The organism is Streptomyces sp. NPDC003720 (genome assembly GCF_042875075.1).
GTDB lineage: Bacteria > Actinomycetota > Actinomycetes > Streptomycetales > Streptomycetaceae > Streptomyces.
On record NZ_JBIANZ010000009.1, the window covers coordinates 55,694 to 113,364 of the forward strand.

The 57,671-nt window shown below is 72.0% G+C and carries 51 protein-coding genes (2 of these 51 running past the window's edge); 35 read left to right on the forward strand and 16 right to left on the reverse strand.

The features are described from left to right. Together ACFYU0_RS24615 and ACFYU0_RS24620 are read left to right on the forward strand one after the other, a co-directional pair. A protein-coding gene (locus tag ACFYU0_RS24615; RefSeq protein WP_351672769.1) for a methyltransferase crosses the window boundary here: on the forward strand, positions 1-109 show its 3' end. It extends 662 nt beyond the left edge of the window; the window shows 109 of its 771 coding nt (coding positions 663-771); its start codon lies beyond the left edge, outside the window; it ends in the stop codon at positions 107-109. A 276-nt stretch (positions 110-385) separates the two neighbouring features. Then, positions 386-772 (forward strand): DUF3040 domain-containing protein, encoded by a 387-nt coding sequence (locus ACFYU0_RS24620; protein WP_145875246.1) that lies wholly within the window; start codon positions 386-388, stop codon positions 770-772. 135 nt (positions 773-907) lie between these two features. Here the strand turns inward: ACFYU0_RS24620 and ACFYU0_RS24625 are convergent, their stop codons facing one another. From ACFYU0_RS24625 to ACFYU0_RS24640, 4 genes are all read right to left on the reverse strand, one after another. Beyond that, positions 908-3,298 (reverse strand): DUF3488 and DUF4129 domain-containing transglutaminase family protein, encoded by a 2,391-nt coding sequence (locus ACFYU0_RS24625; RefSeq protein WP_389304196.1) that lies wholly within the window; start codon positions 3,296-3,298, stop codon positions 908-910. Further along, positions 3,298-4,656: a DUF58 domain-containing protein gene (locus ACFYU0_RS24630; RefSeq protein WP_389304198.1), complete on the reverse strand. Its 1,359-nt coding sequence runs from the start codon at positions 4,654-4,656 to the stop codon at positions 3,298-3,300. The genes ACFYU0_RS24625 and ACFYU0_RS24630 overlap by 1 nt, the downstream gene beginning before the upstream one ends. After that, positions 4,656-5,696 (reverse strand): MoxR family ATPase, encoded by a 1,041-nt coding sequence (locus ACFYU0_RS24635; protein ID WP_351670547.1) that lies wholly within the window; start codon positions 5,694-5,696, stop codon positions 4,656-4,658. Before ACFYU0_RS24635 ends, ACFYU0_RS24630 begins: the two co-directional genes overlap by 1 nt. Before the next feature lie 265 nt (positions 5,697-5,961). Further along, a complete protein-coding gene (locus tag ACFYU0_RS24640; protein WP_351670544.1) occupies positions 5,962-6,507 on the reverse strand; it encodes a carbonic anhydrase in 546 nt (181 codons plus the stop codon). Between the two features lie 384 nt (positions 6,508-6,891). Here ACFYU0_RS24640 and rsmH point away from each other — a divergent pair, with 384 nt between their 5' ends. From rsmH to ACFYU0_RS24720, 16 genes are all read left to right on the forward strand, one after another. Next, positions 6,892-7,848, forward strand: a complete 957-nt coding sequence (rsmH, locus tag ACFYU0_RS24645) for a 16S rRNA (cytosine(1402)-N(4))-methyltransferase RsmH (RefSeq protein ID WP_389304201.1) — start codon at positions 6,892-6,894, stop codon at positions 7,846-7,848. 63 nt (positions 7,849-7,911) lie between these two features. Further along, positions 7,912-8,490: a septum formation initiator family protein gene (locus ACFYU0_RS24650; protein WP_389304203.1), complete on the forward strand. Its 579-nt coding sequence runs from the start codon at positions 7,912-7,914 to the stop codon at positions 8,488-8,490. 5 nt (positions 8,491-8,495) lie between these two features. Continuing rightward, positions 8,496-10,496 carry a peptidoglycan D,D-transpeptidase FtsI family protein gene (locus ACFYU0_RS24655; RefSeq protein WP_389304205.1) on the forward strand — a complete coding sequence of 667 codons (2,001 nt, stop codon included), beginning with the start codon at positions 8,496-8,498 and terminating at the stop codon, positions 10,494-10,496. Between the two features lie 163 nt (positions 10,497-10,659). Beyond that, positions 10,660-12,177: a UDP-N-acetylmuramoyl-L-alanyl-D-glutamate--2,6-diaminopimelate ligase gene (locus tag ACFYU0_RS24660; protein WP_351670568.1), complete on the forward strand. Its 1,518-nt coding sequence runs from the start codon at positions 10,660-10,662 to the stop codon at positions 12,175-12,177. A gap of 4 nt (positions 12,178-12,181) precedes the next feature. Further along, a complete protein-coding gene (gene murF / locus ACFYU0_RS24665) occupies positions 12,182-13,588 on the forward strand; it encodes a UDP-N-acetylmuramoyl-tripeptide--D-alanyl-D-alanine ligase (RefSeq protein ID WP_351670532.1) in 1,407 nt (468 codons plus the stop codon). Beyond that, complete coding sequence (mraY, locus tag ACFYU0_RS24670) at positions 13,588-14,658, forward strand: phospho-N-acetylmuramoyl-pentapeptide-transferase (RefSeq protein ID WP_250404933.1); 1,071 nt, start codon at positions 13,588-13,590, stop codon at positions 14,656-14,658. The genes murF and mraY overlap by 1 nt, the downstream gene beginning before the upstream one ends. Next, positions 14,640-16,073 (forward strand): UDP-N-acetylmuramoyl-L-alanine--D-glutamate ligase, encoded by a 1,434-nt coding sequence (gene murD / locus ACFYU0_RS24675; protein ID WP_389304207.1) that lies wholly within the window; start codon positions 14,640-14,642, stop codon positions 16,071-16,073. Before mraY ends, murD begins: the two co-directional genes overlap by 19 nt. A gap of 67 nt (positions 16,074-16,140) precedes the next feature. Further along, the gene (gene ftsW, locus ACFYU0_RS24680) at positions 16,141-17,502 is read left to right on the forward strand and encodes a putative lipid II flippase FtsW (protein WP_351670527.1); all 1,362 of its coding nucleotides are present in this window, start codon (positions 16,141-16,143) and stop codon (positions 17,500-17,502) included. Between the two features lie 6 nt (positions 17,503-17,508). Beyond that, complete coding sequence (murG, locus tag ACFYU0_RS24685; RefSeq protein WP_351670524.1) at positions 17,509-18,597, forward strand: undecaprenyldiphospho-muramoylpentapeptide beta-N-acetylglucosaminyltransferase; 1,089 nt, start codon at positions 17,509-17,511, stop codon at positions 18,595-18,597. Between the two features lie 26 nt (positions 18,598-18,623). Continuing rightward, positions 18,624-19,418, forward strand: coding sequence for a cell division protein FtsQ/DivIB (locus tag ACFYU0_RS24690; RefSeq protein WP_389304209.1), 795 nt, complete (start codon positions 18,624-18,626; stop codon positions 19,416-19,418). A 279-nt stretch (positions 19,419-19,697) separates the two neighbouring features. Continuing rightward, positions 19,698-20,909, forward strand: coding sequence for a cell division protein FtsZ (gene ftsZ / locus ACFYU0_RS24695; RefSeq protein WP_351670518.1), 1,212 nt, complete (start codon positions 19,698-19,700; stop codon positions 20,907-20,909). Beyond that, positions 20,906-21,634, forward strand: coding sequence for a peptidoglycan editing factor PgeF (gene pgeF / locus ACFYU0_RS24700; protein ID WP_351670515.1), 729 nt, complete (start codon positions 20,906-20,908; stop codon positions 21,632-21,634). Before ftsZ ends, pgeF begins: the two co-directional genes overlap by 4 nt. 6 nt (positions 21,635-21,640) lie before the next feature. After that, on the forward strand, positions 21,641-22,360 hold the full coding sequence (locus ACFYU0_RS24705) for a YggS family pyridoxal phosphate-dependent enzyme (protein WP_389304211.1): 720 nt from the start codon (positions 21,641-21,643) through the stop codon (positions 22,358-22,360). 127 nt (positions 22,361-22,487) lie between these two features. Continuing rightward, a complete protein-coding gene (locus tag ACFYU0_RS24710) occupies positions 22,488-23,129 on the forward strand; it encodes a cell division protein SepF (protein WP_351670509.1) in 642 nt (213 codons plus the stop codon). A gap of 50 nt (positions 23,130-23,179) precedes the next feature. Then, positions 23,180-23,467, forward strand: a complete 288-nt coding sequence (locus ACFYU0_RS24715) for a YggT family protein (RefSeq protein WP_143636437.1) — start codon at positions 23,180-23,182, stop codon at positions 23,465-23,467. Between the two features lie 55 nt (positions 23,468-23,522). Continuing rightward, positions 23,523-24,719, forward strand: coding sequence for a DivIVA domain-containing protein (locus ACFYU0_RS24720; protein ID WP_351670505.1), 1,197 nt, complete (start codon positions 23,523-23,525; stop codon positions 24,717-24,719). Positions 24,720-24,926: 207 nt separating this feature from the next. Here the strand turns inward: ACFYU0_RS24720 and ileS are convergent, their stop codons facing one another. Together ileS and ACFYU0_RS24730 are read right to left on the reverse strand one after the other, a co-directional pair. Then, on the reverse strand, positions 24,927-28,070 hold the full coding sequence (gene ileS, locus ACFYU0_RS24725; protein WP_389304213.1) for an isoleucine--tRNA ligase: 3,144 nt from the start codon (positions 28,068-28,070) through the stop codon (positions 24,927-24,929). Positions 28,071-29,237: 1,167 nt separating this feature from the next. Further along, the gene (locus ACFYU0_RS24730; protein ID WP_389304215.1) at positions 29,238-29,663 is read right to left on the reverse strand and encodes a hypothetical protein; all 426 of its coding nucleotides are present in this window, start codon (positions 29,661-29,663) and stop codon (positions 29,238-29,240) included. A 190-nt stretch (positions 29,664-29,853) separates the two neighbouring features. Between ACFYU0_RS24730 and ACFYU0_RS24735 the strand changes: the two genes are divergently transcribed. The 5 genes from ACFYU0_RS24735 to ACFYU0_RS24755 all read left to right on the forward strand — a co-directional run bounded on the left by ACFYU0_RS24735 (position 29,854) and on the right by ACFYU0_RS24755 (position 34,530). Beyond that, positions 29,854-30,663: a TraR/DksA C4-type zinc finger protein gene (locus tag ACFYU0_RS24735; RefSeq protein ID WP_389304217.1), complete on the forward strand. Its 810-nt coding sequence runs from the start codon at positions 29,854-29,856 to the stop codon at positions 30,661-30,663. Positions 30,664-30,730: 67 nt separating this feature from the next. Continuing rightward, the gene (gene lspA / locus ACFYU0_RS24740; RefSeq protein WP_351670496.1) at positions 30,731-31,366 is read left to right on the forward strand and encodes a signal peptidase II; all 636 of its coding nucleotides are present in this window, start codon (positions 30,731-30,733) and stop codon (positions 31,364-31,366) included. 87 nt (positions 31,367-31,453) lie between these two features. Then, complete coding sequence (locus ACFYU0_RS24745; protein WP_351670493.1) at positions 31,454-32,398, forward strand: RluA family pseudouridine synthase; 945 nt, start codon at positions 31,454-31,456, stop codon at positions 32,396-32,398. Then, the gene (locus ACFYU0_RS24750; protein ID WP_351670490.1) at positions 32,395-32,862 is read left to right on the forward strand and encodes a GNAT family N-acetyltransferase; all 468 of its coding nucleotides are present in this window, start codon (positions 32,395-32,397) and stop codon (positions 32,860-32,862) included. Before ACFYU0_RS24745 ends, ACFYU0_RS24750 begins: the two co-directional genes overlap by 4 nt. A gap of 81 nt (positions 32,863-32,943) precedes the next feature. Continuing rightward, positions 32,944-34,530, forward strand: coding sequence for a Na+/H+ antiporter (locus ACFYU0_RS24755; RefSeq protein WP_389304220.1), 1,587 nt, complete (start codon positions 32,944-32,946; stop codon positions 34,528-34,530). 84 nt (positions 34,531-34,614) lie between these two features. Here ACFYU0_RS24755 and ACFYU0_RS24760 read toward each other — a convergent pair whose 3' ends face one another. Beyond that, positions 34,615-35,721: a mechanosensitive ion channel family protein gene (locus ACFYU0_RS24760; protein ID WP_389304222.1), complete on the reverse strand. Its 1,107-nt coding sequence runs from the start codon at positions 35,719-35,721 to the stop codon at positions 34,615-34,617. 105 nt (positions 35,722-35,826) lie between these two features. Here ACFYU0_RS24760 and ACFYU0_RS24765 point away from each other — a divergent pair, with 105 nt between their 5' ends. Next, positions 35,827-36,396 (forward strand): dienelactone hydrolase family protein, encoded by a 570-nt coding sequence (locus ACFYU0_RS24765; RefSeq protein WP_351670481.1) that lies wholly within the window; start codon positions 35,827-35,829, stop codon positions 36,394-36,396. Positions 36,397-36,415: 19 nt separating this feature from the next. On the opposite strand, the gene ACFYU0_RS24770 is transcribed toward ACFYU0_RS24765, so the two are convergent. From ACFYU0_RS24770 to ACFYU0_RS24785, 4 genes are all read right to left on the reverse strand, one after another. Beyond that, positions 36,416-38,086, reverse strand: a complete 1,671-nt coding sequence (locus tag ACFYU0_RS24770) for an alkaline phosphatase D family protein (protein ID WP_389304224.1) — start codon at positions 38,084-38,086, stop codon at positions 36,416-36,418. 92 nt (positions 38,087-38,178) lie between these two features. Further along, positions 38,179-39,000 (reverse strand): thioredoxin domain-containing protein, encoded by an 822-nt coding sequence (locus ACFYU0_RS24775; RefSeq protein ID WP_351670475.1) that lies wholly within the window; start codon positions 38,998-39,000, stop codon positions 38,179-38,181. An 80-nt stretch (positions 39,001-39,080) separates the two neighbouring features. Further along, the gene (locus ACFYU0_RS24780; protein ID WP_351670565.1) at positions 39,081-39,776 is read right to left on the reverse strand and encodes a hypothetical protein; all 696 of its coding nucleotides are present in this window, start codon (positions 39,774-39,776) and stop codon (positions 39,081-39,083) included. Positions 39,777-39,843: 67 nt separating this feature from the next. Continuing rightward, the gene (locus ACFYU0_RS24785; RefSeq protein ID WP_351670472.1) at positions 39,844-41,169 is read right to left on the reverse strand and encodes a DUF2252 domain-containing protein; all 1,326 of its coding nucleotides are present in this window, start codon (positions 41,167-41,169) and stop codon (positions 39,844-39,846) included. A 224-nt stretch (positions 41,170-41,393) separates the two neighbouring features. Here ACFYU0_RS24785 and dnaE point away from each other — a divergent pair, with 224 nt between their 5' ends. Next, the gene (gene dnaE, locus ACFYU0_RS24790; RefSeq protein ID WP_351670469.1) at positions 41,394-44,933 is read left to right on the forward strand and encodes a DNA polymerase III subunit alpha; all 3,540 of its coding nucleotides are present in this window, start codon (positions 41,394-41,396) and stop codon (positions 44,931-44,933) included. Positions 44,934-45,025: 92 nt separating this feature from the next. On the opposite strand, the gene ACFYU0_RS24795 is transcribed toward dnaE, so the two are convergent. Continuing rightward, the gene (locus tag ACFYU0_RS24795) at positions 45,026-45,205 is read right to left on the reverse strand and encodes a hypothetical protein (RefSeq protein WP_351670466.1); all 180 of its coding nucleotides are present in this window, start codon (positions 45,203-45,205) and stop codon (positions 45,026-45,028) included. Between the two features lie 225 nt (positions 45,206-45,430). Here ACFYU0_RS24795 and ACFYU0_RS24800 point away from each other — a divergent pair, with 225 nt between their 5' ends. The 4 genes from ACFYU0_RS24800 to ACFYU0_RS24815 all read left to right on the forward strand — a co-directional run bounded on the left by ACFYU0_RS24800 (position 45,431) and on the right by ACFYU0_RS24815 (position 49,274). Next, the gene (locus tag ACFYU0_RS24800) at positions 45,431-46,648 is read left to right on the forward strand and encodes an NYN domain-containing protein (protein ID WP_389304227.1); all 1,218 of its coding nucleotides are present in this window, start codon (positions 45,431-45,433) and stop codon (positions 46,646-46,648) included. A gap of 59 nt (positions 46,649-46,707) precedes the next feature. Further along, the gene (locus tag ACFYU0_RS24805) at positions 46,708-47,721 is read left to right on the forward strand and encodes an ABC transporter ATP-binding protein (protein ID WP_389304229.1); all 1,014 of its coding nucleotides are present in this window, start codon (positions 46,708-46,710) and stop codon (positions 47,719-47,721) included. A gap of 64 nt (positions 47,722-47,785) precedes the next feature. After that, a complete protein-coding gene (locus ACFYU0_RS24810) occupies positions 47,786-48,607 on the forward strand; it encodes an ABC transporter permease (RefSeq protein ID WP_351670458.1) in 822 nt (273 codons plus the stop codon). Positions 48,608-48,641: 34 nt separating this feature from the next. Next, entirely contained in the window at positions 48,642-49,274 is a 633-nt protein-coding gene (locus ACFYU0_RS24815) for an AAA family ATPase (protein WP_351670455.1), read from the forward strand. A gap of 136 nt (positions 49,275-49,410) precedes the next feature. On the opposite strand, the gene ybaK is transcribed toward ACFYU0_RS24815, so the two are convergent. The 4 genes from ybaK to ACFYU0_RS24835 form a co-directional block, all read right to left on the reverse strand. Further along, on the reverse strand, positions 49,411-49,911 hold the full coding sequence (ybaK, locus tag ACFYU0_RS24820) for a Cys-tRNA(Pro) deacylase (RefSeq protein WP_351670452.1): 501 nt from the start codon (positions 49,909-49,911) through the stop codon (positions 49,411-49,413). Between the two features lie 29 nt (positions 49,912-49,940). Further along, positions 49,941-50,678: an LON peptidase substrate-binding domain-containing protein gene (locus ACFYU0_RS24825; protein WP_351670449.1), complete on the reverse strand. Its 738-nt coding sequence runs from the start codon at positions 50,676-50,678 to the stop codon at positions 49,941-49,943. An 11-nt stretch (positions 50,679-50,689) separates the two neighbouring features. After that, on the reverse strand, positions 50,690-51,742 hold the full coding sequence (locus tag ACFYU0_RS24830) for a hypothetical protein (RefSeq protein ID WP_389304232.1): 1,053 nt from the start codon (positions 51,740-51,742) through the stop codon (positions 50,690-50,692). A 168-nt stretch (positions 51,743-51,910) separates the two neighbouring features. Continuing rightward, complete coding sequence (locus tag ACFYU0_RS24835; RefSeq protein ID WP_351670443.1) at positions 51,911-53,488, reverse strand: oxidoreductase; 1,578 nt, start codon at positions 53,486-53,488, stop codon at positions 51,911-51,913. A 212-nt stretch (positions 53,489-53,700) separates the two neighbouring features. Between ACFYU0_RS24835 and hisD the strand changes: the two genes are divergently transcribed. The 6 genes in view from hisD to priA are tightly spaced (at most 4 nt apart) and all read left to right on the forward strand, a layout consistent with a single transcriptional unit that may run on beyond the window. After that, positions 53,701-55,026, forward strand: coding sequence for a histidinol dehydrogenase (gene hisD / locus ACFYU0_RS24840; RefSeq protein WP_389304234.1), 1,326 nt, complete (start codon positions 53,701-53,703; stop codon positions 55,024-55,026). Continuing rightward, entirely contained in the window at positions 55,023-56,129 is a 1,107-nt protein-coding gene (locus tag ACFYU0_RS24845) for a histidinol-phosphate transaminase (protein ID WP_351670437.1), read from the forward strand. The genes hisD and ACFYU0_RS24845 overlap by 4 nt, the downstream gene beginning before the upstream one ends. Further along, complete coding sequence (gene hisB / locus ACFYU0_RS24850) at positions 56,126-56,719, forward strand: imidazoleglycerol-phosphate dehydratase HisB (protein ID WP_143636382.1); 594 nt, start codon at positions 56,126-56,128, stop codon at positions 56,717-56,719. The genes ACFYU0_RS24845 and hisB overlap by 4 nt, the downstream gene beginning before the upstream one ends. 4 nt (positions 56,720-56,723) lie before the next feature. Further along, complete coding sequence (locus tag ACFYU0_RS24855) at positions 56,724-56,888, forward strand: hypothetical protein (RefSeq protein WP_199210187.1); 165 nt, start codon at positions 56,724-56,726, stop codon at positions 56,886-56,888. Further along, complete coding sequence (gene hisH / locus ACFYU0_RS24860; protein WP_351670433.1) at positions 56,879-57,523, forward strand: imidazole glycerol phosphate synthase subunit HisH; 645 nt, start codon at positions 56,879-56,881, stop codon at positions 57,521-57,523. The genes ACFYU0_RS24855 and hisH overlap by 10 nt, the downstream gene beginning before the upstream one ends. A 3-nt stretch (positions 57,524-57,526) precedes the next feature. Then, a protein-coding gene (priA, locus tag ACFYU0_RS24865) for a bifunctional 1-(5-phosphoribosyl)-5-((5-phosphoribosylamino)methylideneamino)imidazole-4-carboxamide isomerase/phosphoribosylanthranilate isomerase PriA (RefSeq protein ID WP_351670430.1) crosses the window boundary here: on the forward strand, positions 57,527-57,671 show its 5' portion. The gene runs 581 nt beyond the window's last position; 145 of the gene's 726 nt are visible here — the first part of the coding sequence; the start codon lies at positions 57,527-57,529; its stop codon lies off the right edge, out of view.

Genomic DNA, 57,671 nt, shown 5'->3' on the forward strand with positions numbered 1-57,671 from the left:
GGACGCCCTGCTGAAGCTCGAGGCGGCGGCCGCCGAGCTGCCCTCGTTCCACTCGGTCGCCACCCAGCTCCATGTGCTCGGCGAGACGCGGGCGGCCGCCGAGGCCTGAGTGCTCCCTGTGACGAGCCGCTGATCAGGGGCTCGGCGGCGGATGGAGTACGCCACAAGACACCCGATCGAGCGGTTTGCGCCGTATGATCGAGGTACGCCGTCCGGCATGACGGGTCGGCCGCCGGGGAATGGAAGCCTCAGCGAGCCGGGACGGCCAGGATGGATTCCGGTTGGCCAATTGGCGCAGAGGGGCGGGTTTCACGGGGGCGATTCCCTGCCTATCCTGAAGGGACCCCCCGGGTCGCCCCGGCGACTGCACGATGAGGAGGACTCCGTGCCGCTCTCGGAGCACGAGCAGCGCATGCTCGAGCAGATGGAGCGAGCGCTGTACGCCGAAGATCCCAAGTTCGCGTCGGCGCTTGAGGGAAGTGGGCTGCGGACGTACACCCGGCGGCGGGTCTACCAGGCGGTCGTGGGCTTCCTCGTGGGTATCGCGCTCCTCATGGCCGGAATGGTCGCGCAGCAGATCTGGGTCAGCGTGGTGGGCTTCCTGGTGATGCTCGGCTGCGCCGTGCTCGCCGTCACCGGCTGGCGCAAGGCGCCCAAGCCGGGCGAGCAGCCCGCGGCCGCCCCCCGCCGCCAGGTTCGGCAGAAGCGCTCCATGATGGACCGGATCGAACAGCGCTGGCAGCGCCGCCGCGACGAGCAGCAGGGCCACTGACCGCCCGCGCCCTACCGGGCCGCGCGGGCACGGAGGCGGCCGACTTCGGCGACGGACATGCGTGAGGGGTGACCACCGGACGGTGGTCACCCCTCACGCATGCCCCGGAGCCGCCGGCCGGCGGCTCCGCCGGTCTCAGCCCCGCTGGCCCGACGGCCGGAGCCACGACGGCCGGGCCGCCACCGCCCGCTCCCTGAGCGCCGCCCACCGGTCCGACGCCGCCCACAGCACCCGCACGGCCGAACGCGGCGCGAACAGCGCCCGCAGCCTCGTCCCCCGGCGCACACCTCCGTGCAGGGCGGCGACCACCCGGCGCACGTCCTCGGCGAGGCCCGCCACCGGCCGCGGCCGCGGCGCGTACAGCACCTGCTCCAGCGCGTCCGCCACCCGGTTCACCGCGGCCCCGGCGGCCGCGTCGAGACGGCCCAGCCGCACGATCCTGGCCGCCGCGTTGCGCGGGGTCAGCGACTCGTCGGGGAGGATGCCGAGGTCCCAGGCGCTGTCGGTCAGCTCCTGCCAGGCCAGCAGCGCGTGGGCGGCGGCGCCGTCCGCCGTCCGCGGGTGCCCGCCCAGCCGGACGGCGCGCAACCTGGCCCGCCACAGCAGCGGCAGGAACGGCAGCGCGAGCACGGCCAGGACACCGAGCCCGGTCAGCCCGAGCCACAGCAGGTCCCAGCCGCCGCCCCCGTCGCCGGGCCGCGCGACCGCCGCGGCCGGGCTGTCGCACGCCTCCAGCTTGCGCAGCTGCGCCGAGCAGCTCTCGCTCGGCGAGGCCGCGGCCGAGGGCGCCTGCGACGCCCCGCGCGACGGCAGGACCTCGTCGGGCTGCGACGTACCCGGCGTGTCCGACTGGGTGTACGAGGGCACCGTGCCCCGGGTCGGGGTCGGCTCGAAGCGGGTCCAGCCCACGCCCTCGAAGTACAGCTCGGGCCAGGCGTGCGCGTCCTTCAGCGACACCGAGACCGAGCCGTCCCCCTGCGGGGTGCCGGGCGCGAAGCCCACCGCGACCCTGGCCGGGATGCCCAGCGTGCGGGCCATCGCGGCCATCGCGAAGGAGAAGTGCACGCAGAAGCCCTGCTTCTTGCGCAGGAAGTTCGCGATCGCGTCCGGGCCCTGGCCGACCTCGACCTCGGTGTCGTACTGGAAGCCGCCGTTCACCGCGAACCAGTCCTGGAGCTTGACCGCCTCGTCGTAATGGCTGGAGGAGCCGGCGGTGATCTCCTCGGCGGTCCTGGCCACCACCTTCGGCAGCCTGGACGGAACCTTGGTGTACTCGCGCCGCAGGGCCGCGGGCGCCTGCGGGGCGTCGGCCAGTTCGGCGGCGGTCGGCCGCACGTCGAGGCTGCGCACCTCGTAGACCTCGCCGCGCGTGTTCTGGCCGTGGTCGCCGACGAGCGTCATGCCGACCGGCTCGTACCGCCAGTTGCCGCTGATGCTCACCCTGCTCGGCGGGTACGGCATCGGCAGCCAGTCCTGGGCGTACCAGTCCGCCGCGGTGATCCTGGTGCGCACCGTGCCGCGCTTGACGTCCGCGCCCAGGCCGGCGGGGGACGGGAGGGCGTCGGGCACGGCGACGATGTGCCGCTGGGACGGCTTCCAGGTCGTGCCGTCGAAGTCGTCCAGGGACACTATCCGCAGGTACATGTCCGACAGGTCGCCCGCCGTGGTCCGCAGCGACAGCACCTGGCGGTCGTTCTCCACGTTCAGGCTGTCGCGCAGCGACACCAGCGGGTTGACCGCGGAGATCGTGCCGCCCCCGCCGCGGCCCGCGCCGACGCCCGTCCCCGTGGCGTCCAGCAGTCCGCCCTGGATCGAGAACAGCGGGATGGCCGGCACCAGCACGGCGACGCCGAGGGCCACCGCGCCGAGCCGGCGCCCGGCGCGCACCGGCGCCACCGCCCCGCCCTCCGGCCCTCCCGGCTCACGGGAGGCGCCCCCGAAGACACGGCCCCACTGGGCCAGCCGGTCACGGCTCTCGGCGAGCAGCAGCATCAGATACCCGGCCGCCGCGAACAGGAAGGACAGCCAGTCGGTGCCGCTGTCGGACAGCCCGGCGGCCACCGAGTACAGCGCGAGCAGCGGCAGCCCGGCCGGGGCCGCGCTGCGGAAGGTCACCGCCAGGGTGTCGACCAGCAGGCCGATCACCAGGACCCCGCCGATCAGCATCAGCTCGATGCCGTCGGTGAGCGGCGCCGGTATCGCGTACCGGCTGACGTCGTCCGAGCCCTGCTGGAGCAGGTCGCCGAAGTACCGGAACGCCTCCGGGCCGGGGATCAGCCCGCCGGCCGCCTGCCGCCGGGCGAAGACCAGGGTCAGCAGCATCAGCGTGACCAGGGCCTGCGCCGCCACGGTCAGCGGCCGCGCCAGCGGCACCCGCCGGGCCGCCGCGCCCACCCCCGTCTGCACGCCGACCAGCAGGATCGTCGTGAACAGCCACGTCGGCTGGTCGACGAGGGGCAGCAGCGCGCACGCCGTCATCAGCGTGGCCGCGGCGGCGTACAGGGCCAGTCGGGCCCGCCCGCTCATCACAGTGCCTCCCCGCCGACGCCGGTCAGCCCCGAGCGCTCCCGGTCCGCCTGCCGCCACAGATCGTTCAGCGACGCTCCGCGCGGCACGCCCAGTGCCGTCCAGCCCGCCTCGCGGAGCATGCGCAGCCGCTCCCGGTGCCGGCCGCCGGGAGCCGGCGCACCGGTCGTGTCCCGCACCCACGCGTCCGGGTCCAGCACGAACGCCAGCGCTCCGCCGCTGCGCTGGCGCATCTTGGCGACCACCGCGGCCTGTTCCTCGTCCAGGTCGCCGAGGAAGGCCACCAGCAGTCCCTCGTTACCGCCGCGCAGCGAGTCGTAGGCCCGGGACAGGTTCGTGCCGTCGGAGTGGTCGATCACCGCGAGGGTGTCCATCATCAGCCCGGCCGCGTCCGCGCTGTCCGGGCCGCTGCCCGCGAACCCGTCGGCGCCCTCGCCGGGCACCGACGTGCCGCCGTCCGTCAGCAGGCGCACGGAGAAACCCTGTTCGAGCAGGTGCGTCAGGACCGAGGCGGCGCCGGAGACGGCCCACTCGAACGCCGAGTCGGGGCCCGCGCCCTCGTAGCCGATCGCCCGGGTGTCCAGCAGCACCGTGCAGCGCGAGCGCCGCGGCTGCTCCTCGCGGCGCACCATCAGCTCGCCGTAGCGCGCGGTGGAGCGCCAGTGCACCCGGCGCAGGTCGTCGCCGTACCGGTAGCCGCGCGGGATCACGTCGTCCTCGCCGGCCAGCGCCAGTGACCGCTGCCGCCCGTCGCCGTACCCCTTGGCCTCGCCGCTGAACCGGACCGGTGACAGCGGCTCCGTGCGCGGTATGACGGTCAGCGTGTCGTACGTCGAGAAGGACCGCGTCAGCTCGCACATCCCGAACGGGTCGGTCAGGCGCAGTTGCAGCGGACCCAGCGGATAGCGGCCGCGCAGGTCCGAGCGGACCCGGTACGAGACCTCGCGGCGCCCGCCCGGCTCCACCCGGTCCAGCACGAAGCGGGGCCGGGGCCCGAGGACGTAGGGCACCCGGTCCTGGAGCATCAGCAGGCCGGTGGGCAGCCGGGAGACGTTGTCCATCCGCAGGTGCACCCGCGCCTCGCCGGCGGCGGGCACGCGCGCGGGGGAGAGCCGGCGGCTGCCGGCCACCCGGTAGCGCGTGCGGTACAGCACGGCCGCGCAGAGCAGGGGCAGCACCGCCAGCAGCAGGCCGACCCGCAGCAGATCGCTCTGGCCCAGCACGTACGCGCAGACCGCGGCCGCGACACCGGCCGCGAGGAAGGAGCGTCCGCGCGTGGTGAGCCCCGCCAGGGCGGTACGGACGCCGCCCGCGTCCCCGCGGTCCGGCTCCGCCCGCCCCGCCCCCCCGGTGCTCATCAAAGTCCCCGCGGGGGCTGCTGGGGGTAGGCGGGCATGGTCCGGCCCAGCGAGCCGAAGCCGCCGTGCCGCTGCGGCGACGCGGGCACGGCGGTGTGCTGCAGGATCTCCAGCACCACCTGTTCGGCCGTGCGCCGGTTGAGCTGGGCCTGCGCCGTGGGCAGCAGCCGGTGGGCGAGGACCGCGACGGCGAGCTCCTGCACGTCGTCCGGGAGCGCGTAGTCCCGGCCGGCGAGGGCGGCGGACGCCTTGGCGGCGCGCAGCAGATGCAGGGTCGCGCGCGGGGACGCGCCGAGTCTGAGATCGGGGTGGGTGCGGGTGGCCGCGACCAGCTCCACCGCGTACCGGCGCACCGCCTCGGCCACGTGCACCCCGCGCACGGCCTCGATCAGCTTCACGATGTCGTGCGCGTGCGCCACCGGCTGCAGGTCCTCCAGCGGGCTCACCCCGCCGTGGACGTCGAGCATCTGCAGCTCGGCCTCCACGCTCGGGTAGCCGACGGAGACCCGGGCCATGAAGCGGTCGCGCTGGGCCTCGGGCAGCGGGTAGGTGCCCTCCATCTCCACCGGGTTCTGCGTGGCCACCACCATGAACGGGCTGGGCAGTTCGTAGCTCTGCCCGTCGATGGTGACCTGCCGTTCCTCCATGGACTCCAGCAGGGCCGACTGGGTCTTCGGCGAGGCGCGGTTGATCTCGTCGCCGATCACGATCTGGGCGAAGACGGCGCCCGGCTTGAACTCGAAGTCCCGGCGCTGCTGGTCCCAGATGGACACGCCCGTGATGTCCGAGGGCAGCAGGTCGGGCGTGAACTGGATACGCCGCACCGAGCAGTCGATGGACCGCGCCAGCGCCTTGGCCAGCATCGTCTTGCCCACGCCGGGGACATCCTCGATCAGCAGGTGTCCCTCGGCGAGCAGCACGGTCAGCGAAAGCCGTACGACCTCGGGCTTGCCCTCGATCACACCCTCCACCGAACTGCGGACACGCTCCGCAGTGGCGGTCAGATCCGTGAGGCTCGCTCGATCGTCATAGGTCGTCACCCGGCCCTCCTCGGCCCGTTCTTACTCGGGCCGACGCTCTGTGCTGCGAAACCGGCCCACCCCGAAACACGGGCACCGCGCCGGAAGGGTTCCGGACGACGCCACACCCCGCATTCTTGCCGCCGTTACCGATTCGTGTCACTCGCCTGTGGACAACTGCCCGCACTATGTCGGTCTTACGGCCTTTTCGGCCGCCGTTCTCCAGGTGCGGCGACGGAAGCGCCCGCGCGACGCGGGGTGCCCGGGGCGGGCCGGCGCGCCCTCGTCAGGCGGGGTCGATCTCGCGCAGTCGGCCGGTCCTGACGTCGAACACGAAGCCGCGCACGTCGTCGGTGTGCAGCAGGAACGGCGAGGTGCGCACGCGCTGCATCGACTGCCGCACGTCCTGGTCGACGTCCCGGAAGGCCTCCACCGGCCACGCGGGGCGCTGGCCGACCTCCAGCTCCAGCTCGTGCCGGAACTCCTCGGTGATGGACTCCATGCCGCATCCGGTGTGGTGGATCAGCACCACGCTGCGGGTGCCGAGCGCCCGCTGGCTGATGGTCAGGGACCGGATCACGTCGTCGGTGACGACCCCGCCCGCGTTGCGGATGGTGTGGCAGTCGCCGAGCTGCAGGCCGAGGGCCTTGTGGAGGTCGAGACGGGCGTCCATGCAGGCCACGACGGCGACACGCAGGACGGGCCGGGCGTCCATCCCGGGGTCGCCGAACTCGGCGGCGTACCGCTCGTTGGCCTCGAGGAGACGGTCGGTCACGGTGCCGTCACCCGCTATGGTTCCATCGGCCCCGTTGGCTGCTACAGAAGTCGTCATACCGAAGACCGTACTGGTCATCCCCCTTCCGGTCCTGCTGTGCAGAGCGGACAAAGAACGCCATTGTGGCTTGCTGTGAGCGACTCCACACGCAGCGCGAACCGCAATCGGGCCCGGTCGGGCGACGCGCAGGCCGGTTGATTGACCGCGCGACACGGTGGACTAAAGTGACGCGAAGCGGGAGGCGCGGCTCTCCCTGCTGGTGAATCCCCCGGAGACCCCGGCCCTCACCCGGACCGGCTCCCCACGTGCGCGGCGCGTACGTACGGCTCGGCCTCCTCCCGCTCCCGGCCGGCCGACGCTTCCGGCGCCGGCGGGCCTCCCCTTCACGGAGCGGGCGGGGACCCGGCGGTGCGTACGGCCCGCCGGAAACGAGAGGCCCCCTTGAGCGACAGTCGACACGTCCCGGTGATGCTCCAGCGGTGCCTGGACCTGCTGGCGCCCGCCCTGGAGCGGCCGGGAGCGGTGGTCGTCGACTGCACCCTCGGCCTCGGCGGCCACAGCGAGGCGCTGCTGAGCCGGTTCCCCGAGGCGCGGCTGATCGGCCTCGACCGGGACAAGGAGGCGCTGCGCCTGTCGGGTGAGCGGCTGGCGCCGTACGGGGACCGGGCCACCCTCGTGCACGCGGTGTACGACGAGCTGCCCGAGGTCCTGGACCGGCTCGGCGTCGCCCGTGTGCAGGGCGTCCTGTTCGACCTCGGCGTGTCGTCCATGCAGCTCGACGAGGCCGACCGCGGCTTCGCCTACGCCCAGGACGCCCCGCTCGACATGCGGATGGACCAGACGACCGGCATCAGCGCCGCCGAGGTGCTCAACACCTACCCGCCGGGCGAACTGGTGCGGATCCTGCGCGCCTACGGCGAGGAGAAGCAGGCCAAGCGGATCGTCTCGGCGATCGTCCGGGAACGCGAGAAGGAGCCGTTCAGCAACAGCGCACGGCTCGTCGAGCTGATCCGGGACGCGCTGCCGCAGGCCGCCAAGCGGACCGGCGGCAACCCGGCCAAGCGCACCTTCCAGGCCCTGCGCATCGAGGTGAACGGCGAGCTGTCCGTCCTGGAGCGGGCCATCCCGGCGGCGGTCAAGGCCATCGGCGTCGGCGGGCGGGTCGCCGTGCTGTCCTACCACTCCCTGGAGGACCGGCTGGTGAAACAGGTGTTCGCGGCCGGCGCCGCCACCACCGCGCCGCCCGGACTGCCCGTCGTGCCCGAGCGCTACCAGCCGCGGCTCAAGCTGCTCACGCGCGGTGCCGAACTTCCCACCGAGGAAGAGATCGCCGAGAACCGCCGGGCCGCCCCGGCCCGGCTGCGCGGCGCCGAGCGCATCAGTGAGGACGCCGAGTGAGCGGAACGGGTCGGCTGGGTTCCCGGACTCACCCGTCGGCGCACCGGAGCCACCGGAGGCCCAGTGAGTAGGAAACCCGAACTGAGGGGGAGGGCCGCCCGGCTCGCCCGGCTCCTCCCGGCCGGCCGCGCCCGAGCGGCCCGCGCCCCGTTCGTCCTGCTCGTCGTCCTGCTGCTCGGCGGCGGCCTCATCGGGCTGCTGGTGCTGAACTCCGCGCTCAGCGAGGGCTCGTTCCGGCTCGACGCCCTGCGCAAGCAGACGAAGAGCCTCACCGACGAGGAACAGGCGCTCCAGCGGGACATCGACGGCTACTCGTCCCCCGACGCCCTCCAGCGCCGCGCCCGTGAACTGGGCATGGTCCCCGGCGGCGACCCGGCCTTCCTTGACCCCGGCGGAACCGTCCGGGGCGTACCCGGCGCCGCGAGCCCCGAACCGGCCGCCCTCGAGGGCCAGGCCGCCCCGCGGACCGTCACCCCCGCCGCCGGCCCGCCGTCCTCGCCGGCGCAGAGCCCCGGCGCCACGGCGCCCGCGGGCCCGACGCCCACCCCCGCGGCCCCCACCCCGGTGACCACCGATCCGGCAGCGGCGGTGGCGCCGCTCTCCACCCTCCAGCCCGCCCCCACCCCGACCTCCGGCAGGTGACGGAAGTGTCCGACAGGGAACCGCCGCGCCGCCGCGTGCCCGGCCCCGCGAAGCCTTCCCCGAGTGCCCGGGCCCGCCCGGACCGGGCCGACCCCCGGGCGCGGGGCCCCGTCCGGCGGCAGCCCGGGCCCGGCGCCCGTCAGGTCCGCAGGCCGGCCGGAGCCCGGCCCATGCCCCCGCCGCCGCTCCGGCTCGGCCGGCCCAGGCCCCGGCTGCGCATGGTTGGCCTCGCCCTCACCCTGGTGATGAGCGCCTTCGTCGTACGGCTGCTCCAGGTCCAGGCCGTCGACGCGCACGCCTACGCCGCCAAGGCCGAGCAGAACCGCTACGTCGTGCACACCCTGGCCGCGGACCGCGGCGGGATCACCGACCGCAACGGCGTGGCCCTCGCCATCAGCGAGGACGCCTACGACATCACGGCCGACCCCACGATGTTCGGCCGCAAGCAGCTGAAGATCGACGACGGGCCCGAGCAGGCGGCCGCCCTGCTCGCGCCGATCCTCGGCCAGGACCAGGAGACGCTTGTCGGGAAGCTCCGGCCCAAGAACAAGCTGTCCCGCTACGCCAAGCTGGCCGTGCGTCAGACACCGCAGGTCTGGAAGCAGATCAAGGACCTGAAGGCCGCCCTCACCAAGAAGGCCGGCTCCGACGGCAAGGCGCCCAACGTGCTCGCCGGCGTCTTCGCCGACCCCAGCAGCCAGCGCGTGTACCCCAACGGCGACCTCGCCGCCGGGATACTGGGCTGGGTCAACGCCGACGGCCGGGGCGGCGGCGGCATCGAGCAGGAGCTGAACGGGCAGCTGTCCGGCAAGGACGGCAAGATCCGCTACGCACAGTCCGGCGGCCGCGAGGTGCCCACCGCGGGCTCGACCGAGACCCCCGCCGTACCCGGCAGCGACGTCGAACTCACCATCGACCGCGACATCCAGTGGGCCGCCCAGAACGCCATCTCGGAGCAGGTGAGGAAGTCCCGGGCGGACCGCGGCTACGTCATCGTCCAGGACACCCGCAGCGGCCAGATCCTGGCCATGGCCAACTCGCCCGGCTTCGACCCGAACGACCTGTCGAAGGCCGACGCGGAGGCCATGGGCAACGCGGCCGTCCAGGACGCCTTCGAGCCCGGCTCCACCGCCAAGGTGATGTCCATGGCGGCCGTGCTGGAGGAGAACGCGGCCACCCCGCTCACCCACGTGGTCGTCCCCAACCGGCTGCACCGGGGCGACCGGCTGTTCCAGGACGACGTCGACCACGCCACCTGGTACCTCACCCTCAACGGCGTGCTCGCCAAGTCCAGCAACATCGGCACGATCCTCGCCACCGGCCAGCTCGGCAAGTCCCAGCCCGAGGCCAACAAGGTCCTCTACTCCTACCTGCGCGAGTTCGGCATCGGCCGGCCCACCGGGCTCGGCTTCCCCGGCGAGACCAAGGGCATCCTCGCCGCCCCCGGGGACTGGTCGACCTCGCAGCAGTACACGATCCCTTTCGGCCAGGGTTTCTCCCTGAGCGCCATGCAGGCCGCCTCCGTGTACTCGACGATCGCCAACGGCGGCGTCCGCGTCGCGCCGACCCTGGTGCGCGGCACCCGGGGCGCCGACGGCCGCTTCACGCCCGCCCCCCAGCCCGCGAAGACCCGTGTGGTCAGCGCGAAGACGGCCAAGTCCGTCGCCCAGATGCTGGAGTCCGTGGTGGACGACGAGCAGGGCACCGGCATCAAGGCCCGCATCCCGGGGTACCGGGTCGCGGGCAAGACCGGCACGGCGAACCGAGTGGATCCGGCCACCGGCAGATACCGCGGATACACCTCGTCGTTCGCCGGGTTCGCACCCGCGGACAAGCCGCGGATCACCGTGTACTGCGCCATCCAGAACGCCACGTCCGGCAGCTACTTCGGCGGCCAGATCTGCGGCCCCGTCTACAAGCAGGTGATGGAGTTCGCGCTGAAGACGCTGCAGGTGCCGCCGACCGGCGCGAAGGCCGCGAACCTGCCCGTCGACTACAAGCCCTGATCAGCCTCGGAAAGACCAGGAACCACTCGTGACAACGATCACTCCCGACCCCGGCAACCAGGGCGCCCAGGAGCCCTCGCTTCGCTCCGGAGCCGGTACGCCCGGTACGCTCACCGCCGTGCCACACGCTGATCAGTCCCACATCACCCAGAAGGGCGCTTCCGTGACATATCCGGGACCGCCGCGACCGGTTCAGGTCTCCGCCACACCCCTCGCGGAGCTGGCCGATCAGCTGGGTACCGCCGCCGAGGGCGCCGCCGAGGTCACGGGCATCACCCACGACTCGCGCGCGGTCCGCCCCGGCGACCTGTACGCCGCCCTGCCGGGCGCCCGCCTGCACGGCGCCGACTTCGTCACCCAGGCCGCCGGCCTCGGCGCCGTCGCCGTGCTGACCGACCCGACGGGCGCCGAACGGGCCGCCGCGACCGGCCTGCCGGTCCTGGTCGTCGACGACCCGCGCGCGCGGATGGGCGCACTGGCGACCACGATCTACGGCGACCCGGGCCGCGATCTGCTCCAGATCGGCATCACCGGCACCTCGGGCAAGACCACCACCGCCTACCTGGTCGAGGGCGGCCTGAAGACCGCCCGCACCACGGGCCTCATCGGCACCGTCGAGATGCGCGTCGGCGACGAGCGCATCAAGTCCGAGCGCACCACCCCCGAAGCCACCGACCTGCAGGCGCTGTTCGCCGTCATGCGCGAACGCGGCGTCGAGGCCGTCGCCATGGAGGTCTCCAGCCACGCCCTGGTCCTCGGCCGGGTCGACGGCTGCGTCTTCGACATCGCCGTCTTCACCAACCTCAGCCCGGAACACATGGAGTTCCACTCCGACATGGAGGACTACTTCCGGGCCAAGGCGCAGCTCTTCACGCCGGAGCGCAGCAGGCTCGGCGTCGTCAACACCGACGACGAGTACGGCCGCCGGCTCGCGCGAGAGGCGACCGTCCCGGTCGTCACCTACTCCGCCGAGGGCCACCCGGACGCCGACTGGCGGGCGCAGGACGTCCAGGTCGGACCCATGGACTCGGCGTTCACCGTCCTCGGCCCGGGCGGCGAGCGGGTCCAGGCCAGGTCGCCGCTGGCCGGCCCGTTCAACGTGGCGAACACCCTCGCCGCCATCGTCGCCCTCGCGGTGGCCGGCCTCGACCCGCAGGCCGCCGCCGACGGCATCGCCGCCGTACCGGGCGTGCCCGGCCGCCTGGAGCGCGTGGACGCCGGGCAGCCCTACCTCGCGGTCGTGGACTACGCCCACAAGACCGACGCGGTCGAGTCGGTCCTCAAGGCGCTGCGCAAGGTCACCAAGGGCCGGCTGCACGTCGTCCTCGGCTGCGGCGGCGACCGCGACCAGACCAAGCGCGCCCCGATGGGCGCCGCCGCGGCCCGGCTCGCCGACACGGCCGTACTGACCTCCGACAACCCCCGTTCCGAGGACCCGCTGGCCATCCTCGCGACCATGCTCCAGGGCGCGGCCTCCGTGCCCTCCCACGAGCGCGGCGAGGTGCTCCTGTTCGAGGACCGGGCCGCCGCGATCGCCGCCACCGTCGCCCGGGCGCACGCCGGGGACACCGTGCTGGTCGCGGGCAAGGGCCACGAGCAGGGCCAGGACATCGCCGGCGTGGTCCGTCCGTTCGACGACCGCCAGGTGCTTCGCGAAGCTATCCAGAAGACCCAGGGATGAACTTGTGATCGCCCTCTCCCTCGCCGAGATCGCCGAAGTCGTCGGCGGGCAGACGCACGACATACCGGATCCGTCCGTCCAGGTCACCGGACCGGTCGTCCGGGACTCCCGAGAGGTGGTGCCGGGCAGCCTGTTCGTCGCCTTCGTCGGCGAGCGCGCCGACGGCCACGACTACGCGCGGGCGGTTGTCGAGGCCGGCGCCGTCGCCGTACTGGCCTCCCGGCCCGTCGGGGTGCCCGCGATCGTCGTCGAGGACGTCCAGTCCGCCCTCGGCGCCCTCGCCCGCCACGTCGTACGGAGCCTCGGCGCGACCCTCGTGGCGCTGACCGGCTCCGCCGGCAAGACCAGCACCAAGGACCTCATCGCCCAGGTGCTGCGGCGCAAGGCGCCGACCGTGTTCACGCCCGGCTCGCTCAACAACGAGATCGGGCTGCCGCTGACCGCGCTCAGCGCCACCGACGAAACCCGTTTCCTCGTACTGGAGATGGGCGCCCGCGGCATCGGGCACATCCGCTACCTCGCCGGCCTCACCCCGCCGCGGATCGGCCTGGTGCTCAACGTCGGCTCCGCCCACATCGGCGAGTTCGGCGGCCGCGAGCAGATCGCCCAGGCCAAGGGCGAACTCGTGGAGGCCCTGCCGGAGGACGGCGCGGCGATCCTCAACGCCGACGACCCGCTGGTGCGGGCCATGGCCTCCCGTACCAAGGCGAAGGTGGTCCTTTTCGGAGAGTCGGCCGAAGCGGACGTACGCGCCGAGAACGTGCGACTCACGGACAGCGGACAGCCCGCGTTCAGGCTTCACACACCCTCCGGTGCAAGCGATGTGACCATGCGCCTGTACGGTGAGCATCACGTGTCGAACGCGCTCGCCGCGGCCGCCGTCGCCCATGAGCTGGGCATGTCCGCGCAGGAGATCGCCACCGCGCTCTCCGAGGCGGGCTCCCTCTCCCGCTGGCGCATGGAGGTCACGGAGCGCCCGGACGGCGTGACCATCGTCAACGACGCCTACAACGCCAACCCCGAGTCCATGCGGGCCGCCCTCAGGGCGCTCGCGGCCATGGGCAGGGGGCGCCGTACGTGGGCGGTGCTCGGCAAGATGGCCGAGCTGGGGGACGAGGCGCTCGCCGAGCACGACGCCGTCGGACGGCTCGCCGTCCGGCTCAACGTCAGCAAGCTCGTCGCGGTCGGGGGACTTGAGGCCTCCTGGCTGCAACTGGGCGCATATAACGAGGGTTCGTGGGGTGAGGAGTCGGTGCACGTGTCCGACGCACAGGCGGCGGTCGACCTGTTGCGCAGCGAGTTGCGCCCGGGGGACGTCGTGCTCGTGAAGGCGTCCCGTTCGGTGGGGCTCGAGGGTGTCGCCCAGGCGCTGCTCGAGACCGGTGCCGAGGGTGAGGTTGCCGCCCGATGATGAAGCAGATCCTGTTCTCAGGAGTCATTGGCCTCTTCCTGACGCTGGTCGGCACCCCGCTGCTGATCAAGCTCCTCGCCCGCAAGGGCTACGGCCAGTACATCCGTGACGACGGCCCGCGCGAGCACGCCAGCAAGCGCGGTACGCCGACCATGGGCGGCATCGCCTTCATCCTGGCGACGATCGCCGCGTACTTCCTGAGCAAGCTCATCACCGGCTACCCCCCCACCTACTCCGGACTGCTGGTCCTCGGCCTGATGTTCGGCATGGGCCTGGTCGGCTTCCTGGACGACTACATCAAGATCGTCAAGCGGCGTTCGCTGGGTCTGCGGGCCAAGGCGAAGATGGCCGGCCAGCTCATCGTCGGCATCGGCTTCGCGGTGCTGTCGCTGATGTTCGCCGACGCGCGCGGCAACACCCCGGCGTCCACGAAGCTGTCGTTCATCACCGACTTCGGCTGGAGCATCGGCCCGGTGCTGTTCGTCGTCTGGGCGCTGTTCATGATCCTGGCGATGTCCAACGGCGTGAACCTCACCGACGGTCTGGACGGTCTGGCCACCGGCGCCTCCGTGCTCGTCTTCGGCGCCTACACGTTCATCGGCGTCTGGCAGTTCCAGGAGTCCTGCGCCAACGCGACGACGCTGACCAACCCGGGCGCCTGCTACGAGGTGCGCGACCCGCTGGACCTCGCCGTGGTCGCCTCCGCGCTGATGGGCGCGTGCCTGGGCTTCCTGTGGTGGAACACCTCGCCGGCCAAGATCTTCATGGGCGACACCGGTTCGCTCGCCCTCGGCGGCGTCCTCACCGGCCTGGCCATCCTCTCCCGCACCGAGCTGCTGGTGGCCATCATGGGCGGCCTGTTCGTCCTCATCACCATGTCGGTCGTCATCCAGGTCGGCTCCTTCCGGCTCACCGGCAAGCGCGTCTTCCGGATGGCGCCACTCCAGCACCACTTCGAACTCAAGGGCTGGTCCGAGGTCCTGGTGGTGGTCCGCTTCTGGATCATCCAAGGCATCTGTGTGATCGTCGGACTGGGCCTCTTCTACGCGGGATGGGCAGCGGACAAGTGACCTCCTCGGCGCCTACCGAATTCCAGGGCAAGCACGTCACCGTCGCAGGGCTCGGCGTCTCCGGCGTCCCGGCGGCCAGGGTTCTGCACGCGCGCGGCGCGGTCGTCACGGTCGTCAACGACGGCGACGACGCACGGGCGCGCGAGCAGGCCGCGGAGCTGGAGGCGCTCGGCGTCACCGTGCGCCTCGGCGACGGCGCGACCCTGCCGGAAGGCACCGAGCTCATCGTCACCGCGCCCGGCTGGAAGCCGGACAAGCCGCTGTTCCTCGCCGCGAAGAAGGCCGGGGTGCCGGTCTGGGGCGACGTGGAGCTGGCCTGGCGCCTCAGGGGGCCCGACGCGGCGCCCTGGCTGGCCGTGACGGGCACCAACGGCAAGACCACGACCGTGCAGATGCTCGCCTCCATCCTGGCGGCCGCAGGACTGCGCACCGCAGCCGTGGGCAACATCGGCGTCTCCCTGCTGGACGCGGTCCTCGGCGAGGAGCAGTACGACGTCCTCGCCGTGGAGCTGTCCAGCTACCAGCTCCACTGGGCGCCCTCCCTGCGCGCCCACTCCGCGGCCGTCCTGAACCTGGCGCCGGACCACCTCGACTGGCACGGCTCCATGGAGGCCTACGCGGCCGACAAGGGCCGTATCTACGAGGGCAACCGCGTCGCCTGCGTCTACAACGCGGCCGACAAGCTCACCGAGGACCTGGTGCGCGAGGCCGACGTCGAGGAGGGCTGCCGCGCCGTCGGCTTCACCCTCGGCACCCCCGCCCCCTCCCAACTCGGCGTCGTGGACGGCATCCTGGTCGACCGCGCCTTCGTGGAGAACCGGCAGAAGAACGCGCAGGAGCTGGCCGAGGTCTCCGACGTCAACCCGCCGGCCCCGCACAACATCGCCAACGCCCTTGCCGCCGCCGCACTCGCGCGCGCGTACGGCGTGCCCGCCACCGCCGTACGCGACGGCCTGCGGGCCTTCCGCCCGGACGCCCACCGCATCGCGCACGTCACGGACATCGACGGGGTGGCGTACGTGGACGACTCCAAGGCCACCAACACCCACGCCACGGAAGCGTCGTTGGCGTCATATGAGTCGATCGTATGGATTGCAGGCGGTCTGGCGAAGGGCGCCACCTTCGACGAGCTGGTCGCCAAGTCGGCGAAGCGGCTGCGCGGGGCCGTCCTGATCGGCGCCGATCGTGCCCTGATCCGCGAGGCCCTGGCGCGACACGCCCCGGAAGTACCCGTCGTCGACCTCGAACGGACCGACACTGGGGCGATGCTCCAGGCGGTGACGGAGGCGAAGCGGCTGGCCCGGCCCGGTGACACCGTGCTGCTGGCCCCGGCCTGCGCTTCCATGGACATGTTCACCAACTACAACCAGCGCGGCGACGCGTTCGCGGCGGCGGTCCGCGAACTCGGCGCCTGACCCGGCCGCCCGCCGGGCGGATCTTGGGAGGGACGCGTGGGACGGTCGACGTTCAGTGGAGGCGCCCATGCCCGGTAGCCGTACCGGCCGCCCGCCCGTCCAGCGGGCGTCGCGGCGCCCCGCGCTCCCCGGACCGCCGCGCGAGAACCCCGTGCAGCGGCTCTACACGCGCGCGCGGAAGGCCTGGGACCGGCCGCTGACCGCGTACTACCTGATCCTCGGCGGCAGCCTGCTGATCACGGTGCTGGGCCTGGTGATGGTCTACTCGGCCTCCCAGATCACCGCGCTGCAGCTCTCGCTGCCGGGCTCGTACTTCTTCCGCAAGCAGTTCCTCGCCGCGGCCATCGGCGGCGCGCTGATGTTCGTCGCCTCCCGCATGCCGGTGAAGCTGCACCGGGCGCTGGCCTATCCGATCCTGGCCGGCGCCGTCTTCCTGATGGTCCTGGTGCAGGTGCCGGGGATAGGGATGGCGGTCAACGGCAACCAGAACTGGATCTCGCTCGGCGGCTCCTTCCAGATCCAGCCCAGCGAGTTCGGCAAGCTCGCCCTGGTGCTGTGGGGCGCGGACCTGATCGCGCGGAAGCAGGAGCGCAAGCTGCTGACCCAGTGGAAGCACATGCTGGTGCCGCTGGTGCCGGCCTCCTTCATGCTGCTGGGCCTGATCATGCTCGGCGGCGACATGGGCACCGCGATCATTCTCACAGCGATCCTGTTCGGCCTGCTGTGGCTGGCGGGGGCGCCGACCCGGCTGTTCGCCGGGGTGCTCTCGGTCGCCGGCCTGATCGGTGTCGTGCTCATCAAGACCAGCCCCAACCGGATGGCCCGGCTGGCCTGCATCGGCGCCACCGAGCCCAAGTCCGGGGTGGCCGACTGCTGGCAGGCCGTGCACGGGATCTACGCCCTCGCCTCCGGCGGACTGTTCGGTTCCGGCCTCGGTGCGAGTGTGGAGAAATGGGGCCAACTGCCCGAGGCCCACACCGACTTCATCTTCGCCGTGACCGGTGAGGAACTGGGTCTGGCGGGCACGCTGTCGGTGCTCGCCCTGTTCGCGGCTCTAGGCTATGCGGGTATCCGCGTGGCCGGACGCACGGAGGACCCCTTCGTGAGGTACGCCGCGGGAGGCGTGACCACCTGGATCACCGCCCAGGCGGTGATCAACATCGGTGCGGTGCTCGGCCTGCTGCCGATCGCCGGCGTCCCCCTCCCGCTGTTCTCCTACGGAGGGTCCGCCCTGCTGCCGACCATGTTCGCCATCGGGTTGCTGATCGCGTTCGCGCGCGACGACCCCGCTGCGCGGGCGGCGCTTGCGATGCGGCAACCTCGCTTTGGTAGAAAGCGGGCAGGAGGCTCCGGTGCCGAGCGGGGGCCTCGGAGATGGAACACGATGCGACGGCGCGCCGCGGTGGCGCGCTCGTCCGGAGAGCGGTGAATTTCGGTGCATGTCGTACTCGCCGGCGGAGGTACCGCGGGCCACATCGAGCCCGCGCTCGCCCTCGCGGACGCCCTGCGCAGGCAGGACCCGACCGTGGGCATCACGGCCCTTGGCACGGAGCGCGGCCTGGAGACCAGGCTGGTCCCGGAGCGCGGCTACGAGCTGGCGCTGATCCCCGCGGTGCCGCTGCCCCGCAAGCCCACTCCCGAGCTGATCACCGTCCCGGGCCGGCTGCGCGGCACCATCAAGGCCGCCGAGCAGGTCCTGGAGCGCACCAAGGCGGACGCCGTGGTCGGCTTCGGCGGCTATGTCGCGCTGCCCGCCTACCTGGCCGCCAAGCGCCTCGGTGTGCCCATCGTGATCCACGAGGCCAACGCCCGCCCCGGCCTGGCCAACAAGATCGGCTCCCGGTACGCCGCCCGGGTCGCCGTCTCCACCCCGGACAGCAAGCTGCGCGACGCCCGCTACATCGGCATCCCGCTGCGCCGCACGATCGCCACCCTGGACCGTGCCGCCGCCCGCCCCGAGGCGCGCGCCCGCTTCGGTCTGGACCCGAACCTGCCCACCCTGCTGGTCTCCGGCGGCTCCCAGGGCGCCCGGCGCCTCAACGAGGTGGTCCAGCAGGTCGCCCCGTGGCTGCAGCAGGCCGGCATCCAGATCCTGCACGCGGTCGGCCCGAAGAACGAACTGCCGCAGGTGCAGCAGATGCCGGGAATGCCGCCCTACATCCCGGTAAGTTACCTGGACCGGATGGACCTCGCGTACGCCGCGGCCGACTTGATGCTCTGCCGCGCGGGCGCGATGACCGTCGCCGAACTCTCCGCCGTCGGACTGCCGGCCGCCTACGTCCCGCTGCCCATCGGCAACGGCGAACAGCGGCTGAACGCCCAGCCGGTGGTGAAGGCGGGCGGCGGACTCCTCGTCGACGACGCGGAGCTCACTCCCGAGTGGGTGCAGCAGAACGTCCTGCCGGTGCTGGCGGACCCGCACCGGCTGTACGAGATGTCCCGTGCGGCAAGCGAGTTCGGCCGCCGGGACGCCGACGAGCTGCTCGTCGGGATGGTGTACGAGGCGATCGCCTCACGCCGATAGGACCATATGACGAAGGGGCAGTGAGGGTGGCCGGATCGACTACCGCCGAGCGCGGTGAACGCCAGCAGGAGTCGTCCGGCCCGCCGTCCGCGCGACGGCTGAGGAAGGCCCGCCTTCGCGCGCTCCTCGTCCTCGCCGTCGCCCTGGTACTCCTCGGGGCGGGCGCCACTTGGGTGTTGTACGGCTCCTCGTGGCTGCGCGTGCGGCACGTCTCGGTCTCCGGCACCCGGATGCTGACTCCGGCCGACGTGCGGGAGGTCGCCTCCGTGCCGGTGGGGGCGCCGCTGGCCTCCGTCGACACGGACGCCGTCGAGGCACGGCTGCGCCGGAAACTGCCCCGGATCGGCACCGTTTCGGTCGTTCGCGCCTGGCCCCACGGCATCGCCTTGAAGGTGACCGAGCGGACTCCGGTACTGCTGGTCCGCAAAGCCGGGAACTTCGTCGAAGTCGACGACGAGGGCGTCCGTTTCGCCACCGTTTCGCAGGCGCCGAAAGGCGTTCCGCTACTGGAGATGACCGCGTCCCGGTCGGACCAGGCGGCCGCGAGCTTCCGGCGCTTCGGCGCCGAGCGTCTGGTGCGCGAGGCGGTGGGGGTGGCCGGCGTCCTCCCGGCCGCCGTCGCGCGGGACACCCGGACCGTACAAGTCCGTTCCTACGACGACATCTCGGTGGAGCTGACCGGCGGCCGCACCGTCGCCTGGGGCAGCGGTGAGAACGGCCGCGCCAAGGCACGGGCCCTCACAGCACTCATGAAAGCAGCTCCCGGCGCACGGCACTTCGACGTCAGCGTGCCCACCGCCCCGGCGTCAGCGGGGAGTTGACGGGTATCAGCGCAGGCCAGCACCCTGGTTGGGCACCGCTACGGCTGATCACATAGGGTGAAAAGAAAAACGGGAGGTTCGGCGTGTTCGTTGAACGCGCGCCACTTGTCGACTTAGTGTCCTGTTCAGAAGACTTCAGGGAACAGACACACTGGTAACCCTAAACTTCAAGGTTAGGGTTCGGGTCGGCGTTACGGACCGTCCCATTCGGCATACGTCGTCCCGGTGCGGGGAACCGCCCGGCGGCGACAACGTAATTCGAGGCGAGAGGCCTTCGACGTGGCAGCACCGCAGAACTACCTCGCAGTCATCAAGGTCATCGGTGTCGGCGGCGGTGGTGTCAATGCCATCAACCGGATGATCGAGGTCGGTCTCAAGGGCGTCGAGTTCATCGCCATCAACACCGACGCGCAGGCGCTGTTGATGAGCGACGCCGACGTGAAGCTCGACGTCGGCCGCGAACTCACCCGCGGACTCGGCGCCGGCGCCAACCCGGCCGTCGGCCGCAAGGCCGCCGAGGACCACCGCGAGGAGATCGAGGAGGTCCTCAAGGGGGCCGACATGGTCTTCGTGACGGCCGGTGAGGGCGGCGGCACCGGCACCGGCGGCGCGCCCGTCGTGGCCAACATCGCGCGCTCGCTGGGCGCCCTCACCATCGGCGTGGTCACGCGCCCGTTCACCTTCGAGGGACGGCGCCGCGCGAACCAGGCCGAGGACGGCATCGCCGAGCTGCGCGAAGAGGTCGACACCCTCATCGTCATCCCCAACGACCGGCTGCTGTCCATCTCGGACCGGCAGGTCTCGGTCCTGGACGCCTTCAAGTCGGCCGACCAGGTCCTGCTCTCCGGTGTGCAGGGCATCACCGACCTCATCACCACGCCCGGCCTGATCAACCTGGACTTCGCCGACGTGAAGTCGGTCATGTCCGAGGCCGGTTCGGCCCTGATGGGCATCGGCTCGGCCCGCGGCGACGACCGCGCGGTGGCCGCGGCCGAGATGGCGATCTCCTCGCCGCTGCTGGAGGCGTCCATCGACGGCGCCCGCGGCGTGCTGCTCTCCATCTCCGGCGGCTCCGACCTCGGTCTGTTCGAGATCAACGAGGCCGCCCAGCTGGTCAGCGAGGCCGCCCACCCGGAGGCCAACATCATCTTCGGCGCGGTCATCGACGACGCCCTCGGCGACGAGGTGCGGGTCACCGTGATCGCTGCCGGCTTCGACGGCGGTCAGCCGCCGGCCCGCCGGGACAACGTCCTCGGCTCCGCCTCCGCCTCCGGCTCGTCCGCGCCCCGCCGCGAGGAGCCCGCTCCGGCGCGGCAGCCCGAGAGCCGTCCGTCCTTCGGCTCGCTCGGCAGCGTGACGCCGAAGGAGGAGCCGGAGCCCGCGCCCGAGCCCGTGGCCGAGATCCCGGTCACCCCGTCGGTCCCGCCCGCGCCGCGCACCTACGCGGACAGCGCGGCCGAGGAACTGGACGTCCCGGACTTCCTGAAGTGATAGGTCAGCGCGAGAGCGTGAGCGGCGCGCACTTCGCCTTCACCGACCGGTGGGGCGGGGTGAGCGCCGCTCCGTATGAGGAGCTCAACCTCGGCGGCGCGGTCGGTGACGACCCCGGATCGGTCCGGGCGAACCGGGAACTGGCCGCGAAATCGCTCGGGTTCGACGCCGAATCGGTCGTCTGGATGAACCAGGTGCACGGGGCGGACGTGGCCGTGGTCGACGCGCCCTGGGGCGACCGTCCTGTGCCGGAGGTCGACGCGATCGTCACCGCTCGCCGGGGCCTCGCGCTCGCGGTCCTCACCGCCGACTGCGTGCCGGTGCTGCTGGCCGACCCGGTCGCCGGGGTCGTCGCCGCCGCCCACGCGGGCCGGCCGGGAATGACCAAGGGGATCGTCCCCGCCGCCGTCCGGGCCATGGTCGAACTCGGCGCCCGTGCCGAGCGGATCACCGCCCGCACCGGGCCGGCCGTCTGCGGCCGGTGCTACGAGGTGCCGGAGGCGATGCGCGCCGAGGTGGCCGCGGCCGAGCCGGCGGCGCACGCCGAGACGAGCTGGGGCACCCCGGCGGTCGACGTGAGCGCCGGAGTGCACGCCCAGCTCGAGCGGCTCGGAGTGCGCGACCGCGCACAGTCCCCGGTGTGCACCCTGGAATCGGGCGACCACTACTCGTACCGCCGCGACCGCACCACCGGGCGGCTCGCGGGCTATGTCTGGCTGGACTGATGGGGCATGACGGACCGTAAGACCGAACTCGCCGGGAACCTGGCGAACGTGGAGCGGCGCATCACCGCCGCGTGCGCCGCGGCCGGGCGCGAGCGGGACGAGGTGACCCTGATCGTGGTCACCAAGACCTACCCGGCGAGCGATGTGCGCATCCTGTCGGAACTCGGCGTGCGCCATGTCGCCGAGAACCGCGACCAGGACGCGGCGCCCAAGGCGGCCGCCTGTGCGGACCTGCCGCTGAAATGGCATTTCGTCGGCCAGTTGCAGACCAACAAGGTCCGTTCCGTGGTCGGTTATGCCGATTTCGTGCAGTCCGTCGACCGGGACCGGCTCGTCACCGCCCTTTCGAGGGAGGCGGATCGCGCCGGGCGGGGGGTCGGATGCCTCATCCAGGTCGCGCTGGACGCGGGGGCGAGCGGCCGGGGCGAGCGCGGAGGCGTGGCGCCCGGCGGGATCGAGGAGTTGGCCGGCCTCGTGGCCGGGGCGCCGGGACTGCGGCTCGACGGTCTGATGACCGTCGCACCGCTCACCGGGGAGTACGCGGGACGCGAACAGGCGGCGTTCGACCGGCTCATGGATTTGTCGACTGACCTGCGCCGGGCTCATCCGGCTGCAACCATGGTGTCGGCAGGGATGAGTGCGGACCTCGAGCAGGCCGTGGCGGCCGGAGCGACACATGTGCGCGTCGGCACTGCGGTACTCGGAGTCCGCCCCAGGCTCGGGTAACGTCGCCAGGAAGTCGGACCACAGCAGAAAATATGGTCAATGTCCGTGAAAGCGGGCACAAAGGCCACGTGGATCGCGGGCACTTGGCAGTCGCAGTCGATCCACCACAGAGCGGAGGACTCAGAGAATGGCCGGCGCGATGCGCAAGATGGCGGTCTACCTCGGCCTCGTGGAGGACGATGGGTACGACGGCCGCGGATTCGACCCCGACGACGACTTCGAGCCCGAGCTGGACCCGGAACTCGACCGGGACCACCGACGGCATGAGGTGTCACACCAGTCGCACGGTGCGCATCAGTCCCAAAGGGACGAAGAGGTGCGAATCGTGCAACCGCCCGCGCCGCGCGAGCCGGTGGCCCGTTCGACTTCGCTCGCCGCGGAATCCGGGCGCCCGGCGCGAATCGCGCCCGTGGCATCCATCACACAAGAACGTCAGTCCCTGGAGAAGAACGCACCCGTGATCATGCCCAAGGTCGTGTCCGAGCGGGAGCCTTACCGGATCACCACGCTGCACCCGCGGACGTACAACGAAGCCCGTACCATCGGGGAACACTTCCGTGAGGGCACTCCGGTGATCATGAATCTGACTGAGATGGATGACACAGACGCGAAGCGACTTGTCGACTTTGCGGCCGGTTTGGTGTTTGGTCTTCACGGCAGCATCGAGCGGGTGACGCAGAAGGTGTTCCTGTTGTCTCCTGCTAACGTCGATGTCACGGCGGAGGACAAGGCCCGCATCGCAGAGGGCGGGTTCTTCAACCAGAGCTGAGACGTACCACCGGGAAAAGCACGGAAACAGGGGAGAGGGAAAGCCAGGCCATGAGCGTGTTCGCGCAGGTGATCTACATCGCGCTGATGGTGTTCCTCGTCGTGCTGATCTTCCGGCTGGTCATGGACTATGTCTTCCAGTTCGCCCGCTCGTGGCAACCCGGCAAGGCGATGGTGGTCGTCCTGGAGGCCACCTACACTGTCACCGATCCACCGCTGAAGCTTCTGCGGCGGTTCATCCCGCCGCTGCGTCTCGGGGGCGTGGCGCTCGACCTGTCCTTCTTCGTACTGATGATCATCGTCTGGATCCTCATCTCCGTCGCACAGAGATTTGTGTGATGAGGATGGACGATACGGTCTTGCCGACTGCCGATGACTACGTTGAGGTGAAGAGATGCCGTTGACCCCCGAGGACGTGCGGAACAAGCAGTTCACGACCGTCCGCCTCCGAGAAGGCTATGACGAGGACGAGGTCGATGCCTTCCTCGACGAGGTCGAAGCCGAACTGACGCGCCTGCTGCGCGAGAACGAGGACCTGCGCGCCAAACTGGCCGCGGCCACGCGTGCTGCTGCCCAGAACCAGCAGAACATGCGCAAGCCCCCGGAGCAGGACCAGCAGCAGGGCGGCATGCCCCAGCAGGGCGGTATGCCTCAGCAGGGCGGCATGCCCCAGCAGGGTGGAATGCCTCAGCAGGGCGGTATGCCCCAGCAGGGCATGCGAGGTCCCGGCGCGCCGGTGCCCGCCGGCATATCGGGCCCGCCGCAGCAGCAGATGGGTGGCCCCATGGGTGGTCCGCCCCAGCTGCCGAGCGGTGCCCCGCAGCTGCCCGCCGGTCCCGGCGGTCAGGGCGGCCCGCAGGGTCCCGGCCCCATGGGCCAGGGTCCGATGGGTCAGGGCCCCATGGGCGGTCAGCCGCCCATGCAGCAGCAGATGGGCGGTCCGATGGGCGGCCCCATGGGCGGTCCGATGGGCGGCCCCGGTCAGGGCCCCGGTGGCGACAGCGCCGCCCGAGTCCTCTCGCTGGCCCAGCAGACCGCCGACCAGGCGATCGCCGAGGCCCGTTCCGAGGCCAACAAGATCGTCGGCGAGGCCCGCAGCCGCGCCGAGGGTCTGGAGCGTGACGCCCGTGCCAAGGCCGACGCGCTGGAGCGGGACGCGCAGGAGAAGCACCGCGTCGCGATGGGCTCCCTGGAGTCCGCCCGCGCCACGCTGGAGCGCAAGGTCGAGGACCTGCGCGGCTTCGAGCGCGAGTACCGCACGCGTCTGAAGTCGTACCTCGAGTCCCAGCTGCGTCAGCTGGAGACCCAGGCCGACGACTCCCTGGCGCCGCCGCGCACTCCGGCCACCGCCTCGCTTCCGCCGTCCCCGGCGCCCTCCATGGCACCGGCCGGCGCGAGCGCTCCGTCCTACGGAGGCAACCAGGGCATGGGCGGTCCTTCGGCGCCGTCCGCTCCGTCCTACGGCGGTCAGCAGCAGATGACCCCCGCGATGACCCAGCCCATGGCTCCGGTCCGTCCGCAGGGTCCGTCCCCGATGGGCCAGGCGCCCTCGCCGATGCGCGGGTTCCTGATCGACGAGGACGACAACTGACGGGCCGCGGCTCCTAGTACGACAACGGCGTCGGCAGCGTTCAGGGCGGGCCCTCGGACTTCGGTCCGGGGGCCCGCCCTTTTTACGCGTGTTGACGCACCCGTGTGTTACGCGTGTTGACGCACCCGTGCCGGTGTCGGGAGCGGCCGGTGACGCCGAAGGCCCGGCCCCCGCGACGGGGGCCGGGCCTTCGTACTTCTCCCGCGGCTACGCCTTGCGGAGCCGGAAGGTGAGGGACAGGCCCTCGTCCGTGAACGGCTCGCCGTAGCCGGAGTCGGCCTCGCCCTGGGCGAAGTCGGTCGCCAGGACCTCCTCGGCGATCAGACCGGCGTGCTCCGAGAGTGCCGCCAGGACCGCCGGATCGGTGGAGGTCCAGCGCAGCGCGATCCGGTCGGCGACGTCGAGGCCGCTGTTCTTGCGGGCCTCCTGGATCAGCCGGATCGCGTCACGGGCCAGGCCCGCCTGCCGCAGCTCCTCGGTGATCTCCAGGTCGAGCGCCACCGTGGCACCGGAATCGGAGGCCACCGACCAGCCCTCGCGCGGGGTCTCCGTGATGATCACCTCGTCCGGGGCCAGCGTGACCGTCTCCCCGTCGACCTCGACCGACGCGGTGCCCGAGCGCAGGGCGAGGGACAGCGCGGCCGCGTCCGCGTTCGCGATCGCCTTGGCCACGTCCTGCACCCGCTTGCCGAACCGCTTGCCCAGGGCGCGGAAGTTGGCCTTGGCCGTCGTGTCGACCAGCGAGCCGCCGACCTCGGAGAGGGACGCCAGCGAGGAGACGTTCAGCTCCTCGGTGATCTGCGCGTGCAGTTCGCGGTCCAGGGTCTCGAAGCCGGTGGCGGCGATCAGCGCCCGGGACAGCGGCTGGCGGGTCTTGACGCCCGACTCCGCGCGCGTGGCACGGCCCAGCTCCACCAGGCGGCGGACCAGGACCATCTGCCTCGACAGCTCCGGGTCGATCGCGGACAGGTCCGCCTCGGGCCAGGTCGCCAGGTGCACCGACTCGGGGGCGCCCGGGCTCACCGGCACCACCAGGTCCTGCCACACCCGCTCGGTGATGAACGGGGTGATGGGCGCCATCAGCTTGGTGACCGTCTCCAGCACCTCGTGCAGCGTGCGCAGCGCGGCCTTGTCGCCCTGCCAGAAGCGGCGGCGCGAACGGCGGACGTACCAGTTCGACAGGTCGTCCACGAACGCGGACAGCAGCTTGCCGGCGCGCTGGGTGTCGTACGCCTCCAGGGACTGCGTCACCTGGTCGGTCAGCGCGTGCAGTTCGGACAGCAGCCAGCGGTCGAGCAGCGGGCGCTCGGCCGGGGCCGGGTCGGCGGCGGACGGCGCCCACTCGGACGTGCGGGCGTACAGGGCCTGGAAGGCGACCGTGTTCCAGTACGTGAGCAGCGTCTTGCGCACGACCTCCTGGATGGTGCCGTGGCCTACCCGGCGGGCCGCCCACGGAGAGCCGCCGGCCGCCATGAACCAGCGCACCGCGTCCGCGCCGTGCTGGTCCATGAGCGGGATCGGCTGCAGGATGTTGCCCAGGTGCTTGGACATCTTGCGGCCGTCCTCGGCGAGGATGTGGCCGAGGCAGACGACGTTCTCGTACGACGACTTGTCGAACACCAGCGTGCCGACGGCCATCAGCGTGTAGAACCAGCCGCGGGTCTGGTCGATGGCCTCGCAGATGAACTGCGCCGGGTAGCGGGCCTCGAACAGCTCCTTGTTCTTGTACGGGTAGCCCCACTGCGCGAACGGCATCGAACCCGAGTCGTACCAGGCGTCGATGACCTCCGGCACGCGCGTGGCCGTCAGGCCGCAGCCGTCGTGACGGCAGGCGAAGGTGACGTCGTCGATGTAGGGGCGATGCGGGTCGAGGTTCGACTGGTCGGCGCCGGTCAGCTCGGACAGCTCCGTGCGCGAGCCGACGCAGGTGAGGTGTCCCTCCTCGCAGCGCCAGATGGGCAGCGGGGTGCCCCAGTAGCGGTTGCGGGACAGCGCCCAGTCGATGTTGTTGTTCAGCCAGTCGCCGTACCGGCCGTGCTTGACCGTGTCCGGGAACCAGTTCGTCTTCTCGTTCTCCTGGAGCAGCCGGTCCTTGATCGCGGTGGTGCGGATGTACCAGGACGGCTGCGCGTAGTACAGCAGCGCGGTGTGGCAGCGCCAGCAGTGCGGGTAGCTGTGCTCGTACGGCAGGTGGCGGAAGAGCAGGCCGCGCTGCTGGAGGTCCTCGGTGAGCTTCTCGTCGGCCTTCTTGAAGAAGACGCCGCCGACGAGCGGGACGTCCTCCTCGAAGGTGCCGTCCGGGCGGACCGGGTTGACCACGGGCAGGCCGTAGGAGCGGCAGACCTTGAGGTCGTCCTCACCGAACGCGGGGGACTGGTGGACCAGACCCGTACCGTCCTCGGTGGTCACGTACTCGGCGTTCACCACGTAGTGCGCCGGCTCGGTGAACTCCACGAGCTCGAAGGGGCGCCGGTACGTCCAGCGCTCCATCTCGGCGCCGGTGAAGGACTGGCCGGTGGTCTCCCAGCCCTCGCCGAGCGCCTTGGCGACGAGCGGCTCGGCGACGACGATCTTCTCCTGGCCGTCGGTGGCGACGACGTAGGTGACCTCGGGGTGTGCGGCGACCGCGGTGTTGGACACCAGGGTCCAGGGGGTCGTCGTCCACACCAGGAGCGCGGCCTCGCCGGCCAGCGGACCGGAGGTGAGCGGGAAGCGGACGTACACGGACGGGTCCACGACCGTCTCGTAGCCCTGCGCGAGCTCGTGGTCGGACAGGCCGGTGCCGCAGCGCGGGCACCAGGGGGCCACGCGGTGGTCCTGGACCAGCAGGCCCTTGTCGAAGATCTCCTTCAGCGACCACCACACGGACTCGATGTACTCGGGGTCCATCGTGCGGTACGGGTCCTGGAGGTCGGCCCAGTAACCCATGCGGGTCGTGAGCTCCTCGAAGGCGTCCGTGTGCCGGGTGACCGACTCACGGCACCTGGCGTTGAACTCGGCGATGCCGTACGCCTCGATGTCCTGCTTGCCGGAGAAGCCGAGCTCCTTCTCGACGGCCAGCTCCACCGGGAGGCCGTGGCAGTCCCAGCCGGCCTTGCGGGCCACGTGGTAGCCGCGCATGGTGCGGAAGCGCGGGAAGACGTCCTTGAAGACGCGGGCCTCGATGTGGTGGGCGCCGGGCATGCCGTTCGCGGTGGGCGGGCCCTCGTAGAACACCCACTCGGGGCGTCCCTCGGACTGCTCCAGGCTCTTGGCGAAGATCTTCTGCTCGCGCCAGAAGTCGAGCACGGCGTGCTCAAGCGCGGGCAGGTCGACCTGGGCGGGCACCTGGCGGTACGTCGGCGCTGTCATCTGCGAGCATCCTCCAACGGACTTGCTGCCTTCCGTCGGAGGGACGAGAGCTCTTTCCTGTCCACGCCGTGTGCGGCGCGCTCCCGCGGTACCACCCTCCTTGGCCCCCCGCCGCGCCGTCCGCGCCGGTGAGCCCCCTCATTGGGGTCGCGAAGCCGGTTCTACTCGCCGTGGCGGCTGCCACGGCTTTCCTCCGGCGGCTCCGGGGTGATCTTCACGTCGCGCTCGCCCCCGGGCTCACACCGTCCCCGGGTCGCTCTGCGCTGCGTACGCCGCTACTCGTCCCCATCCATGCTTCTCGCTCCGCCCAGTGTACGGCTCCGCGCGGACAGCGGCCGACCGCTTTTCCCGCGCGCGTGGGCAGGCCGCGTGGGCGGGCGCGGAGGGAGTGGGCGGGATGACCCGAATGGCGAGGGGGAGGCGCTCGCGCCGTGGCGCGTTCCGCTTCGCGGATTACCCGGCGGGGAGCTGGGCACAACGGTTGCAGGTCCGCTGCTCGGGGGATGCGGGCGGGCGAATCGGGCGGTGTGCCCCGTTGCCGCGGGACTCAAGTCGATTTATCGTCCCAGCACGATTCGCGAGCAAGATCACAATATGTGAAGGGGCCGCGGCCATGGTGGCGAAGAAGACCGCCGTACAGCAGCCGGCGTCCGGCCGCTCCAGTGGCGCGGCCGCCTCCGGCGGCGGGTCCGAGGGAGCCGGCGGCAGGAGGACGGCCCGTGCCCCGGCGGCCACCGCGAAGAGACACCACCCGGCGACACCCGCCGGAACACCGGCGTCCCCGGAGCGGGCAGCCGCCGCGGCACGCGGCGGCGACGGGGCGAAGCACGGCGCGTCCACCGGGAGCCGGGCGCCGGCTGGGGCCCCGGCTGGGACGACGTCCCGGCGGAAGTCCTCGGCCGGGGCTGCTCCAGCCGGGGCGACACGGGCGTCGGCCGGAAGGACGTCGGCTGGGAAGGCAACGAAGGAGACGTCGGCCGGGAAGGCTTCCGTCGGCAGGGCCTCGGCCGGGAGGGCGTCGGCCGAAGCGACGCAGGCGGGGAAGGCGGCCGCGAGGTCGGCGGCCGAGGGCGCGGCCGCCGAGGACGGCGTCGCTGGAACGGCGGTCAGGAAGACCGCGGCGCGGACGGGGGGCGCCAAGGGAGGCGCCTCCGCGGAGGGGACCGCTCAGGAGGTCGCCGCCACGAAGAAGGCGGCGGTCAGGAAGCCTGCCGGTGCTGCCAAGGAGGCAGCGGGCAAGGAGACGGCCGGCGAGAAGGCAGCCGTGGACAAGGCGAGCGCGAAGACGACGAACGCGAAGGCGACGAGCGCCGGGAGCAGGAGCGCGGGCCGACCGGACCGGTCGGCCACGCCGACGAAGGCCGCGTCCGACGAACCGGCCGGGAAGAAGCCGGCCCGCAAGCGCACGGCGGCCAAGGACGCGATGGCGAAGAAAGCCCCCGAGGACACGGCTCCGGCGGACGTGGCCGGGTCGCGGGCGGCCCGGAAGCGCACGGCGGCCAAGGAGGCAGCCCTGAAGCGCACGGCTGCCGGGGGTGTGGCCGGGGAGGACTCGGCGGGCGGTGGGTCGGCGCGGAAGCACGCGGTGGCCAAGGAAGCGGCTTCTGCGGACGGTGCCGGCGGGAGGTCGGCTCGGAAGCGTGCGAGGGGCGGGGAGGCGGCCGCGAGGGGCAGGGCCTCGGCCGATGTGGCCGGGGAGGACGGGGGGTCGGCTCGGGGGCACGGTGCGGGCAACGGGAAGGCCCCGAAGGAGGCCGCCGGTGGGAAGGCGGCCGCGCACGCCGTGGCCGGCGAGAAGGCGGACGCCGGGAAAGTGGTGGGGAAGGGCGCGGGAGGGAAGGGATCAGCCGTCGAGGGGGCGGCCGGGCAAGACGCGGCCGCCGAGAAGACGGGTGACCGGAAGGCGGCCGCGCACGCGGTGGCCGGGAAGGACGCCGCCGGGAAGACGGCCGGCGGGAGAGCGGCCGCGCACGCGGTGGCCGGTGGAAAGGCGGGCGGGAAAGAGGCCGTTCCTGAGCGGACGGCCGCCGAGGGCCCCTCCTCGGAGGCGGCCGGCAAGAGCACGGCCAAGAAGGCGGGTGCGGCGCGGGCCGCGAAGCAGACGGGAGCCACGACAGTGGTTGCGAAGAAGACTCCTGGCACGGCCGCGGCGAAGCAGAGCGCCGTTCCGAAGGCGCGGCTCGCCGCGGCGGAACCCGGCGATCTCGCGGTGCGCCCCGGCGAGGACCCCTGGACCCCTGAGGAGGTCGCCGAAGCCCGCGCCGAACTGTCGTCCGAGGTGGACCGGCTGCGCACCGAGATCAGCACGTCCGAGAGCGCCCTCGTCGGCCTGATGCGCGACTCCGGCGACGGCGCGGGCGACGACCAGGCCGACACCGGCACAAAGAACATCACGCGCGAGCACGAGATGGCGCTGGCCGCCAACGCGCGCGAGATGCTGACGCAGAACGAGCACGCCCTGGAACGGCTGGACGCGGGCACCTACGGACTGTGCGAGAACTGCGGCAATCCCATCGGCAAGGCCCGGATGCAGGCGTTCCCGAGGGCCACCCTCTGCGTGGAGTGCAAGCAGAAACAGGAACGCCGCTCCTGAGCGCCGGGGCCGGCGGGGGCGTGCCGTAGTCTCGTCCTCAGTCAGGCACCTAGGTTGAGGGACTCACGTGGCAGAGGCGGAGCGCGTCATCGGTACGCCGGACACCCCGGACGACAGCGGCGAGCACACGGCGGCGGCCGAGGCACCCGCCGGGTCCGGTGCGTCCGGCACCCCCGCGACCGGCGAGCGGACGGCGCCGGCGGGGCAGCGGAGCGGACGCGGGCGCCGGATCGCCGTGCTGTTCGCGGTGGCCGTGTTCGCCTACGCCCTCGACCTGGTCAGCAAGATGCTGGTGGTGGCGAAGCTGGAGCACCACGCGCCGATCCAGGTGGTGGGGGACTGGCTGGAGCTGCACGCCATCCGCAACCCGGGCGCGGCCTTCGGCTTCGGGGCCGCCTTCACGATCATCTTCACGCTGATCGCGGCCGCGGTCATCGTGGTGATCGTCCGCCTCGCCCGCAAGCTCTACAGCCTGCCCTGGGCGATCGCCCTCGGCCTGCTGCTCGGCGGTGCGCTCGGCAACCTCACCGACCGCGTCTTCCGGGCGCCCGGCGTCTTCCAGGGCGAGGTGGTGGACTTCATCGCGCCCAAGGGCTTCGCGGTGTTCAACCTGGCCGACTCGGCGATCGTGTGCGGCGGCATCCTGATCGTGCTGCTGTCGTTCCGCGGTCTGGACCCGGACGGCACCGTGCACAAGGACTGAGACCGCTTCACTGGGACCGGTCCTCGCGCGGGGCCGTTGTCCACAGGCCCGGTCGGGGCCGGCGGAGCCGTCCGGCATACTCGACGGGTGAGCACGATTCCCGAGATCCGTACCCTGCCCGTGCCCGACGGCCTGGAGGGCGAGCGCGTCGACGCCGCCATCTCCCGCATGTTCGGCTTCTCCCGTACGAAGGCGGCGGAACTCGCCGGGGCAGGCAAGGTGCAGGTCGACGGCACGGTGGTCGGCAAGTCCGAGCGGGTCCACGGCGGCGCCTGGCTCGAGGTCGAGATGCCGCAGGCGCCCGCGCCCGTGCAGGTGGTCGCCGAGCCGGTCGAGGGCATGGAGATCGTGCACGACGACGACGACGTGGTCGTGATCGTCAAGCCGGTCGGCGTGGCCGCGCACCCCTCGCCGGGCTGGAGCGGCCCGACCGTCATCGGCGGTCTCGCCGCCGCCGGCTACCGGATCTCCACCTCCGGCGCCGCCGAGCGCCAGGGCATTGTGCACCGCCTGGACGTCGGCACGTCCGGCCTGATGGTGGTCGCGAAGTCCGAGTACGCGTACACGTCGCTCAAGCGCCAGTTCAAGGAGCGCACGGTCGACAAGCGCTACCACACCCTCGTGCAGGGCCACCCGGACCCGACCAGCGGCACGATCGACGCCCCGATCGGCCGCCACCCCAACCACGACTACAAGTGGGCGGTGACCGCCGACGGCAAGCCCTCGGTGACCCACTACGACCTCATCGAGGCCTTCCGCGCCGCCTCCCTGCTCGACGTGAAGCTGGAGACCGGCCGCACCCACCAGATCCGCGTCCACATGTCGGCCCACCGCCATCCCTGCGTCGGCGACCTGACCTACGGCGCGGACCCGACGCTCGCCAAGCGGCTGGGCCTGACCCGCCAGTGGCTGCACGCCGTGCGGCTCGGCTTCGAGCACCCCGGTGACGGACGGTGGGTGGAGTTCGGCTGCGACTACCCCGAGGACCTGCAGCACGCCCTCGACCAGGTACGCGAGGAGACGTACGCGTGAGCACGCCCTACACCGTCCGGGTCGCGGAGGACCCCGCCGACCGGGAAGCCTGCTTCGCGGTGCGCAAGGAGGTGTTCGTCGTCGAGCAGGGCGTCGACCAGGACATCGAGTACGACGCCTACGACGCCGTGGCCGTCCATGTCCTCGCGGTCCGCGAGGACGGCGTGCCGCTCGGCACCGGACGCCTGCTGCACGGCGAGGCAGCCGCCGCCAAGACCGGCGGCGACGCCACGGTCGGCTCCCTCGGCCGGCTCGCCGTCGCCCGTCCGGCGCGCGGTCTCGGCGTCGGCGCGGCCCTGGTGCGGGCCGTCGAGGAGGCGGCACGCGCGCGCGGCCTGGCCGCGGTGGACCTGCACGCGCAGACCCACGCCCTGGGTTTCTACGAGCGTCTCGGGTACGAGGCGTACGGCCCGGAGTTCCCGGACGCGGGGATCCCGCACCGGGCCATGCGGCGCGTCCTGTAGACCCTCCGGTACGGCCGGGGCGCGAGCGTCGTGGCAGGCTGGAGACCTGCCGTGTGATCGTCGACTCCCGGAGCGCTTGCCGTGGACCAGCTGGCCCTGTTGTTCGTGGTGCTGCTCGGGGCCCTGCTGAGCGTTCCCGTCGGGAACCGGTTCGGGGTGCCGGCGCCGGTGCTGATGACCCTGCTCGGCGGCGTCCTCGCGGTGGCCGACTTCGTGCCCAACGTGGAGTTCCCGCCCGAGCTGATCCTGCCCGCACTGCTGCCGCCGCTGCTCTACGCCGCCGTACGCCGCACCTCCTGGCGGCAGTTCACGGCGAACAAGCGGCCGATCTTCCTGCTGGCCGTCGCCCTGGTCTTCGTGACGACGTTCTGCGTGGCCGCGGTCGCCCACACCATCGTGCCCGGGCTGCCCATCGCCGCCGCCGTGGTGCTGGGCGCGCTGATCGCCCCGCCGGACCCGGTCGCCGCCACCGCCGTCGCCGGGCAGCTCGGACTGCCGCGCCGCCTGGTGTCGATCCTGGAGGGCGAGGGGCTCTTCAACGACGTGACGGCCATCGTGCTGTACCACGTGGCCGTCGCCGCCGCCGTGAGCGGCGAGTTCTCCGCCTGGGACGCCGGACTCGACCTGGTGCTGTCCGCCGTGGTCGCGGTCGTCGTCGGGCTGGCGCTGGGCTGGTTCGCGAACAAGCTGATGGACTGGCTCGGCGACCCCACGCTGCAGATCGGGCTCACCCTGCTGGTGCCCTTCGCCTCCTACGTGCTCGCCGAGGAACTGCACGGTTCCGGGGTGCTCGCCGTGCTCACCACCGCGCTCTTCCTCTCCGAGTACGCCACCGACGCCGACGACGTGCTGACCCGGCTGGCCGGGCACACCTTCTGGGACATCATCGACACGCTCGTCACCGGCGTCGCCTTCGGGCTGATCGGGCTCGAGCTGCACAACGCCATCCGGACGGCGTCCGGGCGGTGGGGCGAACTCCTCGGCTGGGCGGCGGCGATCGCGGGCGTGGTGGTGGTCGTACGGCTGCTGTGGCTGCTGCCCGCCACCTGGCTGACCAAGCGGCTGCACGCCCGGCGGGACATCGAGGAGGAGATCCCCGTGAGCTGGCGGGAGACCGTCGTCATGTGGTGGTCGGGGATGCGCGGGGTGGCCTCGGTGGCCCTGGTGCTGGCCATCCCGCTCAAGACCGACGCCGGCAAGCCGTTCCCGGACCGGGACGAGCTCGTGTTCATCGCCTTCGGGGTCATCATCGTCACACTGGTGCTGCAGGGCCTGACGCTGCCGTGGCTGGTGCGGCGGCTGGGGGTGCAGGCCGACTCCGAGCGGGAGTCGGAGTTCGAGAAGGAGCTGGCGGTGCGGGCCGCCAAGGCCGCCAAGCGCAGGCTGCGGGAGATCGAGCAGGTGGAGGAGCTGCCCGAGGAGCTCTCCGAGCAGATGCTGCGCCGGGCCTTCGACATCGGCATCCGCATCAGCCCGGACATGGGCGAGGAGGACCGCCGGGAGGCGCATCACCAGCGGGCGCGGCGGCTGAAGCGGGTGCGGCGGATCCAGGGCGAGATGCTGAGCGCCGCGCGGCACGAGGTGCTGGCGGCGCGCAGCGAGCCCGGCGCCGATCCGGAGATCGTGGACCGGGTGCTGCGCCACCTCGACGTGCGGAGCCTGCGCTGACCGCTGCCGCCCCGCCGGACGGAACGTCCGGCGGGGCGGCAGCGGTAAGGGGCGAGCCGCCGCCGGCCGGCGGCGGGCACCGGTTCAGCCCCGGCCGGTGCGCGGGAACTCGTAGGCCTTGCGGAGCGTCGCGCGGTCCGGGGACGGGATGCGGTTCGGGGCGAGGACCGCGTCCGAGGTGTTGACCCGGGGAAGCGCGTAGGGGTGCTCGGCGGACAGCCAGGTGATCATCTGCTCGCGCACCGCGACCCGTACCGTCCAGATGTCGTCCGCGTCCTTTGCGGTGACCAGGGCGCGCACCTGGATGGTGTTCGGCGTGGTGTCGGTCACCACCAGGTTGTAGGCGCGGCCGTCCCAGGCCGGGCACTCGCGCAGGATGTCGCGGAGCTTCTCGCGCATCGCCTCGATCGGCGCGCTGTGGTCCAGGTGCCAGAAGACGATGCCCGTCATCTGCGGGGTGCCCCGCGACCAGTTCTCGAACGGGTTGGACGTGAAGTACGACACCGGCATCGTGATCCGCCGCTCGTCCCAGGTCCGCACCGTCAGGAAGGTGAGGGTGATCTCCTCGACCGTGCCCCACTCCCCGTTCACGACGACCGTGTCGCCGATCCGCACCATGTCGCCGAAGGCGATCTGCAGCCCGGCGAACATGTTGGACAGGGTCGACTGGGCGGCCACACCGGCGACGATGCCGAGGATGCCGGCGGAGGCCAGCAGCGAGGCGCCGGCCGCGCGCATCGCCGGGAACGTCAGCAGCATCGAGGCGGCGGCCACGACGATGACGATCGCCGAGACCACCCGCATGATCAGCTCCACCTGGGTGCGCACCCGGCGCACCCGGGCCGCGTCCCGGTGGACGCGTGCGTAGCGGCTGTACGAGGTCTCGACGATCGCCGCCGCGATCCGGATCACCAGCCAGGCGGCGGACCCGATGAGGACCAGCGTCAGCGTCCGGCCGATGCCGGCCCGGTGCTGCTCCAGCAGTTCGGCCTGGTCGTAGGAGCCTCTGAGCAGGGCGGCGCAGAGGACCAGCTGGTAGGGGATGCGGCCGCGCCGCAACAGACCCCACAGCGGGGTCTCGGGGTTGCGGGCGTCGGCCTTGCACAGCAGCCGGTCCGTGGCCCAGCCGATGACGAGAGTGAGCAGGACGGAGCTGCCGATCACGATCAGGGGGCGGAGTACGTTCTCCATGCCTCCGCTCCTAACCGGTGGTCGGCGCGGATGAACATGTGAGTTCGGCACGCATCTGGGTACGGCGGTTCCGGTCCCGTACCGCCCGGCTGGCACCATGGCCCCATGAACATCATGCTTTTTCACTCGACCTACGGGCTCAGGCCGGCGGTGCGCGAGGCCGCGGACCGGCTGCGCGCGGCGGGCCACGAGGTGTGGACGCCGGACCTCTTCGAGGGGCGCACGTTCGAGACGGTCGAGGAGGGCATGGAGTTCAAGGAGCGGATCGGCAAGGACGAGCTGCTGAAGCGGGCCGTGCTGGCGGCGGCGCCGTACTCCGAGCGCGGTCTCGTCTACGCCGGGTTCTCGCTCGGCGCGTCCGTCGCCCAGACGCTGGCCCTCGGCGACGAGCGGGCGCGAGGCCTGCTGCTCCTGCACGGCACCTCGGACATCGCGCCGAACGCGCGGGTGGACGAGCTGCCGGTGCAGCTGCACGTGGCCGAGCCGGACCCGTTCGAGACGGACGACTGGCTGAGCGCCTGGTACCTGCAGATGGGCCGGGCGGGCGCGGACGTGGAGGTCTACCGGTACGCCGGGGCCGGTCACGTCTACACCGACCCCGGCCTGCCGGACTACGACGAGGAGGCCGCCGAGGCCACCTGGCGGGTGGCGCTCGGCTTCCTCGACAGTCTGTAGCCGTGCAGCGGGCGGACGGCTACACCGGGTCGTAGGTGCGCTCGACCTTCTGCGTCCCGCTGCGGGTGCGGTACGAACGCACCCAGGCGGAGGTCGCGTTCGCGTCGGTGCGGTCGGACAGGACGTAGTAGTCCATCTGCGCGCGGTCGGCGGTGATGTCGAGCACGCCGTAGCCGTGCCGGTCGGTGTCCACCCAGTGGACGTGCCGGTTGGCGGCCCTGATGACCGGTGAGGCGACGGCCGAGACGGCGCCCTCGGGCACCTTCACGATGTCGTCGAGGTTGTCGGAGGTGACCGACGTGACCACGAACTCGGTGGCCGCCGACGCCGACAGCGGGTAGGTGCCCGCGTCCACCGGCACGTCGTTCGCCCACGCCATGTGGATGTCACCGGTCAGGAAGACGGTGTTGCCGATGGCGTTCGAGCGCAGATGGGCGAGGAGTTCGCGCCGGTCGTCGGTGTAGCCGTCCCACTGGTCGGTGTTGACGGCGATGCCCTCCTGCGGCAGGCCCAGCAGCTTGGCGAGCGGCTTGAGCAGGTCCGCGGAGAGCGAGCCGACGGCGAACGGCGAGATCATCACGGAGTTGCCGACCAGCCGCCACCTGGTGTCGGAGGCCTTCAGGCCCGCCTTGAGCCAGTCGAGCTGCGCGCGGCCGGTGAGCGTACGGTCCGGGTCGTCCACCGAGCCGCTGGCCGTGGCCGCCTGCTGGGAGCGGAAGGAGCGCAGGTCCAGCAGGGAGAGGTCGGCGAGCTTTCCGAAGCGCAGCCGCCGGTAGGTGGTGCCGGCGATGGCGGGGCGGACCGGCATCCACTCGAAGTAGGCCTGCTTGGCGGCGGCCTGACGGGCCGACCAGGCGCCCTCGGCGCCCTCGGTGTGGTTCACGGCGCCGCCGGACCAGGCGTTGTCGGCGAACTCGTGGTCGTCCCAGATCGCGATGACCGGCGCCTTCACGTGCAGGGCCTGCAGGTCGGGGTCGGTCTTGTACTTGGCGTGCCGGATCCGGTAGTCGGCGAGGGTGAGGATCTCGTTCGCCGGCGCGTGCGGCCGTACGACCTTGCCCCGGGCCGCGTACTCGCCGGACTTGTACTCGTAGATGTAGTCGCCGAGATGCAGCCAGGCGTCCAGGTCGCCGCGGGCCGCGAGGTGGCGGTAGGCGGCGAAGTAGCCCGCCTCCCAGTTGGCGCAGGAGACCACGCCGAAGCGCAGGGAGGACACCGCGGCGTCCGCCGCCGGCGCGGTGCGGGTACGCGCCACCGGGGAGTCGGTGCCGCCGGCGGTGAAGCGGAACCAGTAGTCGGTGGCCGGGGCCAGGCCGCGGATGTCGGCCTTGACGGTGTGGTCGGCCGCCGCGGTGGCGGTGGTCGAGCCCTTGGCGACGACGTCGGTGAGCGCCTTGTCCCGGGCGACGACCCAGCCGACCTCGGTGTCCGGGCCGACCCCGGAGCCGGGAGTCGCCTCGGGCACCGGCGTCACCCGGGTCCACAGCAGGATGCCGTCGGGCAGCGGGTCGCCGGAGGCGACGCCGTGCAGGAAGGCGGGGGCCTGGTCGGCAGCGCGCGCCGGAAGGGTGGCGGCGAGCGGGCCGGCCAGCACAGCCGTCGCCGCCGCGGCCTTGACGACCGTACGGCGGCGGGGCGAAAGGGAGTTGAGGCCTTGGTGTGCCTCGGATGATCTGTATCGACTGGTCACGACCGATCAGGTTACTGATCGGTATGCGCGAGAGCGGGCGAACTCCGAAAGTTCGCCCGCTCTTCACGCGGTGCTCCGTTTCTGACGGAGGGTCAGCCCTTGAGGGCCGCGTCCAGCACCCGGTTGTAGTCGGCCACCGTCATGGGCGGGTTGCCCTGGCTGTCGGCGGTCAGCTTCTTGCCGTCCATGACGAAGCTCGGCGTGCCGGACACGCCGTCCTTGTTGTCGTCGAAGGACTTGGACATCGCCATCGCCCAGGCGTCGTACGTGCCCTTCTTGACCGCGTTCTGGAACTTGGCGTTGTTCTTGAGCGCGGGGACGGTGTCGGCGATCTTGATGAGGTAGTCGTCGCTCTTGAACTTGTCGGTCTGCTCGTCCGGGTGGAACTTCGCCGAGTAGAGGGCGCCCTTGTACTCGAGGAACGCCTCCGGGCTGACGTTGAGCGCGGCGCCGAGCGCGCTCAGCGCGTTCTTGGAGCCCACGCCGTTGTCGTGGGCGTCGATGAACGTGGCGCCCACGAACTGGATCTTGTACTTGCCGCCGTCGACGTCCTTCTTCACCGTCGAGCCGACCGTCTGCTCGAACTGGGCGCACACCGGGCAGCGCGGGTCCTCGTAGACCTTCAGGGTCTTCTTCGCGGTGTCCTTGCCGATGACGACCGTGGTGCCCTTGGCGCCCGTGGTGTTGGCCGGGGCGGCGACACTGGAGGCGTCCTTCAGACCCTCCCAGTAGCCGGGCTTGTTGGCCTGGACGACGGCGTAGCCGATGCCGCCCGCGGCGGCCAGTACGGCCACGACCGAGCCGGCCACGATGATCTGCCGCCTGGCCTTGTCGCGCCTGGCCTGCCGCTCGCGCTCCTGGCGCAGCCGCTCCCGGGCCGCAGTCTTCGCCGACTGGCTGTTCCGCTTGCTCATAGTGATGATCTCCATGTGGGACGCGCACACGTCGTACGCGGGATACGTGCGGGGGACTGGTCGTGCTCAGCGGTCGCCGCTCAGACGAGGGCGAGGGCGCGGCAGCACGGCGGTCCACGCCGTCCCAGGGAGTGCGTGAGGAGCCGGTCGCGGGCGACGGCCGGCCAGGGGGCCGGGCGCGGCAGCCGGCGGGCCGGCGGCAGCGATACGGCGCCCGCTGCCGCCGCCAGCAGCAGGAGCGGACGGAAGGTGGTGGCCGTGACCGCGCCCAGCAGCTGGGCCAGCGCCCGCTCGCCCCGGCGCAGCCAGGCGGCGGCCAGCAGCCCCACGCCGAGGTGCGCGGCGAGCAGCAGCCAGGCGGCGGCCGGGCCGGCGTCCGCGAGCGGGACCACGGCGCCACGGCCGGGCGCGCCGGTGACCTGGGCCAGCGGCGTGCCCACGCTGCCGCCCCCGCACAGCACGTCGAAACCGAACGCGTGCAGGGGACCCGCGACCGGGCCGCCCGCCCTGCCGTAGCAGGACTGCTGGCCGGTGGTGAACACCGTGTCGGCGGCCAGCTCCAGCGGGATCAGCAGGGCCGCGATCCGGCCGAAGCCGCGCTCGCTGCCCGCCAGCGCGTACGCCGTGGCGAACACCGCGACGGCGACCGCGCACACGGTCGCCGCCGGCAGCGGGGCCCTGGACAGCAGAACGTGCGACGCGGTGCTGAGCGTCACGACCACTGCCGTGAACAGCGCCGCGCGTACGGCTCTGAGCTGAGTCCCGGAGATGTCCATGGTGACTACAGAGTCTGGCACGTACGCCGGTAAGGGACTCCTAAAGGACGCCTGTGAGTCCCGAAGGTCACAGCCCCGGGATGCGGCCGTTGCGGAACAGGTCGAGGAAGATCTGATGGTCGGCACGCGCGCGTGCGCCGTAGCCGTGCGCGAAGTCCACCAGGAGCGGCGCGAAGCCCTCCTCGTCGGCCGCGAGGGCCGCGTCGATGGCCCGCTCGGTCGAGAACGGCACCAGCGACTCGCCGGAGGTGTCGTCCGCCGCCGCGTGCATCGTCGCCGTGGCCCGGCCCAGGTCGGCGACGACGGCCGCGATCTCCTCCGGGTCGTCGATGTCGCCCCAGTCCAGGTCGACCGCGTACGGCGACACCTCGGCCACCAGCTGCCCCGCGCCGTCCAGCTCGGTCCAGCCCAGCCACGGGTCGGCGTGCGCCTGCAGGGCGCGCTGGGAGATCACCGTGCGGTGCCCCTCGTGCTGGAAGTACTCCGCGATCGCCGGGTCGGTGATGTGCCGGGAGACCGCCGGGGTCTGGGCCTGCTTGATGTAGATCACGACATCGTTCTCGAGGGCGTCGCTGTGCCCCTCCAGCAGGATGTTGTACGAGGGCAGGCCCGCCGAGCCGATGCCGATGCCCCGGCGCCCCACGACGTCCTTCACCCGGTAGGAGTCCGGGCGGGCCAGCGAGGTCTCCGGCAGCGTCTCCAGATAGCCGTCGAAGGCGGCCAGCACCTTGTAGCGGGTGGCGGCGTCCAGCTCGATCGAGCCGCCGCCCGGCGCGAACCGGCGTTCGAAGTCGCGGATCTCCGTCATCGACTCCAGCAGCCCGAAGCGGGTGAGCGAGCGGGCGTCGCGCAGCGCGTCCAGCAGCGGGCCCTGCGCGGTGTCCAGCGTGAACGGCGGCACCTCGTCGCTCTTGGCGCCCGTGGCCAGGGCGTGGATGCGCTCCCGGTAGGCCTCGGCGTAGATCGTCACCAGCTCGGTGATCTGCTCGTCGCTGAGCGCCTTCGCGTAGCCGACGAGCGCGACGGAGGCGGCGAAGCGCTTGAGGTCCCAGGTGAACGGGCCGACGTAGGCCTCGTCGAAGTCGTTGACGTTGAAGACCAGGCGCCCGTTGGAGTCCATGTAGGTGCCGAAGTTCTCCGCGTGCAGATCGCCGTGGATCCAGACGCGCGAGGTGCGGTCGTCCAGGTACGGGCCGCCGCGCTTCTCCGCGTCGAGATCGTGGTAGAAGAGGCACGCCGTGCCCCGGTAGAACGCGAAGGCCGAGGCCGCCATCTTCCGGAACTTCACCCGGAACGCGGCCGGGTCGGCGGCCAGGAGCCGGCCGAAGGCGGTGTCGAAGACGGCGAGGATCTCCTCGCCGCGCTGCTCGTCGTTGAGCTCGGGGACCGGCATCGCGAAGTGCCTCCTGGTGCGGGACGGTGGTGCGTGGATGTGCGTACGGGGAACGACGGCGTCTCCGCCGTCTTCAACGGGCGACGCCACGCGGGAGTGCCCGGTTCCCGCACGAAGGTACGCGGGGGATGCCCCTCGTGTGTCAGTGCCCGGGCATAGACTTCGACGCTGACCCCCCGACCGTCCGCCAGCCCGTCGCCGTGTTTTCCGTTGGAGGCCATACCGTGTCGAAGCCGCCCTTCACGCACCTGCACGTCCACACCCAGTACTCGCTGCTGGACGGTGCCGCGCGGCTCAAGGACATGTTCAACGCGTGCAACGAGATGGGCATGACGCACATCGCCATGTCCGACCACGGCAACCTGCACGGGGCGTACGACTTCTTCCATTCCGCGAAGAAGGCCGGAGTCACCCCGATCATCGGCATCGAGGCGTATGTCGCGCCCGAGTCCCGGCGCAACAAGCGCAAGATCCAGTGGGGCCAGCCGCACCAGAAGCGGGACGACGTCTCCGGTTCCGGCGGTTACACCCATAAGACGATCTGGGCGGCGAACTCGACGGGCCTGCACAACCTCTTCCGGCTCTCCTCGGACGCGTACGCCGAGGGCTGGCTGCAGAAGTGGCCCCGGATGGACAAGGAGACGATCTCCCAGTGGTCCGAGGGGCTGATCGCCTCCACCGGCTGCCCCTCCGGCGAGCTGCAGACCCGTCTGCGCCTCGGCCAGTTCGACGAGGCCCTGAAGGCGGCCGCCGACTACCAGGACATCTTCGGCAAGGACCGCTACTTCCTGGAGCTGATGGACCACGGCATCGAGATCGAGCACCGGGTCCGCGACGGTCTCCTGGAGATCGGCAAGAAGCTCGGCATCCCCCCGCTGGTCACCAACGACTCGCACTACACCTACGCGCACGAGGCGGCCGCCCACGACGCGCTGCTGTGCATCCAGACCGGGAAGAACCTCTCCGACCCGGACCGCTTCAAGTTCGACGGCACCGGCTACTACCTGAAGTCCACGGACGAGATGTACGCCATCGACTCCTCGGACGCCTGGCAGGAGGGCTGCCGCAACACCCTGCTGGTGGCCGAGCAGATCGACACCACCGGCATGTTCGAGGCGAAGAACCTCATGCCGAAGTTCGACATCCCGGACGGCTACACCGAGGTCACCTGGTTCAAGGAGGAGGTCCGCCGCGGCATGGAGCGGCGCTTCCCCGGCGGCATCCCCGAGGACCGCCAGAAGCAGGTCGAGTACGAGATGGACGTCATCATCCAGATGGGGTTCCCGGGCTACTTCCTCGTGGTCGCCGACTTCATCATGTGGGCGAAGAAGAACGGCATCGCCGTCGGCCCCGGGCGCGGCTCGGCGGCCGGCTCGATCGTCGCCTACGCCATGGGCATCACCGACCTCGACCCCATCCCGCACGGACTGATCTTCGAGCGGTTCCTCAACCCCGAGCGCGTCTCCATGCCCGATGTCGACATCGACTTCGACGAGCGCAGGCGCGTCGAGGTGATCAGGTACGTGACCGAGAAGTACGGCGCCGACAAGGTCGCCATGATCGGCACCTACGGCAAGATCAAGGCGAAGAACGCCATCAAGGACTCCGCGCGCGTGCTGGGCTACCCGTACGCCATGGGCGACCGGCTCACCAAGGCCATGCCCGCCGACGTCCTCGGCAAAGGCATCGACCTCGACGGCATCACCAACCCCTCGCACCCGCGCTACAACGAGGCGGGCGAGATCCGCTCGATGTACGAGAACGAGCCGGACGTCAAGAAGGTCATCGACACCGCCAAGGGCGTCGAGGGCCTGGTCCGGCAGATGGGCGTGCACGCGGCCGGCGTGATCATGTCCAGCGAGCCCATCGTCGACCACGCCCCCATCTGGGTGCGGCACACGGACGGCGTGACCATCACGCAGTGGGACTACCCGCAGTGCGAGTCGCTCGGCCTGCTGAAGATGGACTTCCTGGGCCTGCGCAACCTGACGATCATGGACGACGCCGTCAAGATGGTGAAGTCCAACAAGGGGATCGACCTCGACCTGCTGTCCCTGCCGCTCGACGATCCGAAGACCTTCGAACTCCTCCAGCGCGGCGAGACCCTCGGCGTCTTCCAGTTCGACGGCGGCCCCATGCGCTCCCTGCTGCGCCTGATGAAGCCCGACAACTTCGAGGACATCTCCGCCGTCTCCGCGCTCTACCGTCCCGGCCCGATGGGCATGGACTCGCACACCAACTACGCGCTCCGCAAGAACGGGCTCCAGGAGATCACCCCGATCCACAAGGAGCTCGAGGAGCCGCTCGAAGAGGTCCTGGCCGTCACCTACGGCCTGATCGTCTACCAGGAGCAGGTGCAGAAGGCCGCCCAGATCATCGCCGGGTACTCGCTCGGCGAGGCCGACATCCTCCGCCGCGTGATGGGCAAGAAGAAGCCCGACGAGCTGGCGAAGAACTTCACCATCTTCCAGGCCGGCGCCAAGAAGAACGGCTACAGCGACGAGGCGATCCAGGCGCTGTGGGACGTGCTGGTCCCGTTCGCCGGCTACGCCTTCAACAAGGCGCACTCCGCCGCGTACGGGCTGGTCTCGTACTGGACCGCGTACCTGAAGGCGAACCACCCCGCCGAGTACATGGCCGGACTGCTCACCTCGGTCAAGGACGACAAGGACAAGTCGGCCGTCTACCTCAACGAGTGCCGCCGCATGGGCATCAAGGTGCTCCCGCCGAACGTCAACGAGTCGGTGCACAACTTCGCCGCCCAGGGCGACGACGTGATCCTCTTCGGCCTCGAAGCCGTGCGCAACGTCGGCACCAACGTGGTCGAGTCGATCATCAAGAGCCGCAAGGCCAAGGGGAAGTACGCCTCGTTCCCCGACTACCTCGACAAGGTCGACGCGGTCGCGTGCAACAAGCGCACCACGGAGTCGCTGATCAAGGCGGGCGCGTTCGACACCCTGGGGCACACCCGCAAGGGCCTCACCGCGCACTTCGAGCCGATGATCGACAACGTGGTCGCGGTCAAGCGCAAGGAGGCCGAGGGCCAGTTCGACCTCTTCGGCGGCATGGGCGAGGAGACCAGCAGCGAACCCGGCTTCGGACTCGACGTGCAGTTCACCGAGGACGAGTGGGACAAGACCTATCTGCTCGCCCAGGAGCGGGAGATGCTGGGGCTGTACGTCTCAGACCACCCGCTCTTCGGCCTGGAGCACGTGCTGTCCGACAAGGCCGACGCGGGCATCTCCCAGCTCACCGGCGGCGAGCACGCCGACGGCGCGGTCGTCACCATCGGCGGCATCATCTCGGGCCTGCAGCGCAAGATGACCAAGCAGGGCAACGCCTGGGCGATCGCCACGGTGGAGGACCTCGCAGGCTCCATCGAGTGCATGTTCTTCCCCGCCACCTACCAGCTGGTGTCGACCCAACTGGTCGAGGACGCCGTGGTGTTCGTCAAGGGCCGCCTCGACAAGCGCGAGGACGTGCCCCGGCTCGTCGCCATGGAGCTGATGGTCCCGGACCTGTCCAACGCGGGCACCAACGCGCCGGTGATCCTCACCATCCCGGCGACCAGGGTCACTCCGCCCATGGTCAGCCGCCTCGGCGAGATCCTCAGCCACCACAAGGGCGACAGCGAGGTCCGGATCAAGCTCCAGGGCCCGCGCAAGACCACCGTGCTGCGCCTGGACCGGCACCGGGTCAAGCCCGATCCGGCGCTCTTCGGCGACCTGAAGGTGCTGCTCGGCCCGTCCTGCCTGGCCGGCTGAGCCACGACGCGGGCCGCGACGCCGCGCCGATGACGAAGGGGCGCACCCTCAGCGGGTGCGCCCCTCCTGTGTGCCTGGGCTTCACATGCCCTTTAGTTGTGACCGAAGCTCTTCTGCTTCTTACGGGAAGCATCGGAGGGGCTGCCCGCGACGCCCGCCATGGAGGTATCGGGTTCCTCCGCCGCCGGACGCTGAGCTCGCTCCGCCGTGTGCTCGGCCTGCGAAGCGCGGTTCTGCGGGCCACCCTGCTTGCGGTTCTTGTTCTTGGCCATGGTGATCTGCCTCCTGAAGGGGATCTAGGGGCCAGGGCCGGGTTCAGATTCACATACGCTGACATCAGCCGCATGTCGGATAATTACCGTGTGTGACAGGGGAGGTGGGCGAACGGGCTCCCTAAACGCCACGCCGAAGATCGAGTTCCGGCCGTTAACGCCCGTCCGTTCGGGCAGACTCGAAGGAAGTCCGAAGCAAAGCCTCCCGGGAAGAGGGTGAGTCGCGTGGACCGTTGCATCGTCCTGGTGGACGCCGGGTATCTGCTGGGCGCCGCGGCCAGCCTCCTCGCGGGTGAGCCCTCGCGGTCCCGGATCACCGTCGACCACGCCGCGCTGATCCAGGCCCTGCGCGAACGGGCGGAGTCCGAGACCGAGCGCCCGCTGCTGCGCATCTACTGGTTCGACGGCGCCCCGGACCGGGTCCCGCAGCCGGAGCACCGGCGGCTGCGTGTGATGCCCCGGGTCACCGTCCGGCTGGGCGCGCTGACCCGCACCGACGGACGCTGGGCGCAGAAGGGCGTGGACGCCGCCATGCACGCCGAGCTGACCGAACTGGCCCGCAACCGCGCCTGTTCCGACATCGTCCTGGTCACCGGCGACGGCGACCTGCTGCCCGGGATGATGTCCGCCAAGGAGCACGGCGTCGCCGTCCACCTGTGGGCCGTGCAGGCCGCCGACGGCGACTACAACCAGTCCGAGGACCTGGTCGCCGAGGCCGACGAGCGGCGGGTGCTGGACCGGGCCTGGATCACCCAGGCCGTCCGCGCCAAGGAGCTGACCGGCGTCTGCGCCCCGCCGCCCGCGCCCCGCCCCGAGATCGCCGCGATCCTCTCCGCACCGCTGCCGGACTCCGCCCTCACCGCCGGCGCCGAACGCTCCGCCGAGGAGGGCGCCCACCCGCCGGCCGCCGCCGAGCACAGCACCCAGGGCCGGGCGGCCGCACCCAAGGGAGTGCCCACCCCCAAGGACCTCGCCGCACTGCGCGCACCCGGCGTGCAGGCCGTGCAGCACCCGACCACCGCGACCCTCAGATGGTCCTCCGACAAGGGCTGGGTGGACCGGCCGGGAGCGGTCGCCGAGCCGCCCGAGGTCGCCTCCATGCCGACCCTCGCCCAGCTCACCACCGCCGAGCAGCGCTGGGCCGACCGGGAGGAGGACATCACCACCGTCGGCGGCGATCCGTACGAGGTGGGCCAGGTCTTCGCGCGCCGCTGGATCTCCCGGCTCGGCGACCAGAACCACGTGCAGCGGCTGTCCACGATGTATCCGCGCATCCCGCACCGCATCGACGGCGAGCTGCTGCGCTACGCCGCGCGCTTCGGCCTGCTCGCCCACAAGGACGACCAGATCGACGAGCACGACCGTTACGCCATCCGGGCGGGCTTCTGGCGCGAGGTCGACGTCCCGGCGGCCACCGAGCAGCACGCGCCCGCCGCCGACTGAACCCCGGTGGCCGCCCCCGAGGACGAGTAAAGGCCTCGGACCCCGTAGTCTCGTCACTTGTGAGTACGCACGCGGCACAGGCACTTCGGTACGACGACGTCGTACGCGTGCGCGGGCTCACCAAGACCTATCCGCCCGTGAAGGGGTGGCGCGGGACGCCGGGCACGCCCGAGGTGCGGGCCACCGACGGGGTGGAACTCGAGGTGCGGCGCGGCGAGATCTTCGGGCTGCTCGGACCGAACGGCGCCGGCAAGTCGACCCTCGTGCGCCAGCTCACCGGGCTGCTGCGGCCGGACGCGGGCAGCGTCGAGATCCTCGGCCACGACATCGTCAGGCACCCCCGGCTGGCCTCCCGCATCCTCGCCTACCTGGGGCAGGAGTCCTCCGCCCTGGACGAGCTGACCGTCTCGCTCGCCGCCGAGACCACCGGCCGGCTGCGCGGACTGGACGCGGGACGGGCGCGCGCCGAGCGGGACGCCGTGCTCGACGAACTCGGACTCACCCCGATCGCGGGCCGCGCCCTGAAGAAGCTGTCCGGCGGCCAACGGCGGCTGGCCTGCTTCGCCGCGGCCCTCGTCGGCGAACGGCCGCTGCTCGTCCTCGACGAACCGACCACCGGCATGGACCCGGTGGCCCGGCGCGCGGTGTGGGCGGCCGTGGACCGCCGGCGGGCCGAACGCGGCACGACGGTGCTGCTGGTCACCCACAACGTCATCGAGGCGGAGACCGTGCTCGACCGGGTCGCCGTCCTGGACCAGGGCCGGGTCATCGCCTGCGACAGCCCCGCGGGCCTGAAGGAACAGGTCTCCGGCGAGGTACGGGTGGAGCTGGTGTGGCGGGAGCGGGCGCCGCTGGACGTGCCCGAGGTCGCCGGCCTGCGCGAGCGGGCCACCGAGTCCGGCCGGCGCTGGACGCTGCGGCTCGCACCCGAGGAGGCCCGGGCCGCGGTCGCCACGGTCACCGGCGGAGCCGCCTTCGCCGCCCTGGACGACTTCACGCTCGCCACGCCCAGCCTGGAGGACGTGTACCTGTCCCTGGGCGGGGCCGCCCGGCAGGGGCTGGTGAAGGCGTGAGCGCGCGGGCCGCGGAATGCGTACGGGTGTGCGCCAGGGCCGTAGGGAAGAGGAGCAGCGCGTCGTGAGTGTCGTACCCGCGGAGGTCCTGTCCGGCGGCGCCCGGGCCGTTCCGGACGCGGCCCCGGGCGCGGCCGAGCTCGGTCCGCCCGCGCGGCTGTGGCCGTCGCTGGTGGCCGTCTACCGGGCGCAGCTCTCCCGGGCCCGCGTGGCCCGTATCCCGCTGCTGTTCGTGGCGACCTTCCAGTCCGTCGGCATCACCGTGATGATGCGGGGCGTCGTGGACAGCGGCAGCGAGGCCCAGTCCGTGGTCGCGGGGTCCTCGGTGCTGGTCGTCGCCTACGTGGCGCTGAACCTGCTGTCGCAGTACTTCGGGCAGCTGCGGGCCAGCGGCGGGCTCGACCACTACGCCACGCTGCCGGTGCCGCCGGCGGCGGTGGTGCTGGGCGCGGCCGGGGCGTACGCCTCCTTCACCGTGCCGGGGACGCTGGTGACCGCCGTCTTCGGCTGCCTGCTGTTCGGGCTGCCGCTGGCCAACCTGTGGATCCTGCTGGCCGTGATCCCGCTCGCCGGGGCCGCGCTCGCCGGGCTCGGCGCCGCCTGCGGCCTGCTCGCCCCGCGGCCCGAGCTGGCCACGCTGCTCGGGCAGCTCGGCATGTCCGCGGCCCTGCTGCTGGGGGTGCTGCCCGCCGACCGGATGCCGGAGATCATCCGTCTCGCCCGGGACCTGCTGCCGTCGACCTACGGTGTGGAGGCATACGCGCGCACCTTCGGGGCACACCCCGACTGGGCCGTCGTCCTGGCTGATCTGGGGGTGTGCGCCGGTGTCGGAGTGGTCTCGCTGGCGGCGGCGGCCTGGGCGTACCGCAGGGCGGCCGTCCGGTGACGCGGCTCACGGCACGACCTGGCACGATGTCAGGGTGACCGCACCGCTGACTCCGCCTCCGCCGCCGCACGACGACTCCGCGCACCAGGTCCGGCAGGCCCCGCCCGCCGCGGCCCCGTTCGCGGGCATGTACGAACAGGACGGCCCCGGTATGAAGACCGAAGTGCGGGAGGCCGCGGTGGTCACCGTGGCGGTGACCCTGGGCGGGGTGCTGCTCGGGCTGCTGTGGTGGTGGCTGGCGCCGCACGTGCCGCTGATCGCTGACCAGGTCGACAAGAGCTGGGTCGTCTACATCAAGGACACCGAGGGCGAGCAGGCGGTCGGCGTGGACGGCACGTTCACGCTGCTGGGGCTGGCCTTCGGCCTGGTCAGCGCGGTCGTGGTGTTCCTATGGCGACGGCGTGGCGGCGTGCCGCTCGTGGTCGCGCTGGGCCTCGGCGGGCTGCTGGGCTCCCTGCTGGCGTGGCGGCTCGGCGTCTGGCTCGGCCCCGAGTCCGACGTCATAGCCCACGCCAAGGCGGTGGGCAAGGGCGTCACCTTCTCGGCCCCGCTGAAGCTGGGAGCGAAGGGCGCGTTGCTGGCCTGGCCCCTGGCCGCACTGCTGGTCCACCTGGGCCTCACGGCCCTGTTCGGCCCCCGGGACCCCGAAGAGGCGTACCCGGCCTGACACCCCTGGCTTGCGGCCCGACCTCTGTGAGTCGCGCCCGGCCTGATGCGCCGGAATGCATGAGCCGTGCCCGGCCCGATGCCGCCCGACCCTCGGCGCCCGCAACCGCCCGGCGTACCCGGGTCGCCCGGTCGGGTCAGTCGCGGCCGATCGGCGCCAGTACCGCTTCCGTGAGCGTGGCGAGGTCCGCCGGCGCGAGTTCGACCTCCAGCCCGCGGCGGCCCGCCGAGACGCAGATGGTGGCGTGGGCCCCGGCCGAGTCGTCCAGGACCGTGCGGAGTCTCTTGCGCTGGCCCAACGGGGAGATGCCGCCCCGGACGTAGCCGGTGGTGCGTTCGGCGAGGGCCGGGTCGGCCATGGCGGCCCGCTTGCCGCCCACTGCCGCCGCCAGCGCCTTCAGGTTCAGCGTGCCGGAGACGGGGACCACCGCCACGGTGAGCGTGCCGTCGACGTCGGCCACCAGGGTCTTGAAGACCCGGTCCGGGGAGACGCCCATCGCCTCCGCCGCCTCCTCGCCGTAAGAAGGGTGGGAGGGGTCGTGGTCGTAGGCGTGCACGGTGTGGTCCACGCCGGCCGCGGTCAGCGCCACGGTCGCGGGCGTGCCGCCGGACTGCTGCTTCTTGGACTTCTTCGCCATTCGGGGTGCCGGGCCTCGGTTCGGTTCGCTCAGTTCATGCTGGTCGGCGTCCGCGTCAGCTCGAACGCGGGCAGGGACGGCAGACTACGGATGATCGCCGCCTCCGAGCGAAGGAGTTTCAGCTCGTCCCGGAGGCGGGACGCGGTGTCCGGAGCCTGGAGCAGCCGCTGCTTCGTCGGCGTGTCCAGCACCATGGCGGCGGCCACCAGATAGGAGACCACCGAGGGGTCGTCGGGCAGCTCCGTGCCCGCCAGCGAGCGCTCACGGGCGCCCGCCAGGCGCTTCTGGTACTGGCGGAACGAGCGCAGGACGCCCTCGGCCAGCGCGCCCGCCTCGTCGCCGGGATCCTCGGTCAGCTCCTCCAGCTCCGCCGTCAGGAACGGACCCGAGGCCTCCACGGAGAGCAGCCGCACCCGGGTCGTCCCGGTCGCGAGCACCTCGAAGGTGCCGTTGTCGCGCTCCCGGATGGTCGCCGCGTCGGCCACGCAGCCCACGCCGTGGAACGACGCGAGGGGGTCCGGGCCGAAGCCCGCGGCCGGGCCCCGTTCGGGCTGCGCCGTCGGATCCGGCATGCCCGGAGCGCTCGGTGCCACCTCGTGGCCGTCGCGGATCGCCACCGCGGCGAACCGGCGCGGCTCGTCCTCGGGGGTCTTCAGGAGCTCGCGCATCATGGCGCGGTACCGCTCCTCGAAGATGTTCAGGGGCAGCACGAGCCCCGGGAACAACACCGAGTTCAGCGGGAACAGGGGCAGACGGACGGTGGTCACGGCGACCCAGCCTAATGGTCGGCGGCGGCAGCCCGGCCCCGGTGCCCGTCCAGCGGCCGCGGCGGCGTCCGCACCAGCCCCGCCGGGAAGGCGGGGGGAGTGGGTCCGAGGAGCCCCTCGCGCAGCCGGAGGAACTGGCCGAGCGGGTCGTCGGAGAAGCGGTCCCAGGGGAACGAGGTGGCGTACGGGCCGATCAGGCCGAGCTGGGCGCGGGCGTCCTCCCACCGGCCCAGCCGGACGAGCACGTACAGCAGCTTGTTGCGCATCGGGGCCGGCCCCGGGGTGGCGGACGGGAAACGGGCTGACAGCGACACCGCACGGTCGGCGGCCGCGTCCAGCCGCTCGCGCGGCACCTCGGGCCCGCAGTCGTCGGTCAGGTAGCCGAAGGCCGCCCGGGCCGGCAGCGCCTGGACCAGGGACCCGGCCGGGGCGTCCTGCGCGGCGAGGTCGGCGAAGTCGAAGCACTCGCGGTGCGAGCCGTGCCAGAAGGTCGCCAGATACCGCAGGGCAGCCACATGGCAGCCGTAGTGGTGCGGGGCGCGCCGGATCGCCGCCTCCCACAGCTCCTCGAAGTAGCGGTGCCCGGCCCGGGAGCCGCGCGCGTGGTCGAGGGCGATCCGCCAGGGCACCGGGTCGCGGTCGTCGGCCCGGGCGGCGGCCGTGATCAGCGGGCTCACCTCGCGCAGCAGCTCGGCGCGGGCCGGCGACGGCCAGGCGCGGTCCACCGCGAGCTGGGCCGCGACCAGTGCCGCGTCGGCGTCGGCCGGGGCGGCCGCGCGCCATGCGTCGAACCACTCGGGGCGGGAGCGGGCGAAGGCCGCGAGCCCCCTGGTGTAGCGGTCGCGGTCCTCCCACCGGCCGGCCGCGCGCGTGGTGGCGAGCAGGGCTGAGGCGGCGCCGTACTCGCCCCGGCCGGCCGCGACCAGGGCGGGCGAGAGGAGGTCGTCGGGCGCGTCGAGGACCGCCTCGAAGCCGCCTTGGGGCAGGGCGGCGGGGTACGAGGCACGTCGTGTCGTCCGGGTGGGGCGGAGGAACGCCGGCAGCAGAGCCATGGTGTCGACCATTGAAAGACCGCAGGTCGGCGAGCGCCAGAGGGTCTGGCCAAGTCACGAAAGGTTGTACGACATAAGGTCAAGGACGGGCAAAGGGTGACGGTTCAACTATTGTGATGTACCTGCCCCCGGGCTGTGGGCTGGGAGCTGTGAGAGCTGTGGGCCGTCGCCCGCCCGCCGTCAGCTCCGCCGCAGCAGCCGGGTGGCCCCCGCCGCCACGGTGGTCGCCAGTATCCAGCCCATGATGATCATCGCGGCGGACAGCCACTGCCAGCCGCCGCTGAGCTGCCACTGCCCGACCTGGCCCAGGTCGATCACCGGAAGCAGCAGGTCCAGCGTGAACAGGGCGGGACTCCAGGAGGGGTGCTCGCCCGGGTCCACCGGCGGATGCCCGGCGTGCGCGAAGGCGAGCGTGCCCGCCGCCCACAGCACCGCCATCCACACCGCCGCCCGGCCCGGCCGGTAGCCGTAGGCCACGGCCCAGTCCTGCACGAAGCCCCACACCTTGCCCGCCGGCGGCAGCGTCTCGCGGCGCCGGCGCTGCTTGGCCAGCAGCACCTCGCGGGCGTCCTCGTCCTCCCCGGCGGCGCGCAGCACCGAGGCCAGCCGCTCGTACGGCTCCGGGTTGTACTCGGCGGTCGCCGCGGCCACCCAGTCCAGCCGCCGGGTCAGCGGGAACGGACCGCGCGGGACCAGGCTCTCGTAGGCGAAGCCGCCCATGTGCAGGTTGCCCGGGCCCGGCCAGCTCCCCGCCCGGTCCACCAGGTTGACGACTCGCGCGCCGGACAGCTTCACCTGCCCGCGCTGCGGCCCCTCGCCGAGGAAGCGCAGCTCCGGCGTCTGCACCCGGCGCAGCGACAGGTCCTGGTCGTCGGTGAGGACGAACCGGGCCCGCTCCAGGTCCACGGCGTCCCCGAACCGGCCGTCGTCCAGCCGCACCCCGCCCTGGCACTCGAAGCGCTGGATCCGCGTCCCGCGCGCGGGCGTCGTCCCGCTCAGCAGCGGATTGCCCACCCCCGCCGGGGTCAGGTACAGGGTGCGCTCCACCGTCAGCTGGGGCGCGTTCAGGGCGAGGCGGGCGTACGGATTGGCCAGTTTCGCCCCCCGCAGGCTCAGCGAGCCCCCGACCTGGGCGCCGCGCAGGCTCAGCTCGCCGTGCGACTCCAGCAGTTCCGCCTGCAGGTCCTGGCCGACGCTCATGCCGTCCGCGGCGATGGAGCGGCCGCTGCGGTCGGGGTGCACGACCGCCTGGTTCAGCAGCAGGTCGGTCCCGATGTGCGCGTCGGTGAGCCGCACCCCGTTCTGGAAGCGGCAGCGCGGCAGGTGCAGGTCGCCCTCGGTGGTGACCCGGGCCGCCTCCAGCCGGGGCAGCGCGCAGTTCACCATGCGGACGGTCGTGAACCGGGCCTCGGGCAGCAGGACCTGGTCGTCGAAGCGGCAGTCGCGCATCTCCACGTACGGCGTGACCGTGCCGCCCGCCAGCTCCAGCGTGCCGGTGATCCGCACACCGGCCAGCTTCAGCGCGGACACCCGCCCCGCGAGCGCGGGCGGTCCGTCCAGCAGCAGCCAGCAGACGGCGCGCGCCCTGACACTCCGCTCCGGGCCCCAGGGATGCCCGCCGTGCGGATCGTCCACCACCGGGTCCCCGCTGCTCAGGTCGTACGTGCTGCCGTTGCGGAAGGCCTGCCACATGCCGGCCTCGGTCGCCGTCAGGTCCTCCGGCAGATCTCCGGCGTCGCCGCCGGCCCCCTCGGTCACCGCTCCTGCCTTCTTCCCGCGCTACTCGCGTTCCGTCCGCCTCGTACACCCGTTCATGCCCGCTGGGTGACGCCCGGCACACCAGGCGTGCCGGCCTTTCCGGGGTGATACCCCTCAGGCAGCCCCGTGATCTTCCACGTTCCGGCCACGTTCTGTATCAGCCATTGATACGCGCGGACGGTCACGGACGCGGGTCTGAGAGAATTGAGTACGTGATCTCCCGAATCGATCTGCGCGGCGACGCCCTCCCCGAGGGCCCCGCCCTGCGCGACCTGCTGCCCCGAGCCGACTTCGACGTCTCGGCCGCCCTGGAGAAGGTGCGTCCGATCTGCGAGGCCGTGCATCATCGTGGCGACGCGGCGCTGATCGACTTCGCCGAGAAGTTCGACGGGGTACGGCTGGAGTCCGTGCGGGTCCCGGCCCAGGCGCTGACCGACGCGCTCGCGGCCCTCGACCCGGCCGTACGCGCCGCCCTGGAGGAGTCCATCCGCCGGGCCCGCCTGGTCCACCGCGCACAGCGCCGCACGACGCACACGACCGAGGTCGTGCCCGGCGGCTCCGTGACCGAGAAGTGGGTCCCGGTCGACCGCGTCGGGCTGTACGCGCCCGGCGGCCGGTCGGTCTACCCCTCGTCCGTGATCATGAACGTGGTGCCGGCGCAGGAGGCCGGGGTCGAGTCGATCGCGCTCGCCTCCCCGGCGCAGGCCGACTTCGGCGGACTGCCGCACCCGACGATCCTCGCCGCGTGCGAGCTGCTCGGCGTGGACGAGGTGTACGCGGCCGGCGGCGCCACCGCCGTCGCGATGTTCGCCCACGGCACCGAGTCCTGCCCGCCCGCCGACATGGTCACCGGCCCCGGCAACATCTGGGTGGCCGCGGCCAAGCGCTACTTCACCGGGAAGATCGGCATCGACGCCGAGGCCGGCCCGACCGAGATCGCGATCCTCGCGGACGACACGGCCGACCCGGTGCACGTCGCCTCGGACCTGATCAGCCAGGCCGAGCACGACCCGCTCGCGGCGGCCGTGCTGGTCACCGACTCCACCGAGCTGGCCGACGCGGTGGAGAAGGAGCTGGAGCCGCAGGTGGCGGCGACCAGGCACATCGAGGACCGGATCCGCCCGGCCCTGGCCGGCAGGCAGTCCGCGATCGTGCTCGTGGACGGCGTCGAGGAGGGCCTGAAGGTGGTCGACGCCTACGGCGCCGAGCACCTGGAGATCCAGACCGCCGACGCCCCCGCGGTCGCCGACCGGGTCAGGAACGCCGGCGCGATCTTCATCGGCCCCTGGGCGCCCGTCTCGCTCGGCGACTACGCCGCCGGGTCCAACCACGTCCTGCCCACCGGCGGCTGCGCCTGCCACTCCTCGGGCCTGTCCGTCCAGTCCTTCCTGCGCGGCATCCACATCGTCGACTACACGAAGGACGCGCTGGCCGAGGTCGCGCACCACGTGGTCACGCTGGCGGAGGCGGAGGACCTGCCCGCGCACGGCGCGGCGATCAAGGCACGGTTCGGCTGGAAGGTACCGACGAGCAAGTGACCGGCATCGACGATCTGCCCGTACGGGACGAGCTGCGGGGCAAGACCCCCTACGGAGCGCCCCAGCTCGACGTCCCCGTACGGCTGAACACCAACGAGAACCCCTACCCGCTGCCCGAGCCGCTGGTCGAGCGGATCGTGGAGCGGGTCCGGGAGGCCGCCCGCGACCTGAACCGCTATCCCGACCGGGACGCGGTCCAGCTCCGCACCGAGCTGGCCAAGTACCTGACGAAGACCGGCAAGTACCCGCTCGGCATCGAGAACGTCTGGGCGGCCAACGGCTCCAACGAGGTCATCCAGCAACTGCTGCAGACCTTCGGCGGACCCGGCCGCACGGCCATCGGCTTCGAGCCGTCGTACTCCATGCACGCGCTCATCGCACGCGGCACGGGCACCGGCTGGATCTCCGGGCCCCGCGGCGAGGACTTCGGGATCGACCTCGACGCCGCCCGGCGCGCGATCGCCGAGCACCGGCCCGACGTCGTGTTCGTCACCACCCCCAACAACCCCACCGGCAACGCCGTTCCGCCCGAGACGGTCCTCGGGCTGTACGAGGCGGCCCAGGCGGCCAGGCCGTCCATGGTGATCGTGGACGAGGCCTACATCGAGTTCAGCCACGGCGAGTCGTTGCTGCCGCTGTTGGAGGGCCGGCCCAACCTGGTCGTCTCGCGCACCATGTCGAAGGCGTTCGGCGCCGCGGGACTGCGCCTCGGCTACCTCGCCGCCGACCCGGCGGTCGTCGACGCGGTACAGCTCGTCCGGCTGCCGTACCACCTCTCGGCGATCACCCAGGCGACCGCCCTGGCGGCCCTCGAGCACACCGACACCCTGCTGGGCTACGTCGAGCAGCTCAAGTCCGAGCGGGACCGGCTCGTCGCCGAACTGCGCTCGATCGGCTTCGAGGTGATCGGGTCCGACGCGAACTTCGTGCAGTTCGGCCGGTTCGACAGCGCCCACGAGGCCTGGCGGAAGATCCTCGACCGGGGCGTGCTGGTCCGGGACAACGGAGTACCGGGGTGGCTGCGGGTGTCCGCCGGCACCCCGGAGGAGAACGACGCGTTTCTCGACGCCGTCCGTGAGTTGCAGAAGGAGACCCAGTCATGAGCCGCGTCGGACGCGTGGAGCGCACCACCAAGGAGACCTCGGTACTGGTCGAGATCGACCTCGACGGCACCGGCAGGACGGACATCGCCACCGGGGTCGGCTTCTACGACCACATGCTCGACCAGCTCGGCCGGCACGGTCTGTTCGACCTGACCGTGAAGACCGACGGCGACCTGCACATCGACTCCCACCACACCATCGAGGACACCGCCCTCGCGCTCGGCGCCGCCTTCAGGCAGGCGCTCGGCGACAAGGTGGGCATCTACCGCTTCGGCAACTGCACGGTCCCGCTGGACGAGTCCCTCGCCCAGGTCACCGTCGACCTGTCCGGCCGCCCCTACCTCGTGCACACCGAGCCCGAGAACATGGCGCCGATGATCGGCGAGTACGACACCACGATGACCCGGCACATCCTGGAGTCCTTCGTCGCCCAGGCGCAGGTCGCCCTGCACGTGCACGTGCCCTACGGCCGCAACGCCCACCACATCGTGGAGTGCCAGTTCAAGGCGCTCGCCCGGGCGCTCCGCTACGCCTCCGAACGCGACCCGCGCGCGGCCGGCATCCTCCCCTCGACGAAGGGCGCGCTGTAACCCCATGACCGGTCTGTCCACCGTCCTGATCGTCGTCGGCCTCTTCCTGGTCGGCGGCATCATCTCCTTCGCCAAGCAGAAGATGCCCACCAGCCTCATCGTGCTGCTCTCGATCGGTGCCGCGATGTGCCTGGTCGCGGGCGTCATGCGGCTGGAGGTGTGGAATTGAGCGGCAAGAGGGTCGTCGTCTTCGACTACGGCTTCGGCAACGTCCGCTCCGCCGAGCGAGCCCTCGCGCGCGTGGGAGCCGACGTCGAGATCACCCGCGACTTCGACAAGGCGATGAACGCCGACGGCCTGCTGGTGCCGGGCGTCGGCGCGTTCGCCGCCTGCATGGACGGCCTGCGCGCGGCCCGCGGTGACTGGGTCGTCGACCGCCGGCTGTCCGGCGGCCGGCCGGTGATGGGCATCTGCGTCGGCATGCAGATCCTCTTCGCGCGCGGCATCGAGCACGGCGTGGAGGCCGAGGGCCTCGACGAGTGGCCCGGCACGGTCGCGCCGCTCGAGGCCGACGTCGTGCCCCACATGGGCTGGAACACGGTCGACGCGCCGGAGGACTCCGAGCTGTTCGCGGGCCTCGACGCGGACGCCCGCTACTACTTCGTGCACTCCTACGCCGTCCACGACTGGGCCCTGGAGACGCACAACCCGCTGATCGCGGCCCCCAAGGTCACCTGGTCGACGCACGGCAGGCCCTTCGTGGCGGCCGTGGAGAACGGCGCCCTGTGGGCCACCCAGTTCCACCCCGAGAAGTCCGGCGACGCCGGCGCCCAGCTCCTCACCAACTGGATCGGAACCCTGTAGACCATGGCCAAGCTCGAACTCCTCCCCGCCGTCGACGTCCGCGACGGCCAGGCCGTGCGCCTCGTGCACGGCGAGTCCGGGACCGAGACCTCCTACGGCTCCCCGCTGGAGGCCGCCCTCGCCTGGCAGCGCTCCGGCGCCGAGTGGC

Excerpts from the sequence above, each read along its gene's own strand:
- ACFYU0_RS24785 (WP_351670472.1), bottom strand. The coding sequence starts at position 41,169 with ATGCCGGTCCCCGAGCTCAACGACGAGCAGCGCGGCGAGGAGATCCTC.
- ACFYU0_RS24775 (WP_351670475.1), bottom strand. The coding sequence starts at position 39,000 with ATGAGCAAGCGGAACAGCCAGTCGGCGAAGACTGCGGCCCGGGAGCGG.
- ybaK (WP_351670452.1), bottom strand. The coding sequence starts at position 49,911 with ATGGCGAAGAAGTCCAAGAAGCAGCAGTCCGGCGGCACGCCCGCGACC.
- ACFYU0_RS24795 (WP_351670466.1), bottom strand. The coding sequence starts at position 45,205 with ATGGCCAAGAACAAGAACCGCAAGCAGGGTGGCCCGCAGAACCGCGCT.
- ACFYU0_RS24710 (WP_351670509.1), top strand. The coding sequence starts at position 22,488 with ATGGCCGGCGCGATGCGCAAGATGGCGGTCTACCTCGGCCTCGTGGAG.
- ACFYU0_RS24780 (WP_351670565.1), bottom strand. The coding sequence starts at position 39,776 with ATGGACATCTCCGGGACTCAGCTCAGAGCCGTACGCGCGGCGCTGTTC.
- ACFYU0_RS24715 (WP_143636437.1), top strand. The coding sequence starts at position 23,180 with ATGAGCGTGTTCGCGCAGGTGATCTACATCGCGCTGATGGTGTTCCTC.
- mraY (WP_250404933.1), top strand. The coding sequence starts at position 13,588 with ATGAAGCAGATCCTGTTCTCAGGAGTCATTGGCCTCTTCCTGACGCTG.
- ACFYU0_RS24760 (WP_389304222.1), bottom strand. The coding sequence starts at position 35,721 with ATGGAGAACGTACTCCGCCCCCTGATCGTGATCGGCAGCTCCGTCCTG.
- ACFYU0_RS24640 (WP_351670544.1), bottom strand. The coding sequence starts at position 6,507 with ATGACGACTTCTGTAGCAGCCAACGGGGCCGATGGAACCATAGCGGGT.
- ACFYU0_RS24855 (WP_199210187.1), top strand. The coding sequence starts at position 56,724 with ATGACCGGTCTGTCCACCGTCCTGATCGTCGTCGGCCTCTTCCTGGTC.
- ACFYU0_RS24765 (WP_351670481.1), top strand. The coding sequence starts at position 35,827 with ATGAACATCATGCTTTTTCACTCGACCTACGGGCTCAGGCCGGCGGTG.
- ileS (WP_389304213.1), bottom strand. The coding sequence starts at position 28,070 with ATGACAGCGCCGACGTACCGCCAGGTGCCCGCCCAGGTCGACCTGCCC.
- ACFYU0_RS24830 (WP_389304232.1), bottom strand. The coding sequence starts at position 51,742 with ATGGTCGACACCATGGCTCTGCTGCCGGCGTTCCTCCGCCCCACCCGG.
- hisB (WP_143636382.1), top strand. The coding sequence starts at position 56,126 with ATGAGCCGCGTCGGACGCGTGGAGCGCACCACCAAGGAGACCTCGGTA.
- murD (WP_389304207.1), top strand. The coding sequence starts at position 14,640 with ATGGGCAGCGGACAAGTGACCTCCTCGGCGCCTACCGAATTCCAGGGC.
- ACFYU0_RS24625 (WP_389304196.1), bottom strand. The coding sequence starts at position 3,298 with ATGAGCGGGCGGGCCCGACTGGCCCTGTACGCCGCCGCGGCCACGCTG.
- ftsW (WP_351670527.1), top strand. The coding sequence starts at position 16,141 with ATGCCCGGTAGCCGTACCGGCCGCCCGCCCGTCCAGCGGGCGTCGCGG.
- ACFYU0_RS24720 (WP_351670505.1), top strand. The coding sequence starts at position 23,523 with ATGCCGTTGACCCCCGAGGACGTGCGGAACAAGCAGTTCACGACCGTC.
- ACFYU0_RS24705 (WP_389304211.1), top strand. The coding sequence starts at position 21,641 with ATGACGGACCGTAAGACCGAACTCGCCGGGAACCTGGCGAACGTGGAG.
- ACFYU0_RS24630 (WP_389304198.1), bottom strand. The coding sequence starts at position 4,656 with ATGAGCACCGGGGGGGCGGGGCGGGCGGAGCCGGACCGCGGGGACGCG.